The following is a 56,354-nucleotide window of genomic DNA, read 5'->3' on the forward strand; positions in this document are numbered from 1 at the left end:
TTCCGATCTGGCGCCCCCCCGCGCGGCGGCGCCCCCCCGCGCGGCGGCGCCCCCCCGCGCGGCGGCGCCGCAGATCGACACGGTTTCCCGGCCAATGCCCATCCGCGGCTCCGCCGCGCCGCCTCAAGCCCCCGGGGTCTGGGGCGGAGCCCCAGTTGAGGGAAGGGGCGGGGAGGGGAATAGAACCGCCGAACACCCCCTGGCCCTGCGGTCCGGGGCCCGCAGGGCCAGGGGTGGACGCCGAGCGGCTCGCGCTGTGGGGCGCGGCGGGCCGGGCGGCGCCGGGGAGCCGACGTCCGCGTGCCCCCGGCCGCGCACAGCGCGTCCGCGCCGCGCTACGACGTCTCGCCCACCCGGTCGCCGTCCGCCGGGCGGGCCGGTTCGGGGGAGGGCCCGAGGGTGTCCGTCGGGCGGCGCGTCGCGGTGGCGCGTATCAGCCATACCGTCGTGGCCAGGCAGATCGCCGACACCGCGGCCAGGATGAGCGGCACCGACCGGATGCCGGACAGCTCGATGGCCTTGCCCAGCGCCGGGCCCGCGGCCACGCCGCCGACCATGGAGGCCGCGATGACCAGCGCCCCGGCCCGGCGGGCGCGCGGGGCCGCGTCGTTCAGCCAGGGCAGGCCGGTCGGGAAGATCGGCGCGATGAACAGGCCGACGCCCGCGTACGCGTACGGGGCCAGCGCGGGCACCGCGGCGAGCAGCAGGCACGCGGTCATGCCCGCGCAGCTGACCGCGATGATGGACCGGGCGGGCCAGCGCAGCGCGAGCGGCGCGACCAGGAACCGCCCGACCGTCATCATCAGCCAGTAGACGGAGGTGGCGGAGGCGGCGGCGGTCGCGCCGTAGCCGACGGTCTCCAGGTGGGTGGGCTCCCAGCCGCCGACGCCCGCCTCGATGCCCACGTGCAGGACGTACAGCAGGACGAAGGCGCCCAGCACGGTGGCCAGGCTGCGGGACCGCGCCCGCGCCCGCCCCGCGGCCACGTCAGCCGCGCCGCTCGCGCCGTCCGCCCCCGTGGCCTCGCCCGTCCGCGGGGGAGCCCCGTCCCGCACCCCGGCCAGGCACAGCAGCAGCGGCAGGGTCAGCGCGGCGAAGCCGAGGAAGATCGCGGTGTAGTGCTCCGCCCCGACCAGGCCGATCAGCGCCGGGCCGAGGATCGCGCCGATGCCGAAGTGGGCGTTGAGGATGTTGAGCATGGCGGTGCTGCGGCGCCCGAAGCCCACGGCGAAGAGCTGGTTCAGGCCGTAGTCGATGCCGCCGAAGCCCAGCCCGGCCACCAGCGCCATGGCGAGGGCGGCGGGCCATGTGGGGGCGAGGGCGAAGCCGGCCGCGCCGAGGGCCATCAGCAGATACGAGCCGCCCAGGAGCTTGCGGTTGCCGATCCGGGCGGCGGGGGCGGCGGGGGCGGCGCGGCCGAAGAGCCGGTCGAAGACGAGGACGCCCGCGACCCCGCCCACGAAGTGCGCGCTCAGGCCGAGACCGGCCGTGGAGGGGGAGAGGCCGAACTCGTCGCGGAAGGCGGGGATCGACGGGCCGTAGAGCGCCTGGAGCGCGCCGATCAGGATGAAGCCCACACAGGACGCGACCACGGCGGCGCGGCTGAACAGCGGGGTCTCGTCGTCGGGTCGGGGGAGCGGAGGCGTGCTCGGAGGCTTGTCCACGACGGGAGTGTTACCGCTAACATTCCGCCCGTCAAGGCATCTGCCGCCCGCTCGGGGCGGGAGCCCGCACCCGGTTGCGCCACCGACCGCCTCGGGTAAAGTGTTCGCGGCTTCAGTAGCGAACGACCGAGGAGGTGAGACCCATTACCGCTGTGTCAGGTCGGGTGCTCTCATCTCACGGCCGTGCGGTCCCTCAGGGATAGGTGACCGCGGGAGCGCCCACAGGCGTCCCGAAAGGCTCCCATGTCGGTTTCACCGTCACTCCTCCCCCTCTCCACCATCGTCACCAGGCTCCGGGCCGTCGGCTGTGTCTTCGCCGAGGACGAGGCGCGGCTGCTGGTCACCACGGCGCGCACCCCCGACGAACTCGCCGCCATGGTCGACCGCCGGGTGGCGGGTCTGCCCCTGGAGCACGTCATCGGCTGGGCGGAGTTCCACGGTCTGCGGATAGCCGTGGACCGCGGCGTCTTCGTGCCCCGCCGGCGCACCGAGTTCCTCGTCGACCAGGCCGTCGGCCTCGCCCGGCACGGGTCCGTCGTCGTCGACCTGTGCTGCGGCTCGGGCGCGGTGGGCGCCGCGCTGCTCGCGGCGCTGGGTCCCGCTTCCCCGATCGAGCTGTACGCCGTCGACATCGAGCCCGCCGCGGTGCGGTGCGCGCGGCGCAACATCCCCGCCGGGGACGGCCGGGTGTACGAGGGCGACCTCTACGAGCCGCTGCCCGCCGCGCTGCGCGGCCGCGTCGACGTCCTGGTGGCCAACGCCCCCTACGTACCCACCGACGACATCCGGCTGCTGCCCCCGGAGGCCCGCGACCACGAGCCGCGCGTCGCGCTCGACGGGGGCGCGGACGGGCTGGACGTCCAGCGGCGGGTGCTCGCCGAGGCCAAGCGGTGGCTGGCGCCGGGCGGCCGGCTGCTGATCGAGACCAGCGAGCGCCAGGCGCCTCGAACCGCCGAGACCTTCGCCCGGTACGGGCTGGTGCCGCGGGTCGCCGGGTGCGAGGAGCTGAGCGCGACCGTGGTCATCGGCACCAGACCCGCCACGGTCTGATCCGCGTCCCCCGGGCCCTCTCGAATCCCCCGTCGGACCCCTTGGAGGAGGCGCACGTCGGCGCGTCCCCCAACGCGCCGACGTGCAGAGGCCGCCGACCTGCCATCCCCCGTCAAGCAGGTCGGCGGCTCCCGAGGCGCCGCTCCGGTCCCAATCGGAGCCGCTGAGAACACTCTGCCGTATCGGACTTGGACGAAATCTTGAGGAAACCTTGGACGGCACGGCACGCGGCGTCCCGGATTCGCGAGAAGATCAGGGTGCGGGGGGAGAGACCAAGGGTGGGGAGAGGCTCATATGGAGTTCCGGGTCCTCGGCCCGGTTGAGGCGTGGACCGGAAACCGGCACGTCGACCTGGGGCACGCCAAGCAGCGCTGTGTGATCGCGGTCCTGTTGGTGGAGGCCAACCGCGTCGTACCCGCAGGGCAGTTGATCGACCGGGTGTGGGGCGAGGAGCCCCCGGCGTCCGTGCGCAGCGTGCTGTACGGGTACGTGGCACGGCTGCGGGCGGCGCTGCGCGCTCTGGAAGAGGGCGCAGCGGGGGCGGTGGAGCCGGGCGGGGCCCGGCTGGCGCGGCGCTCCGGCGGCTATGTGCTGGAGGTGGCGCCCGAGTTGGTGGACCTCCACCGGTTCCGCGGCCTGGTCGCCGAGGCCGCGGCCATGGAGGAGGACCCCACGCGCGCCGCCGGGCTGCTGCGCGGGGCCCTCGGGCTGTGGCGTGGGGAGGCCCTCTCCGGACTGTCCGGCGACTGGGCCTGGAACATGCGGGAGCGGCTGGGCAGCGAGCACATCGCGGCCCGGCTGGCGCTGGGCGACGCGGAGCTGCGGCTGGGCCGGCACGGCGAACTGCTGCCCGAGCTGCGCGACCTGGCCGCCGCCCACCCGCTGGACGAGCGGGTCGTACGGCAGCTGATCATGACGCTGTACCGGTGCGGGCGGCAGGCCGAGGCGCTGGAGGTGCACACGCGTACGCGCGAGCGGCTGGCCGATGAGCTGGGGGTCGACCCCGGGCCCGAGCTCCAGGCGCTGTACCAGCGGATCCTGGTGGGCGACCTCGATGTGCGCGCGCCCGTGCAACCGTCCGCGCCCGCGCAACCGTCCGCGCCCGCGCAACCGTCCGCGCCCGCGCAGCCCTCGCCCCAGGCCGCCTCGGCCGACCCCGCGCCGCCCGGCCCGCAGGACCACAGCGGGCCGCGGCTGATCCCCGCCGAACTGCCGCGCGCCGTGCCCGGCTTCACCGGCCGCGCCGAGGCCGTCGCCCGGCTGCACGCCCTCGTCCCGCCCGACGGCCCGGCGCCCGACACCGGCACGGTGGTGATCTCCGCGATCGGCGGCACCGCGGGCGTGGGCAAGACCGCGCTCGCCGTGCACTGGGGCCACCAGGTGCGGGAGCGGTTCCCGCACGGCCAGCTGTACGTGGACCTGCGGGGCTTCGACGGCAGCCGCCGGCCGCTGCGCCCGCGCGACGCCCTCGGGCAGCTGCTGCGCGGGCTGGGCCTGACGCCGCAGGAGATCCCGGCCGACGAGGACGAGATGATCCTCCGCTACCGGTCGCTGCTGGTGGACCGGCGGATGCTGATCCTGCTGGACGACGCGGTCTCCGCCGAGCAGGTGCGCCCGCTGCTGCCCGGCGGCCCTTCCTGCCTGGTCGTGGTGACCAGCCGCAACCGGCTGAGCGGCCTGGTCGCGCGGGAGGGCGCGCGCCCCCTCATGCTCGACGTACTGTCCCCCGAGGAGGCGCACGCCCTGCTGGTCGCCGTCCTCGGGGAGCCGCGGGTGGCGGCCGAGCCGGAGGCCGTGGCCGAACTCGCCCGGCTGTGCGGCTACCTCCCGCTCGCGCTGCGCGTGGCCGCCGCGCAGCTCGCCTGCGAGCCCGGCCGGCGCATCGCCGACCTGGCGGCCGAGCTGGCGGAGGGCAGCAGGCTGGCGGTGCTGGAGCTGGAGGACGACGAACGGTCCGCGGTCCGTGCCGCCCTCGACCTTTCGTACCGGGCCATCGCCCCCCGGGCCCGGCTGCTGTTCCGGCGGCTGGGCCTGGTCCCGGGCCTGGAGTTCGACGCCGGGGCCGCGGCGGCGCTGCTGGACGACACCGAGGAGCGGGCCGCGGAGGTGCTGGCCGCCCTCGCGGGCGCGCATCTGATCGAGTCGCGCGGGGAGGGCCGTTACGGATTCCACGACCTGCTCCGCGAGTACGCCTGGGAGCGGCTGGAATCCGACGACCCCCAGGGGGAGTCGGCGGCAGCGCGCGACCGGCTGTACGCGTGGTATCTGCTCGCCGCCGACGCCGCGGGGCGCATCCTGTATCCGCAGATCCCGAGGCTGCCGCGCGAGATGGGCGAAGCGCCCCCGGGGGACGCCGAGGACGGGCCGTACGCCCCGTTCGCCGCGGGCTCGGAGACGTTACGCATCCCCAGGGTGCACGCACCGATGCGGCTCGCCGACGAGATCGAGGCCATCGTGTGGCTGGAGGCCGAGCGGGCCAATCTCCTGGCCGTGATCGAGCGGACCGCACACCAGGGGCCGCGCGCGGTGTCATGGCATCTGACGGACGCGTTGCTCGGCTACTTCTGGCTCTGCCTGCCCCGAGGCACCTGGCAGGTCACCGCGCAGAGCGCGCTGGACGCCGCCGTCGCCGAGGGCGACCGGCGCGGTGAGGCCGCCATCTACTACAACATCGGCTTCGCCCTGTGGGACCTCGGCGTCCTCGGCCAGTCCGCCCTCCACCACAACCGCGCCATCGAGCTGCACCGCGTCATCGGCTGGTCCCCCGGCGAGGCGGCGGCCCTCGGCGGACTGGCGTACGTGGAGTGGGAGCAGGCCCGACTGGACGACGCGCTCCGGCACTTCGACGCCGCGCTGGCGATCCTGCGCGAGCTGGGGCAGACCGACGCGGAGGCGCTGGCGCTCATCGGCGTCGGTCTCGTCCACCGGGACATGGGCCGGCTGCCGGAGGCCGTGAGCGACCTGGAGACGGCGCTGCACATCCGGCGCAAGGCCGGAGTCCGCTACGAGGCCAATCACCTGGACAACCTCGGCATCGCGTACTGGGAGGCCGGGCGGCTGCGCGAGGGCCTGGAGGTCCTCGCCGAGGCCGTGGCCATCAACGAGGCCGTCGGCTACCGCAACGGCCACGCGGTGGCGCTCCTGGTCACCGGCCGCATCCATCTGGAGTGCGGGCGCCATGAGGAGGGGCTGGAACACGGCGAGCGCGCGCTGCGGCTCGTCATGGACACCGGAAACCGCCGCATCCAGTCCGACGCCCTCAACACCATCGGTGAGGCGCACCGGCGCGCCGGGCGCGGCGACCGGGCGGCCGAGAGCCATCAACGCGCGCTGCTCGCGGCGCGCGCCGCGCAGAACCGGCGCGCGGAGGCGGACAGCCTGCTGGGCCTGGCCGCCGCCCACCGCGCCCTCGGCCACGCCGAGGCCGCGCTCGCCCGGGCGGACGAGGCCCGGCAGCTGGCGCGGCGCAGCGGCTTCCGGCTGGTCGAGGGGCAGGCCCTGACCGAACTCGGCGAGATCCACGCCGCCGCAGGGCAGTACGCGGAGGCGCTCGCCTGCGCGGCCGAGGCGGTGGCCGTGCAGCGGGAGTCGGGCCACCGGCTGGGCGAGGCCCGGGCCCTCGAGGTCATCGGCCGGGTGCCGGACGCCGTGCCGGACCTGGCCGTAGGCGAGGAGGGGATGGCGGCCGGGGACGGCGGCCGGGCCCGGGCGGCCCGGCGCCGCGCGGAGCGGATCTACGCGGCCACGGGCGCGCGGCGCGAGGACTGACCCGACCGTCGGGCCCCAGGCCCGGCCCCAGGTCCGGCCCCAGGCCCGGCCCCTGGCAGCGCGGTCAGTCGAGGTCGTCGCAGATCTGGCGGGCCTTGGCGAGGTTCTTCTTCACCCGGCTGTCGTTGAAGTCGTAGGTCACGGCATGCGTGTTCTGGGCGAGGCGCACGGCCTCCGCGAGCGGCTTGTACTGGGCGTCGCCCGCGGCCGCCGACGCGGAGAGCGCGCCGGCGGCGCCGAAGTGGTTCAACGCGATCTCGCCCTTCGCGCCCTTCGTGGCGTAGTCCGATGGCTCGAATCCGCTCAGCGCCCGGCAGGCGTCCCGCGCGTCGCCCGCCGCGTCGTTGGCGGACGAGCCGTCGCCGCTGACCGCCCAGGCCACACCGACGCCCGCGCCGCCGATCAGGATGCCCCCGATCAGCGCGGCGGCCAGAGTCCGGGAGGCCTTGCGCGGCGCCGGGGTGGCCGGCGAGTCCGGGGCGTCGGTCGGCGGTATGTGCGCGGGAGAAGGCTGCTGTGACGACATGCGCATCAAGATAGCTGCTCAGCGGCACATTGCCGGAGCGGGATGCCCCCAGGCCTCCCCTCCCGCCGTCAGTCGATCCAGCGGTAGCGGCGCTCCGGGCGGCCCGTCCCGCCGTAGCGCAGGGTGACCTCCACGCGCCCCGTCTCGGCGAAGTACTCGAGGTAACGGCGGGCGCTCACCCGGGAGAAGGCGCCCGCCTCCGCGCACTCCGCCGCCGAAAGCCCCTCGGCGTGCCCGCGCAGCGTGCGCTCGACGAGGCTCGCGGTGTGGGCGGCCAGGCCCTTCGGGAGCTGCTCGCGGGAGCGGGCGCCGCGCGGGCGGGTGCCGAAGATCTGGTCCACGTCCTCCTGGCTGGCCTCGCCGAGCGTGTCGAGTCGGGCCCGCAGCGCGGCGGCGTGTCTCAGCTGCTCCTGGAGCGCGGCGCGGTCGAACGGCTTGATGAGGTAGTGCAGCGCGCCCGCGCGCAGCGCCTCGCGCACGGCGTGCGGATCCTTGGCCGCGGTGATGAACAGCGCGTCCACCTGCCGGTGTTCCTCCCGCTCCCGCATCCGGCGCAGCACACTGATGCCGTCCATGTCCGGCAGATAGACGTCCAGCAGGACCAGGTCGGGGCGGAGCGCGTCGGCGGCGCGCAGCGCCTCGGCGCCCGTGTGGGCCACCCCGGCGACCGTGAAGCCGTCCAGGGACGCGACATAGCGGCTGTGCAGCTTGGCCACCATGAAGTCGTCGTCGACCACCAGCACTCTCGTCATCGGACGCGCCTTCCCCGTTGCCTTCCCCGTGTACGCAACGACCACAAGGTCTCTTAATACCGAAAGAGAGACAGCGCGTTAACCCACAGGCAACATGTGGCGCGCCTCACACAGACACCCACGAAGAAAGAAAGGCGGTGTCACCGTGCGTCTGAGTCCGCGTCTGCGTACCCCGCTCGCCCTGCTCTCTGCGGCTCTGATCGTGCTCCTCGGGCCCCCGTTGCTCAGTACCGGCAGCGGCTCCGCCACCGGCACCCACATCCCCGGCCTGCGCCTGATGGTGCCCAACACCCCCGGTGGCGGCTATGACATCACGGCCCGTACGGCGGCCAAGAGCGCCGAGGACGCCGATCTGAGCCGCAACATCGAAGTGTTCAACCTGCCCGGCGCGGGCGGCACCGTCGGGCTGAGCCGCCTGGTGTCCGAGCGCGGCAACGGCAAGCTCGCGATGTCCATGGGCCTGGGGGTGGTGGGCGCGGTGCACACCAACCACGCGCCGTCCACCCTCGCCGATACGACGCCCATCGCCCGGCTCACCGAGGAGCCGGACATCGTGGTCGTGGCCAAGGGGTCCAAGTACCGCGACTTCGGCCAGCTGGTGGCGGACTGGCGCCAGAAGCCCGGCTCACTCCCGGTCGGCGGCGGCTCCTCGCCCGGCGGGCCGGACCACCTGGCCCCCATGCTGATGGCCAAGGCCGCCGGGATCGCCCCGAAGAAGGTCAACTACATCCCGTACGACGGCGGTGGCGAGCTGCTGGCCTCCGTGCTCGGCGGCAAGGTCGCCTTCGGCGTCTCCGGCGTCGGCGAGTACCTCGACCAGATCGAGGCGGGCGAGCTGCGGGTGCTGGCGGTGACCAGCGACAAGCGCCTTCCGGGCCTCGACGCGCCGACGCTCGAGGAGGCCGGCCTGGACGTCACGTTCACCAACTGGCGCGGCATCGTCGCCCCGCCCGACCTGACCGACGCCGAGCGCGACAAGCTGATCGAACTGATCACGAAGATGCACGCCTCGAAGGAGTGGCAGGAGGCGGTGCGGCGCAACCGCTGGACCGACGCCTTCATGACGGGCGAGGAGTTCGGACGCTTCCTGACCGCCCAGGACAAGCGCGTGGACACGGTGCTGAAGGAGCTGGGACTGTGACCGACAGCCACGCCAACACCGACACCGGCAACGACACTGACAGCAACACAGCCACCAACACAGCCACCAACACAGCTATCAACACAGACCCCGGCACCGGGCTCAGAGCCTTCCTGCGCGGCCGCTCCGAACTCGGCGTCAGCGCCCTGCTGCTGGCCATCGGCGTCCTCGTGCTCACCGACGCGCTCACCATGGACACCGACTTCGCCCAGCGCGGCCCCGTCGGCCCCAAGACCGTACCGATCGTCGTCGGCGTCGCCCTGCTGGTCGTCGCCGTCCTGCTGGCCGTGGACGTCCTGCGCGGCGGCAAGGGCGAGTCCGAGGGCGGCGAGGACATCGACCTGAGCGCGCCCGGCGACTGGCGCACCGTGCTCCTCCTGGCCGGGGTCTTCCTCGCCAACGCCTTCCTCATAGAGCCGCTCGGCTTCCCCATCTCCGGCGCCCTGCTCTTCTGGGGTTCGGCCTACGCCCTCGGCAGCCGCGCCTTCCGCCGCGATCCGCTGATCGCAGCCGTGCTCTCCACCGCCACCTTCTTCGTCTTCGACCGACTGCTCGCGGTGCCGCTGCCCGGCGGCCCGCTGATGGAGGTGCTGTAACGCGATGGACTCCCTGTCCTCCCTCATCGACGGCTTCGGCACCGCCCTGAGCCCGGTCAACCTGCTCTGGGCCGCGATCGGCGTGCTGCTCGGCACCGCCATCGGAGTGCTCCCCGGCATCGGCCCGGCCATGGCGGTCGCGCTGCTGCTCCCCGTCACCTACGGACTCGACCCCACCGCCGCGTTCATCATGTTCGCGGGCATCTACTACGGCGGCATGTTCGGCGGTTCCACCACCTCCATCCTGCTCAACACCCCAGGCGAGACCGCCGCCGTCGTCGCCGCCATGGAAGGCCATCCCATGGCCCGCTCCGGGCGCGGCGCCCAGGCCCTGGCGGCGGCCGCGATCGGCCACTTCGCGGGCGGCATGATCGGCACCTGTCTGCTGGTCTTCCTCGCCCCGACCGTCGCCGAACTCGCCGTCGACATCGGCGCGCCCGACTACTTCGCCATCATGGTGCTGGCCTTCATCGCCGTGACCTCCGTGCTCGGCAGCTCCCGCATCCGCGGCTTCGCGTCCCTCCTCATCGGGCTCACCATCGGCCTGGTGGGTCTGGACCAGATGACCGGCCAGCAGCGGCTCACCTTCGGCTCGCTCGATCTCGCCGACGGCATCGACGTCGTCATCGTCGCGGTCGGCCTCTTCGCCATCGGCGAGGCGCTGTGGGTGGCCATGCATCTGCGCCGCCGCCCCGACAAGCCCATCCCGGTCGGCCGCCCCTGGCTCGGCAAGGCCGAGCTGCGCCGCACCTGGAAGCCCTGGCTGCGCGGCCCGGCGATCGGCTTCCCGTTCGGCGCGATCCCGGCGGGCGGCGCGGAGATCCCCACCTTCCTGTCGTACGTGACCGAGAAGCGGCTCTCCAAGCACCGCGACGAGTTCGGCAAGGGCGCGATCGAGGGCGTCGCCGGGCCCGAGTCGGCCGCCTCCGCGTCCGCCGCGGGCACGCTCGTCTCGATGCTCACCCTCGGCCTGCCCACCACCGCGGTCGCCGCGGTGATGCTGGCCGCCTTCCAGCAGTACGGCATCCAGCCCGGCCCGCTGCTCTTCGAGCGCGAACCCGACCTGGTGTGGGGGCTGATCGCCTCGCTGTTCATCGCCATGGTCATGCTGCTGGTGCTCAACCTCCCGCTGGCGCCCGTATGGGCCAAGCTGCTGCGCGTCCCGAGGCCGTATCTCTACGCGGGCATCCTCTTCTTCGCAGCGGTCGGCGCGTACGCGGTGGGCGGCGAGCCGCTGGACCTCGTGATCCTGCTGATCATCGGTCTGCTGGGGCTGCTGATGCGGCGCTTCGGCCTGCCGGTGCTGCCCGCGGTGATCGGCGTCATCCTCGGGCCCGCGGCCGAGCAGCAGTTGCGGCGGGCCCTCCAGATCAGCGACGGGAGCGTGTCGGGGCTGGTCAACACGCCCTTCTCGGTGACTGTGTACGTAGTCATCGCGCTGATCCTGTGCTGGCCGCTGGCGAAGGGGCTGGTGCTGCGCGGGCGCGCGAAGACGAAGGCGTCCTGACGTCCTGAGGCCCTGACGTCCTGAGGCCGGGGCGTTGTCAGTGGTCGATGGCACGCTCGGGACATGAGCTCCGAAAGCCTGATTCCCGAGCAGCCGACCGTCGCCTACTGGGACGCCCTCGCGGCCGACTTCGACGACGAGCCGGACCACGGCCTGCGCGACCCGGTCACCCGGGCCGCGTGGGCCGCCCGGCTGCGCGCCTGGCTGCCCGGCCGCCCCTGCGAGGTGCTCGACCTCGGGTGCGGCACGGGCAGCCTCGCCTTGCTCGCGGCCGAGCAGGGCCACCAGGTCACCGGCGTCGACCTGGCCCCGCGCATGGCGGAGCTCGCGCGGGCCAAGCTCGCGGGCACGGGCGCCACGGTCCTCGTCGGGGACGCGGCCGAGCCGCCGGTGGGGGAGCGGAGGTTCGACGTCGTCCTGGCGCGCCATCTGCTGTGGGCGCTGCCCGGCCCGGAGCGGGTGCTGCGCCGCTGGACCGGGCTGCTGCGCCCGGGCGGGCGGCTGGTGCTGATCGAGGGGCGCTGGGGCGAGTCCGACCCGGTGGGCCTGCCCGCCGCGGAACTCGCTCGGCTGGCCGAGCCGCTGACGACCCGTACGCGCGTCGAGCAGCTTGCCACCGACAGCTCCCTATGGGGCCGCCCGGTGTCCGATGAGCGCTATGTCCTCATCGCGGAATGACCCGGAGCGCCCGGCGGACCGTAACGCCCGTGCCGGGCTCGCTTCCCCGCCCCTTCCCAGCCCCTGTCGAGCCCCGGCCAATGTGCGGCTCCGCCGCGGGGGCTTTGCCGCGTGATGGGCTCCGCCGCTGGACCCCGGAGCTCCCACGCGGCGGAGCCGCATGTGGGCAGCGGCTGGAAGCTGTGTCGTTTTGCGGCTCCGCCCCGTGGCAGGGGCTTCGCCCCTGGGATCCCCTGGGATCCCCTGGGATCCCCCGGGGTCCAGGGGCGGAGACCTTGGTTCGGGAAGGGGCGGGGTGGGGCAAACAACCCCTACGCGGCGAGCTCCCGTACGTACCGCCACTGCGTGGCCACCGGCGCGTAGCCGAACCACTTGTTGACGGCGAGCATCGGCTCGTTGCCCCCGTCGTTACCGGCGAACGCCTCCACGCAGCCCGCCGCGCGGGCGCGGTGCAGCGAGTCGTTCTTGGCGAGCTTGGCCAGCCCCCGACCTCGGAAGGCGCGGAGCGTGCCGGTCATGCCCGACCAGTAGCGGCCGCGCCCGTCGGTGTGGGCCACGCTGTACGCGGCGACGGCGCCGTCGACGACGGCGACCGAGGTCAGCTCGCGGTCCAGGGCCGGGTGTTCCCAGGTGAGGGCAAGCCACTCGGCGTATGGCGGGCCGGCGAACCTGACGTCACCCGGCTCGTCCTCCGTGCATTCGGCGTCCGCCTCGTACAGCGGGCGCGGGTCGTCGGCGAAGTCGGCGGCCGTGCGCAACTCGACACCGCCCGGGAGGGACTGCGGGTCCAGCGGGGGCAGTGCCGCGCCGGCCAGGTCCAGCCGCTGGACGCGGGAGCTGCGGCCGCGCCGGTAGCCGCGCCGCTCGGCGAAGCTCACGCAGCGCGGCTCGTCCAGCGTCCAGGCGGACACCTCGGCCGCCCCCAGCCCCGCCAGGCGCTCCTCGGCGGCCGACACCAGCGCGGACCCGGCCCCCGTACCGCGCGCGTCGGCGCGCACCACGGTCTGGGCGAACGCCTGCCCGGGCTCACTGCCGTCGTGGAACACACCCGTCGCACAGGAGCCGACGACCCGTCCGTCGGCCTCCGCGATCAGCAGCCGGTACTGCCGCTCGGGCGGGGCACTGGCGACCGTCCAGGCCACCGTCTCCGGTGTCGTCACGAGATACGGGAAGGCGGAGCGCCGCGCCTCGGCGGCGGCCTCGGCGTCCGCGGCACGGAAATCGCGCACGATCAGCGTCATGGTGCCGCACAGTACGGCCCCGCCGCCCCGCGCCGCCTCCCCATTTCTGGGCGTCCGAAAAGGGGATTCGCGTCGGGCTGCGCCCGGCCCGGCCGGTCGTGGCACACAATAGGTGCGACAAACCCGCCCGCACGCCCTGGAGCCCAGCCCGTGGCCTTGAAGATCACCGTCGACCCGGATTCGGCGACGGCCCCCTTTGAACAGATCCGCGCTCAGATCGCCGACCAGGCCCGCTCGGGCGCCCTCCCGGTGGGCTACAAGCTGCCCACCGTACGCGGCTTCGCCGAGGAGCTGGGGCTCGCGGCGAACACCGTCGCCAAGGCGTACCGCACCCTGGAGTCCGACGGGGTGATCGAGACCCGCGGCCGCCACGGCAGCTTCGTCGCCGCCGCGGGCGACGCGGCCGCGCGCGAAGCGGCGAGCGCGGCGGCGGCCTACGCCCAGCGGGTGCGGCGGCTCGGTCTGGACCGGGCGGCCGCGCTGACCGCCGTGGACGAGGCGCTGCGGGCGGTGTACGCCGCGGACGCGTGACGGCGTGCGCCTGGCGGACAGCCAAAGCCTCGAACCGCCGGGCGTGTGCCGCACCATGGAGGCCGGAGGCCCGCAGCCGACCAGGACCAGGACCAGGATGGAGTCCCCATGCCCAGCGCCAAAGCGATCGTCCGGCGGCCCAGCCCTCGCCTCGCCGAAGGGCTCGTCACCCATATCGACCGCACGCCGGTCGACGCCGCGCTGGCGCTGCGGCAGTGGGAGGTCTACGTCGTCGCGCTGCGCGCGCACGGCTGGGAGCCGGTGGAGGTGCCGCCGGCGGACGACTGCCCGGACGGCGTCTTCGTCGAGGACACCGTGGTCGTCCACAAGAACGTCGCGCTGATCGCCCGCCCCGGAGCCGCCTCCCGCCGCGCCGAGACCGCCGCCGTGGAGGAGGCGGTGACCGCGCTCGGGTGTTCGGTGAACCGGATCCGGGAGCCGGGCACCCTGGACGGCGGGGACGTCCTCAAGATCGGCGACACTCTGTACGTGGGCCGCGGCGGCCGCACCGACGCCGGCGGCGTACGGCAGCTGCGCGCCGTCTTCGAGCCGCTGGGCGCCCGGGTGGTGGCCGTCCCGGTGAGCAAGGTGCTCCATCTCAAGTCGGCGGTCACCGCCCTCCCCGACGGCACGGTCATCGGCTATCCGCCGCTGGTCGACGACCTACGGGCGTTCCCGCGCTTTCTCTCCGTCCCCGAGGAGTCCGGCGCGCATGTCGTGCTGCTCGGCGGCGGCAAGCTGCTGATGGCGGCCAGCGCGCCGAAGAGCGCCGAGCTGTTCGCGGACCTCGGGTACGAGCCGGTGCCCGTGGACATCAGCGAGTTCGAGAAGATGGAGGGCTGTGTGACCTGTCTGTCGGTGCGCCTGCGGGATCTGTACGCCTGAGACCTCGAGCCGACCCCGCCCTACAGATACAGCCCCGGCCTACAGATACAGCCCCGCGTCCGTGTCCGCCGGCTGCGCGGGCACCGACGTCGGCCGGGTGCCCCGGCGTAGCGCGAACAGCTCGGCCAGCGTCGCCCCGTCCCGCGCGACCGCGTCCTCCCGGCCGCAGGACTCCCTGCCCAGCCAGTCGACGGCCTCCCTGCGGGTGAGCCGCCCCACCTCGATCCTGGCCAGACAGCGGCCGGGGCGGACCACCGCGGGGTGCAGCCGCTCCAGGTCCTCGTTGGTGGTGACCCCGACCAGTACGTTCCGCCCCTGGCCGAGCAGCCCGTCCGTCAGGTTCAGCAGCCTGGACAGGGCCTGACCGGCCGTGTGCTTGGCCTCGCCGCGGATCAGTTCGTCGCAGTCCTCCAGCAGCAGAAGCCGCCACCGGCCCTTGGCCGAGCCGTCGTCCTCGCCGATCGCGATGTCCATCAGATAGCCGACGTCCGAGAACAGCCGCTCCGGGTCGAGCACGCAGTCCACCTGGCACCAGTCCCGCCACGAGCGGGCCAGCGTGCGCAGCGCGGAGGTCTTGCCGGTGCCGGGCGGGCCGTGCAGCAGCAGGAGCCGGCCCGCGATGTCGTCCGGGGTGATCTTCATCAGCCCGTCCATGGCCTCGGCGACCGGTGCGGTGTAGTTGCCCCGGATCTCCTCCCATGTCCCGGCGGAGATCTGCCGCGTGGTGCGGTGCGGGCCGCGCCGCGGGGAGACGTACCAGAAGCCCATCGTCACGTTCTCCGGCTGGGGCTCCGGCTCGTCCTCCGCGCCGTCGACCGACTGCCGCAGCACCTTCTCCGCGAGGTCGTCGGAGACGGCCGTCACGGTCACATCCGCGCCCCGGCTCCACCGGGACACCAGCAGCGTCCAACCGTCGCCCTCGGCGAGGGTCGCGCTGCGGTCGTCGTCCCGGGCGGCGCGCAGCACCTTCGCGGCGGGCGGCAGCAGCGTCAGGCCGGACTTGACCCGGTCGACGGAGTGGCTGCGGGCGTACGGCTGCTCGCCGGTGGCGAACCGCCCGAGGAAGAGCGCGTCCACGATGTCGGACGGGGAGTCGTTGTCGTCGACGGTCAGCCGGACCGGGAGCGACTGCTCCGGGGGTGTGGTGGGCAGGGCCTGCCTCCTGGAAGAGCGGGACGGTGCGCCGGTCCGCGCACACCCGAGCCATGATTCAGCACCGGCGGCCGTCGCGCACCCGGGTTTACGGTCGTTTACCGAGCTGTTCTCGAAGAAGCCCGCCGAATGGGGGCGTTCGTGGATACTCTTACCCGATATGGGGCGTCGTATCGCGGGACGTCATACAGGGGGACGGATGGTGTTATCGCGCGGCGGGCGGTGGCGGCTCACCGCACTGCTCGGCATCGGCGTGGCGGCCCTGGCGCTGCTGCTGACCACCTGCGCGGGCCTGTCCGGTGAGGGCTCCGGGCGGCGGGGCGCGGCCGCGACGCGTGAGCGGGCGGCCGCGGCGGCCCCCGGCTGGGGCTTCACCCACACCCAGTACAGCGCCGACCACGGCACCGAGCAGGGCAGACGGGCCGCGGAGGAGATGCTCTCGGCGCGGCCGCTGACGCAGAACCAGCACATCATGGGCTGGGGCGCGAGCAACCCCGAGCCCTCGCCCGGCCGTTACGACTTCGCCGACCTCGACCGCCGCGTCGCCCTCATGCGCAGGACCGGCGCCACGCCCGTGCTCACCCTGTGCTGCGCCCCGACTGGATGAAGGGCGGCCGGCCGGGGGACACCGACTGGTCGCAGCAGGCCCTGGAGACCGCGCCCACCCCCGAGCACTACGCGGACTTCGCGAAGCTCGCGGGCAAGGTCGCCCAGCGCTATCCGGACGTGCGCCATTTCATCGTCTGGAACGAGCTGAAGGGCTTCTACGACGAGGACAAGAAGCGCTGGAACTACGAGGGCTACACCAAGCTCTACAACCTGGTCTACGCGGAGCTGAAGAGGCAGAACGAGCACAATCTGGTCGGCGGGCCGTACGTGGTCGCGGACAGCGACCCGCCGGGCGGAGCGGGCGGCACCGCCGGGGTCGGCGGGGACTGGGGCTCGCTCGACCAGCGGTCCGCGGATGTGATCACGTACTGGAACGAGCACAAGGCGGGCGCGGACTTCGTCGTGGTCGACGGCTCCAGCTACACCCGCGAGGGCGACCAACTGCTGCCGGACGAGTTCGGCGCCACCGCCAAGTTCACGGACGTGACGCGCTGGGTGCGCGAGACGACGCGGCTGCCGGTGTGGTGGGCCGAGTGGTACGTCGAGCCGCCCGACGCGAACGACGACCGCGGCGGCTGGAGCGAGCCGCACCGCCTCGCCGTACAGGCCACGGCCATGGCCCGGCTGGCCCAGGGCGGCGCGGCCGCGGCGCTCTACTGGAACCCGCAGGAGACCGGCGCCACCTGCCCCGGCTGCCTGTGGCGCAGCACCGAGCTGGCGGACGGCGGCGGCGCGCTGCCGATGATGAAACTGCTCGGGCGCTTCGCCCGCGAGTTCCCGCCCGGCACCCGCTTCCGGTCCGTGGACATCGCCGCCGACGACCGGCCGAATGTGGTCGTCCTCGCCGACGACGACGCGCTGCTGGTCGTGAACACCCTGAAGCGGCCGATCCGGGCGAGGATCGACGGGCGGTCGTTCGACATGGACGGGTACGACGTGCGCTGGTTCAAGCGCTGAGACCAGCGCGGCTGTGGTTACGGAGCACTTCCCGGGCCATTCACCGCAGGGCCATGCCGCCCGCCCATGCTGAGGCCGTTCGACGCGGGCGACCACGTGACCGCACATCCGTGTCCGCCTCGCATGACACGAGCGAGAAAGATCAACGCAATGCAGCGACGTTCCTTTGCCTCCGCTGTCTCCGCGGCCGCGGCGGCGCCGTTCCTGATGGGGGCGGCGCCGAGCGGTGGCGACAGCCCGGCGAGCGCGGCGGCCGACAAGCGCCTCAAGCGGGACATGGTGGCCTCCCTGGAAGCAGAGCTCCAGGACCGGGACACGGCGCGGGCCGTAGCCGCCTGGATCTACGACATCGGCTTCGACTGGACCCCCGCCACCGCGCCGATCGGCGAGTTCGACTTCCTCATCGCCTACGCCTTCGGCAACCGGCCGCCCGCGAACGGCGGCGACCCGACGAAGGTGCTCGCCGAGCCAGGCCCGATGAACGAACTGCTCGCCGACACGGTGGCCCAGGTCAGGGCCAAGCGCACGCTGCCGGTGTACGCGCAGTGGGAGATCGCGCACTTCCTGACGGAGAAGTACAACATGTCGCAGGTCATCGCCATCAACCCGGTGATCGCCGCCGATGGCACGATCACCTATCTGAGCACGGACGGCGTCGCGGCGCAGATCGCGGAGAAGCGGAAGTCCACCCCGGGCGGCGTGGGGACGGCGGGCGTCGTCGGATGGCGCGACCACATCAAGCGCTGTGTGCTGACGACCGAAGGCCGCGGCATGAAGGCGTTCGCGCCGGAGGGCTTCACCATGCCGGACACCTACGACCCCGAGTCGGGGCAGCCGTGGACCCGGCGCCGTGATCTGTACCTGGTGCACGACATGAACGCGCAGTGGCAGATGAAGCGGACGGAGCTGGTCGCCCGGATGTATCCGAACGGCTGACTCGGCAGACGCGGCACCGGTCAGGGCGGCCGGGGCGGCCAAGATGGCTAGGACATCGTCCAGAAGCGCTGCCCTAGCGACGCCAGCAGCACGGCGAGCAGCGGCAGCGAGAACCAGAACGAGCCCTGGAGCCACCGCAGCCGCCGCACACTCGGCCGGACCGCGACCCGCACCACCTCGCGCGCCGTCAGCAGGGCGATCAGCGCGGCGGCCGAGAGCGCGCCGAGCACGGACCACGGGGTCCAGGTGATGAGCGGTCCGGCCGGGCCCGGGGCGGGGCGGGGGACCGGGCCGGGTGGCCGGTGCTTCAGCTCGTACAGCACCGCGTCGTCGTTCGACACCACCCGGCGCAGCTCGGGCCGCAGGTTCAGGGAGCGCAGCAGGCGCCGCTCCCAGGTGGCCGAGTAGCCCGAGTCCAGCCGCAGATAGACGGACTGGCCCCGGCCCACCATGAGGTACGAGTTCGGCCCCGCCTCGCGCAACCCCTCGACCAGGCCGTCGACGAGGACGGGGTCGCGCGGCGCGAGCGTCGGCTGGTAGCCGACCCGCTCCATGTCGCGGTACCCCCACGGCATGGCCGGGGTGACGTCGTTGACGGTGTCGTCGCTCAGCCACAGCACCCGCGCGGTCGGCCGGTCGTGGCCGTAGACGTAGTCCATCGCCGCGACCTCGCCCGGCCGCACCCGCTCGAAGGGCTCATTGCCCCAGCGGGCCACCAGGAAGCCGAACATCAGCACGAGCCCCGCCATCAGGGCGGCGACCGGGCCCAGGCCCCGGCGGGCCGACACGACGCGCGGGAACAGCGACAGCGCCCCGAGCGCGCACGCGCCCGGCAGCGCGAACATGAACACGCGCAGCGCCATCTCGCCGCCGTACGACTGCATGCCGAAGCCGAGGAACGGCACGAAGGTCAGCACCGGAAGCGACCGCTCCGCGAACCCGGCCGAGCGCCGCCGCAGCACCCCCCAGCAGGCGAAGGCCAGCACCCCGCCGGCCAGCGCCACCCGGGTGTAGAGCACCAGCTTGTGCACGCTGCTGCCGCCCTCGATACGGCCCGAGACGGACGAGGACACATTGCCGCCCACCCCGCCGACCCCGCCGAACAGCTCGGCGAAGTGGCCCGACCAGTACGGCTCGGCCAGGAACCCGACCCATACCGCGACCATCACTCCGCCCAGCAGCGGCAGCCCGTAGAGATCGGAGCGCCGCACCAGCACCAGCGCCGTCACCACGCCCAGCATCATGAACGGCGTCAGCTGATGGGCCGCCACGGACGCCGTGAACAGCGCGAGCAGCAGGCCGAGCAGCGCGGTGCGCTGTCCGCGCGTGGCGTCGGCCACCTCGGCCTCGCCCGGCCACCGTCTGCCGCGCAGCACGCGCGGCTCCCGGAACCACACCAGCAGGACGGCGACGAAGACCAGGTAGAAGAGGTAGGTGAAGCCCTGCGGCGAGAAGTAGTCCTGGCCCACCCACCCGCACAGCGCGAACAGCCAGGCCGCCGTCCACTTGGCGCGCCAGGTCGCGCGCAGGGACCGCACCAGCAGCATCATCGGCGCGAGGTAGAGGAGCTGAAGGGCCGTCGGCCACCAGCGCAGCACCTCGGTGAAGTCCTCGATGCCACCGGCCTTCGCGAGGAACTCCACACCCGCGAAGAACCCGGGCCAGCTCCACCGCGCGTCCAGGTCGGGCACCGCCTCGCCGGTCCGGCCGATGTAGTCCAGGAACCCGAGGTGCTGCCACGCGGTCGCGAACCGCGGCTCGCCCTCGACCACGGCGGGCACGGCGTGCAGCGACACCACCGTGGCCACCAGCGCCACCGCCAGCACCGCACGCCGCGGCCGCGCCGGGCACAGCGCGGCGACGAACGCGACCACCAGCAGCGCCGCCCCGAGCAGCGTGGCGGGCGGCAGCACGGAGATGAGCCCGAGGCCGCCCATGCCGTCCAGATCGGCCTCGCTCATACGGCTCACCGGCAGCCAGTACAGCGCGAGCGCCACCCCCAGCGTCAGCCACAGCGCCGGCGTCACCCCGCGCCCGCGTCCGCGCTTGCGTCCGTGCCCGCGTCCCGCCCCGGCTGGTCGTTCCGGGGCGGAAGCGGTGTGGCCCGCCGCGGGCCGCGCCCTGAGCACCCCGCGCAGCTTGACCGAGGCGATGGCCGCGATCACCGACAGGCTGGAGATCTCGGCGACCCCCGCCCCCGTCAGCCCCATGCGCGGCAGCAGCACCAGGGTCAGCCCCAGCACCAGCGCACACAGCAGGCCCTGGAGATAGGCGAGCCCCGCGGTGCGGCTCTGCGCGCGCAGCACCGCGAAGTACACCTCGATGACGACCCGCAGCGCCGCCCCCACCGCGAACCACCGCAGCAGCGGCGCCGCCTCCTGCGCGTATCCGTCCCCGAACACCCCGAGGATCCGCGGGGCGAAGACGAAGAGGACGAGACAGACCGGGATCATGATGCGCGCCATCCGGCGCAGCGCCGCGCGGCAGTTCTCGGCCAGCCTGGCCGGGTCGTGCGAGCCCTCGACGGTCAGCGACGCGCCCATGTTGACGGCGAGCAGGTTCGTGGTGCCGCCGATGGTGGTGGCGACGTAGAAGTACGCGTTGTCGGCCGCGCTCACCCGCGAGGCGACGATCACCGGCACCGCGTAGACCACGGCCAGCGAGAACAGCGACCCCGTGCAGTCCCCGGCGAGGAAGCGCCCCATCTCCCGGTAGGCCGCGGGCCGCGCCGTCCCCCGCGTCGCCTCGACGTGGCGCGGTACGAGCCGCCGGAACACCAGCCAGCCCAGCGGCACCACGGACACCGCGATCGAGGCGACCCAGGACACGAACACCCCGGTGGCCGGGATCGCCGCGGCCAGCGCGACGAGCAGCAGCAGCTTCGCCGCCGAGAACACGGTGTTGCCCACCGGCACCCAGAGCGCGCTGCGCAGCCCGGTCAGCACCCCGTCCTGCAAGGTCAGCAGCGACCAGGCGACCACCGCCGCGATGAAGCCGAGGCCGTGGAGGGGCCCGTGCAGAATGCGGTACGAGGGACCCCACACATCGAGCGTGAGCAGGAAGATCCCCGCTGCTATCGCCACGACCACCGAGCTGCCCGCGTACGTACGGAACACCAGCCGCCCGGTCGTCCGCCCGGCGACCGGGACGAAGCGGGCCAGCGCCCCGGTGAGCGTCACCGCCGCGAGTCCCGCGAGGAGCTTCATCGCGGCGATGGCCGCCGAGCCCTGGCCGACCGCGTCCTCCGAGTAGTAGCGGGCCGCGGCCAGCCAGAAGCCGAGGCCGAGGACCGCCGAGATGCCGGTGTTCAGCATCAGCGCGTAGGCGTTGCGGAACAGCTGGCCGCGGTCGTCGCTGGGGCGGTCGGTGGACTTCTCGGCCCGGGTGGTCGTGTCGGACACGGGCTCAGCGCACCTTCCCCGATACCTGACGTGACAGCCGGCGTGACAGCTGACGTGATCTGCGGATCAGGGCGTACCCCTTGGTGAGCGCACGGTCCCGGGCGAAGCGCCGGCCGACCGCCTGCCCGGTGACCAGCCGCTCGAACTCCTCGATGCGCGTGGCGCGGCCGATCGTCACCCGCCGCAGGGCGTACGGGCCCTGACGGCGCGCCGCGAGATCGTTCCCCACCACGAGCCCCACGCCGAACCCGGCCGCGCGCACCGTGCGGCGCACCCGGCGGCTGGAATAGCCGTACGGATAGGCGAAGGACACCGGCGGGCGGCCGAGCTCGTCGGTGAGGATTTCCCGGCAGCGCAGCACCTCGAACCACAGCCGTTCGTCGTCCAGCTGGTCGAGCTGGGGGTGGGTGTGGCTGTGCCCGCCGATCTCGAGACCGGCGGCCGCGAGGGCGCGCAGCTGGTCCCAGTCGAGCATCAGGTCGAGCGCGCGGCCTGTGTCGTACGGGCCGCGCAGCCAGCCGGTCGTGGCGAACAGCGTGGCCGGGAAGCCGCGCGCGGCCAGGGAGGGGAGGGCGTACCGGTGCACGCCCTCGTAGCCGTCGTCGAACGTGATCAGCACGGGCCGCTCCGGCAGCGCCGCCCCGCCCCGCCAGGCGGCGGCCAGCCGCTCGCAGGTGATCGGCGTGAACCCGCGCGCGCCGAGCAGATCCATCTGCGCGGCGAACGCGGGCGGCGAGACGGACAGCGCGCGCGTCGCGTGCGCGGGTGCGTATGCCACGGCGTGGTACATCAGTATCGGCACCCGCCCGCTCATGCCCGGCCTCCCGCGCGGGCGCGAGCCGCGCGCCCGCGTGTGGTGCGGACGCATGCCGTGCGCGGGTGCGCCGCGGTCAGGCGTGCGGCGCCGGCGCGGCCCACGCGCGAACTCCCCGAGCCGACCGTCGGCCACGTCGTCCGGGGCCGCCCCACGGGCCCGGCTGGGCCCATGCGGCCTGCCGGGCCCGTGCGGCCTGCCGTGCCTGCCCGGTCCACCGGGCGCGCTGGGTCGGCCGGACCCAACCGGTTCGCCGGGTGCGCTTGGCGCGCCGGGTCTGCCGGGTCCGCTGTGCCCGCCGGGCAGACCGGGCTCGTCCGGCCCACCGGACCCGCGCGGCCTGCCCGGGCCGTCGGCCCGGGCAGGGGGCGGGGTCCGGTCAGTGGGGGTGGTGCGGCGTGGTGGGTTGTGCGGTGCTGTGCGGGGGTGTCGGGTCTGGCGGTCATGCCGCCCCCTCGCGGGTCTGGGGGCGCGGGCCCCCGGCCGTGTTGTCCCGCGTCGGCTCCGGCGGCCGCACCGCCACCGCGAACCGCGCGCCGCCGGTTCCGCGGGCGCGGGAGGCGCCCACGGCGTAGCCGCTCGCCGCGGCCGCGACGCCGGCCACGATCGCGCCGGCCCGGCCCGCGCCGCCCGGCCGGCCGAGGAGGGCGTCGCGCAGGCCGCGCGCGATGCCGGCCGGCAGCACGCGGGTGGTGTAGCGGCGCTCGGTGGACAGGCCCGCCCGGGCGCCCACGCTGCGGGCGACGAGGGCCTTGGAGAGGCCCTCGGCGTAGGCGCGGGCGCGGAAGTAGGCGAACCGCTCGCGGGCGGGCGGCACCTTGTGGTGGATGACGGCGCGGTCGTCGATGAGCAGCACCGCGTCGGGCCGGGCGCGGCTCAGCCGGATGCACAGCTCGGTCTCCTCGCAGCTCAGCGGCCGCCTGTCGCCGTCCCGCCCGATGCCGGTCGCGAAGCCGCCGGTCACCTCGAAGGCCTCGCGGCGGAAGGACGCGTTGCCGCCGAGGACATTGCGCACCCGGACCCGGCCGGGCGGGAGCCCCCGGTACGTACAGCCGACGACCCAGTCGAACTCCTCGGGGAACCAGGGCGGGCGGCGGCGGGAGGCCCACACCGGGACGGTGCGCCCGCCGACCGCGAGCACCCGTGGGTCGGCGTAGGCGGCGGCGAAGTGGTGCAGCCAGTCGCGCTCGGCGACCGCGTCGTCGTCGAGAAACGCGATGACCTCGCCGGTGGAGGCCGTGACGCCGGTGTTGCGGCCCGCGGACAGGCCACGGGGGCCCGCGTTGGCGAGCACCCGCACGTCCTCCCGGCCCGCCGCCCCCGGGCCGCCGTCGCCGTAATGGGTGGTCAGGCGGCGCAGCAGGGCGGGGTTGTGGTCGACCACGAGAAGAGTCTCGTGGGCGGGCAGCGACTGGCCGCGCACCGAGTCCACCGCCGCGAGGATGTCGTCCCAGCGGTCCTCGGTGTATGCGCAGATCACCACGGACATCCGTGGCCGCGGCAGCGGCGAGGGGCGAGCGGGGAGATCCGTCACGACAGCTCCCCCCTGACCGCCGCGGGCGCCAGCGCGGGGTGGCGGCGGTGCCGCTTGGCGCCCCGCTCGCGAAGGATCACCCGCAGCACGCGCAGCCCGTCACGGACGGCCCGCAGATTGCTGACGCCGTGGATGCGCCGGTACTCGTGGCTGGGGATCTCCTGGACCCGCAGGCCGGCCTTGACCACTCGGATGTTCATCAGCGTCTCGACCTCGAACCCGGCGCAGTCGAGCGCGATCTCGTCCAGGCAGCGGCGCCAGAAGGCGTTGTAGCCGTAGCACAGATCGGTGTAGCGGGCGCCGAACTTGCGGTTGACCAGCGAGGTCAGAGCGCGGTTGCCGAGCTTGCGGATCGGCGTCATGTCGTCCGTGCCGCCGCCGTTGGCGAACCGCGACCCCTTGGCGAAGTCGGCGCCGGAGACCAGCGCGGACACGTAGCTGACGATCTCGCCGCCGTCGGCCGAGCCGTCCGCGTCGACCATCACCACGATGTCGCCGGTGCAGGCGGCGAATCCGGTGATGAGCGCGTCGCCCTTGCCCTTGCCGCGCTGCGGTACGACCTTCACCCCCGGCCACAGCTCGTGCGCCACCCGGACCGTGTCGTCCGTGGAATTCCCGTCCACGAGCACGACTTCATGGATCCAGGAGGGCATTCTCCTGAAAACGTACGGGAGATTCTCTGCCTCGTTCATGGCCGGGATCACGACGCTCACGGGCGGCGCGATCGCGAGATGAGAGGACACCGGGCGATACCGGTGCGGCCCGGAGGTCGTCGATCCCGATGAAATCGATTCGCTTTCCGGCACGTCCGGGCGCACAGAGGAGCTCATGGAATTGTTTCCCTCTCGTCCGGTGGACCGTCCGCCCCCGGGCGGTCCGTTGGGTTATCCGGTTCGAAAGGGGGGTTCTCACCCGCCCATGACGGTATTGACCACCGAACAAGGCCGAGCGAGCTGGCTGGCGTTACTTGCCTCGCGGCCCGCGTCGCGGCATGCCTGAGCAGTGCAGGAGCGCAAGAGCGCAAAAGCACAGGACAGCCGGGCGCGGCACCCCCCTACCGCGATCCCGCTCCGGAATCCAGCGCGACGTTCGAGCCCTCCCCTGGAGCCGCCATGGTGATGGATCCGATGCGGGTGTTATGACGACGGTGACGACGGTATTGACACCGATTACCCTATGGCAAGGGAAATCACCCGACACCCCCTCTTGGAAGTCTGTTCGTCAATTCTTTGCCCGTATACTGCCCAAACGCCTGAGCAGCCGGTCGGCCGGCCCGAAGAGCTCCGGCCTCGAAAGCACCGTATTGCGCAGCGCCCGAATCGGAGCACGCCGCGCACGATGCCCGAGCGCCACCGGGTGGCGGCGCGTCACCCACCCCTCGGACACGCTGAGATCGCGTGTTTTGAGGGAGTTCTTGTATTCCTTCTCGCCGCGCCCGAGATCCAGATAGGCCAGGCCCTGCGCGGCCGCCCCCTCGGCCATCCGCAGATGCAGCACCAGACCGGGCGAGAATTTCGCGAACGCCGTGTCGTACGCCGGGAACCAGCAGGCCAGCACCCGCTCCGAGCGGAGCCCGAAGTGCCCGGCCACCGGCCGCCCGCCGCAGTAGAGCACCGAGAGCAGCCCGGCGCACGAGGAGCCGCGGGTATGGAACAGCTGCTCCACCAGGCGGGTGATCCGGGCGTGGGCGAAGCGGTCGCTGCGCCCCGTCCGGCGGTACTGCGCCGACTTCCAGCCGATCAGCGTGCGGAGCGCCGCGGGGTCGCGCTCGTCGTGGACGTACCGCACCTCGCCGACGTCCCGGCCCAGCCTGCGCTCCTTGGCGAGCGTGGTGCGGGTGAACTTCGGCGAGCGCGCGCGGAGCTGGGCCAGATACGCCTCGAAGCCCTGCTCCACGTCGATCACCGGGGAGGGGAAGGAGCGCCGGGCCCCCACCTCGAAGGGCTTCTGCCCCTCCACCAGGTGATCGAACTCCCAGACGGCGAGCCCGCAGGCCTGGAGCAGCTCGCGCGCGTCCCACTGGAACCCGGGCCGGTGCATCAGGCCCTGTGAGTCGGACAGGCCCAGGCCGATCGCCCGCCCCACGCCGAGCCGGGTCCGCTGGAACGGGAAGAAGGCCACGGGTTCGCCTTCTTCACGCACCACCGCGATCCGTACCCCACGTCTACAGCGGCCGACGGCCAGCGTGAACTCGGGTGAGAGAAAGGGGTTCGCCAGGTCGGGCGCGCCCAGAAGATGCGCCTGCGCCTGCATGGCCGTCCAGGCCGCCCGGTCGGCGGCCGTCAGCTCGCCGGGGCGGTACACGCCGATGTCACCCATGTCCACGTGTCATCCCTGACTACTCGTCGTGCGCAGGCGACGGCGGCGGCGCCGCGCGTGGGCCGGTCGCGCCGACAGGAAGAGCAGAAGGCTCGCCGCGCCGACCGCCGACACGCCCCCGCGCACCGACCACAGGTGCAGGGCGAGCATCGTCTGCGCGACCAACAGGTCGAGCGCGAGCGCGCCCGCGCCCGCCAGCACCGCCCGGGCCGCCCCGTCCAGCCCGCGCAGCGCGTGGGCCAGGGCCGATGCGGGCGCCATGACCAGGAAGAAGAGTGTGAGCGGTGCGCGCGGCGGCGCTTCGACACCCGCGAGCGTGAGCGCGGCACCGACCCCTCCGGCGCCGACCGCGACCCCCATGAGCACGGGTGGGAACCGGGCGCCCGCCGGGCTCTTGTCACTGATGGTCTGCATTGGCGACTTTGCCCCCTGATGCGCCGGATGCCGGGCCTCAATGTGGCGCAGGCGGAGGAGGCCCGTCAAGATGCGGCAGTTGTGCGAACGGGGCACGTATGGGCGTGAGTTGACACTTCAGGTTGGTTTGTTCAACGGCGTGCGCGGTGGTGCGCGACCGGCGTGCGGCGCCGCTGTGCGCGAAGTTCATCGCCTCGACCGGAATATTTTCCTAACTACACGCATAGACCCCGTGTTTCGGCGGGATGACATAGCCATGTCACGCCGAGGGCAGTGAACGGAGCGGCGTGACAGACGGTTTCGAACACGATTGCCCCTTTCGGGGCCGTCGTGCCGCACCAGCATCGGCAGCAATCCTGCTAAGGGAGACTGAATGAAACTGTCCAGACTCACGGCCACCGCCTGTGCCTTCGCCGTCGGTGTCGTGCTCGCCTTCACCGGCGCGGGCGCGGCGCAGGCCGCGGAGAGCGCCGCGGCGCCCGCCTACGTGGCGCTCGGTGACTCCTACTCATCCGGCGTCGGCTCCGGCAGCTACGACTCCGCCAGCGGCAGCTGCAAGCGCAGCACCAAGGCCTACCCCGCGCTCTGGGCCGCCGCGCACGCCCCCTCGAGCTTCAACTTCACCGCCTGCTCCGGCGCCAAGACCGGCGACGTCCTCAACAACCAGCTCGGCCCGCTGAGCTCCAGCACCGGCCTGGTCAGCATCAGCATCGGCGGCAACGACGCCGGCTTCGCCGACGTCATGACCACCTGTGTGCTGCCCGGCGAGAGCAACTGCCTCACCGCGGTCGCCAACGCCCGCACCTACGTGCAGAACACCCTGCCCGGCAAGCTGGACCAGGTTTACAGCTCCATCCGCTCCAAGGCGCCGTCCGCCAAGGTCGTCGTCCTCGGCTACCCGCGCTTCTACAAGCTCAACGGCGACTGCATCGCGGGGCTCACCGAGGCCGAGCGCTCCGCGATCAACAACGCCTCCGACTACCTGAACTCCGTCACCAAGGGACGCGCCTCCGCCTACGGCTTCGCCTTCGGCGATGTGGCCACCCCGTTCTCCGGGCACGAGATCTGCTCCGGGAGCGAGTGGCTGCACAGCGTCACCTGGCCCATCGACGAGTCGTACCACCCGACCGCCGCGGGGCAGTCCGGCGGCTACCTGCCCGTCCTGAACACGGCTGACGGAATCTGATCGGCCGTTCGACCATACTTCGCGCCACCACGCGACAGCGGCAGGCCCCGGACGACAGTCGTCCGGGGCCTCCCGCGGCGTCAGCCCAGGTGCGTCAGCCCAAGTCCGTCAGCCCAGGGTGGACGCCGCCCCTCTGAGCACCAGCCCGCAGCCCAGTGCCAGCACCACGGCCGCGGTGCCGACCGGCGAGGCGCGGTGCACCAGCCGCAGCACGCGCCGGCCGCGGCCCCCGGCGCCGGTCCGGGCCGCCAGCCGCGCCGTGGCCCGCTGACCCAGGCGCACCACCGCGATCCCGGCCAGCGTGAGCGTGAGCGCCAGCCCGGCCCCATACGCCAGCACCAGCAGAAACCCGAACCACGCCTGCCCCAGTGCGGCCGCGCCCACGAGCACGACCACGGCGGACGGGCTGGGCACGAGCCCGCCCGCGAAGCCGAGGAGGATGGTGCCGCGCAGGGTGGGGCGGCCCGAGGGCAGGGGGTGGGAGTGGGTGAAGCCGCCGTGCGAGTGGACGTGCTCGTGGGCGTGGTCGTGCCCGTGCCCGTGCTGATCGCCGTGCTCGTGCTCGTGCTCGTGCTTGTGGTCGTGGTCATGCCCGTGCTCGTGCCCGTGGCCGTGAGGGTGGTGATGGTGCGCGGCGCCGCGCTGTCGCAGCGCCTTGCGCAGCAGCCCCGCCCCCGCCAGCGTCACGAGCACCCCGCTCGCGACGCCCAGCCACGCGATCACCGACGGGGCCGCCGCCGAGCCCGCCGTGACCAACAGCCCCAGGGCGAACACCCCGAGCGTGTGGGTGATCGTCACCGACGCGCCCAGCGCCAGCACATCGCGCATCGCGCTGCGCCCGCCCGCCGCCGCGGCCGCCGCCATCAGCGTCTTGCCGTGGCCCGGGGCGAGCGCGTGCATCGCGCCGAGCAGCATGGCGATGCCGAAGGCGGACACGGCGAAGAAGGGCGTGATGTCGTGCCGCGCCACCAGCCCGGTCAGCGCCTGCGTCCAGCGGTCCGCGCCGCGCGGCAGTATGGAGCCGCCGGGCGCCTCGGACTGCTCGTCCCGGTCGGACCGCGCGTCGGCGAGCGCGGGCCCGCCCGGCGTGGTGCGCAGCGCGGCGGTCCGCTCGTCGGGCGGCGAGGAGAGCTGGTCCTGCGGATAGCTGGTCAGCCGCCGGGAGGCGGAGGACGTGGGGACGTCGGACGCCGCGAGCGTCATCCGGTCGCCCTGAGCGGTGATCTCCCGCCAGCCGGGCCCCGTGCCGATGTCCGCCGGGCGGTACGCGAGCGAGGCGCGCCCGTCGTGCGGCAGCGCGGCGGTCAGCCGGCACTCCACGCGCAGCGTCGGCAGACCGGCCTGCCCCGCCCGCGAGCGCGCCTTCGCGCCCTCGCTCCGTACGGACACCGCCTCTCCCCGGACCGTCAGCCGCGCGTCCCGCGCCGCGTCGGCGCAGCGGCGGTCGGCCCAGGCGTCCAGTTCGGGGCGCGAGAGCTCGTCGTCGCCGTCCTGGTCGATCCGCGGCTTCGCCTGCGCGGCCGGGATCTCGGCGAGGTCCTCCACATGGTCGACCCGCAGCTCGTCCGGCGTGACGACCAGCCCGTCGTAGCGGTTGACGGTGAAGTTCCCCAGCGGATGCGCGGCGGCGGCCCCGGCGGGCAGCACTACGATGGCGGCCGCCCCGAAGAGCACGGACGCGGCGGCGCCGATGCGGCGGACGCGCCGGATCAGCCGGTTCATGGACGGGTACCTCCTGTGGTGCGGACGGTGCGGTACGGGAGCGGGGGCTGCTGGCCGGTCATCGCGCGTCGCCCAGCCCCTTCAGTGCCGCCTTCGCGGCGCGGGCGCCCGTGGGGGAGAAGGCCGGGTTGAGGTCGAGGGCCGCGGAGAGATGGCGGCGGGCGGCCGCGGTGTCGCCGAGGGACTTCTCGATCACCCCCCGGTGGTAGAGGAACGAGGCGTTGCGATACCCGGGCGCTGCGGCTGACTTGGCGTAGCGGAGCGCCTCGCGGTCACGGCCGGCCCGGTGCAGCGCCCAGGCCAGCGCGTCGGCGCTGTGCACGCTGTGGCGGCGGCCCCACTCCGCGCGGGCCGCCCGCAGCGCCTCGGCACGGTCGCCGTGGTCCGCGGCGATCAGCGCGCTGTCGAGGTCCGTCGCCACACCGTTGGCCCGCGCCAGGTCGATCCAGGTGGCGGCCACGGCGTACTGCTCCCGGGCCCGCTCGCGGTCGCCGCGCGCCTCGTACACCTCGCCGAGGGCGGCCAGCTCGGCGGGCAGCGGGTAGCGCCGTACGACCTCTTCCAGGTCGCGGACGGCCGCGTCGAGGTCGCCGACCGCGGCGAAGGTGCGGCCGCGGCCCTCCAGGGCGGGGAGATGGCCGGGCTCGGCGCGCAGCGCGTCGGCGAAGTGGCCGCGCGCCCGGGGGTACTGGCCCTGGCTCCAGGCCAGCTGCCCCAGCGCCGTGGCCACATACGCCACGTCCCCGGGGGCGGTCGCCGACTTGCGGGCGCGCAGCAGCACGCTGCGGGCGCCGGCCGGGTCGCCGCGCAGCTCCAGGACATAGGCGAGGCGGGTGAAGGCGGGGATGCCGGGGCGCAGCGAGTCGGCGTGCCTGGCGGCGGCGTACGCGTCGTCGTACCGGCCGAGTTCGACGAGCGCGTCCACCCGGACGGCCAGCGCCCGCTCGCTGTAGGCGTTGACCTTCAGCGCCCGGTCGGCGTCGCGCAGCGCGTCCGGGAAGTCGTGGCGCGCGGCGGCGAGCGCGGCGCGCCCGGCGAGGGCCAGGTCGTTGTCGCGCGGCTGGGCCGTCAGGGAGCGCGCGAGGGCCTTCTGCGCCTGGGGGTAGCGGGTGGGGTCCCCGGTGGTGCGGGCCTGCTCGACGTAGGCCGAGCCGAGCGTGGCCCAGCCGGCCGCGTCCTCGGGCCGGGCCCGCAGCTGGGCCTGGAGCGCGCTGATGCTCTTGCCCAGGTCCTTGGAGCCGACCCGGTCGAGCGCCGCCCGGCCGGCGGGCTGCACGGCGTCGGTCCGTACGCCGGAGGGGCGTTCGTCGGACCCGCCGACGGCGAACGCGGCGGCCGTGATCCCCGTCGCGAGGGCGACGACGACGGCGGCGGTGCGGACGAGGTGCCGGACAGGCATTGCGGGCTGCCTTTCGGGTGCACGAGGGGACGCGGCTTCAGGGGCTTGCGAAGGGCTTGCGAAGGCTGCGGGGGGCTTGCAGGGGCTTGCGGGAGTGGTTCAGGGGCTTTCGGGGGTGTTCGGGGGTTCGGGCGCCGGTGTCACAGAGGTGTACGTACGGAAGCGGGCCGATGCTCGGCGTCCCGGCCCCCGGCCGGGGCGCGTTCCACATGGGAAGCGCGCCCCGGCCGGTGCGCACGCCGGATCAGTGCCTGCGGGTGTGCACCCGCACCAGCCGCCGGCGGTGCCGGCGCCAGGTCAGGCCGACGGCCAGCAGCAGCACCGCCGCGCCGCCCGCGGCGGCGGAGGTGGCCAGCAGCGTGTTGTTGTCCTCGGTGGTGGTGGTGACGATGCCGGAGCCGCCGTTCAGCAGGGTGCGGCCGTCCGTCGCGGCCACCGCGCTCTTGGTGGCGGTCTTGACGTCCGAGCCGGAGTTGGGCAGCGCGACGTAGGGGAAGTAGCTCTCGAACTTCTGGTCGTTCGCGTCGACCGCGTCGCCCAGGTCGTTCTTCTGGTCGAGCAGCTCGCCCTCCACGACCTGGAGCGCGATGTCCAGCACGTCGTCGGTCAGCCGGCGGCCGTTGGGGAACCCGGCCTGGTCGCCGTCCAGGACGCCGAGGCGCTTGGGCTCGTGGGTCGGCTTGATGGAGGTGTTGAGCCGCAGCATCTCGGAGGCCTTGCCCCCCTCGACCTGGTTGAGCTCGGGCACGCCGGTGAGGAAGACCTGCTCGAGGTCCTTGCGCGGGGTGTCAGGCGCCTTGATCTTGAAGATGCCCTCGATCAGCTTGGGCAGCTCCGGATCGTCCACGTTGTCCAGGAACTGGGCGTCGTCCTTGGGCTTCGACGCGTTGAACTTGTCCTTGTCCTTACGCGGGTTGACAACCTCGTTGACCAACGGCATGCCGAGCCGCGAGACCTGGGCGTAGTCGCCGTAGGCGTCCGCGCGCTGGGTGGTGGACCAGATGCCGATCACCGGCTGCTCATGGGACTCGCGCAGCTGGTCGGTGGGCACCTGGAGGGCCAGGGACTGGACGTTGTAGCCCTTGAGGGTGTCGTTGCCGACCTCCGACAGGTCGCCGCCGTAGAGCAGGTCGAACACGCGCAGATCGGCGAAGAACGGGTCGTCGGCCTGGCCGGCGAAGGCCGTGACGCCGCCGTACACCTTGCGTATCGCCTGGTCGCGCAGGGTCTTGTAGTCCGGCATGGACGCCTTGCCCACGTTCGAGGGGGCCACGACCAGATCGTCCGCCACCTTGGTGCGCTCGACGGCCTTGCCGTGCCGCAGCTTGATGAGCTCGATGTCGTACGTCTGGAAGAAGTTCAGGTCCTTGTCGTCGAGGGACGTCACCGGACCGGTGTTGTAGAGGAACGTGTCCTCGTTGCGGACGTGGTCCTTGAAGGTCCAGCGGTAGATCAGGTCTTCCCGGGCGTCGCCGTCGCTGTCGATGCGCACGTCGTACTGGGCGTCCTCGGCGAACTTGTAGAAGTTCGGGCCGCCCGCCGGGTCCTGGAACGGCAGGAAGTTCGCGATCAGCGTCGTCGTGTCCGCCTTGTCGGGGCTCACGAACGCGTAGACGTCGGTGGTGTCGTACTCCGGCTGGCCCGAGATCAGCGGCGCCTCCCGGTGGCTGGAGGCCTCCGCGGCCTCGGGCCCGAGCGCGGCCACACCGGCCACCGCGAGCCCTCCCGCGGCCAGCGCTCCGCCCACGAGCGCGGCCACACTCCTCTTGGTGATTGAGGTCATCTGGGTCGGTCCTTCGTACGTGTGGTGGACAGGCTGATGTCGGCTATTCGGAGCGGTCGGCCGACCGGATTGGTGGGTCGGCAGATTTTTTTCGGCGGACGTCGCGAAGCAACCGAAGCAACCGAAGACGGGGCAGCGAGACCGATGGCAGGAAGCGGGGTTTGCCGCGTGAGTGTGGAGCAGACGGGAGAACGAGGGCCGATACGCGGGTGGGTGGGTGGACAGGAGCGCGCGGGGGAGCGCGGGCGCGGCCCGGACGACCTGCTGCCGCTGGTCGCCGGCGGCGACCACCGTGCGTTCGAGGATCTGTACGGCATGGTGTCGGGGCCCGTGTACGGGCTGGTGCGGCGCGTGCTGCGGGACCCGGCGCAGTCCGAGGAGGTCACGCAGGAGGCGCTGTTGGAGGTCTGGCGCACCGCCGCGCGCTTCGACCCGCGCCGCGGCTCGGCGCTCGCCTGGATCCTCACCCTCGCCCACCGCCGCGCCGTGGACCGCGTGCGCTCGGCCCGCTCGGCGGCCGACCGCGAGGCGCGCGTCGGCGGGCAGTCGGAGGGCCCGGCCTTCGACCAGGTGGCGGAGGCGGTCGAGGGGCGGCTGGAGCGGGAGTGGGTGCGCGGCTGTCTGGCCCGGCTCACCGAGCTTCAGCGGCAGTCGGTCACCCTCGCGTACTACGAGGGGTACTCCTATCGGGAGGTGGCGCATCGGCTGGCCGTACCGTTGGGAACGGTCAAGACGCGGATGCGGGACGGGCTGACGCGACTGCGCGAGTGCTTGGGAGCGGCGGTATGACCAACAATCGGCCGACCGGCCGGCCGACCGACCGGCCCCCGGCGTACCGGGGCGGCAGGGGGCGCAAGGCGCATGCGCCGGCGGGCGCGTACGCCCTCGACGCCCTGGACCCGAAGGAGCGCCTGCGGTACGAGCGGCATCTGACCCGCTGCCCGGGGTGCGCCCAGGAAGTGCGCGACCTGGCGCAGGGCGCGGTGCGGCTGGCGCGGGCGGTGGCCGCCCCGGCGCCGCCCGAGATGCGGCAGCGGGTGCTGGCGGCCGCCTACGCCATCCCCCAGGAGGCGCATTCCGCGGCGGACGGCGGATACGGATACGCGGGCCAGCAGGCCCGCGCCGCTCCCGCGGGCCGCTCCGGGCCCGGCGGGCGGCGGGCGCGCGGCAGGGGCCTGTCCCCCTCCTTCCGGCGCCCCGTGCTCGGTCTGCGGATCGCCGCGGCCGCCGGCGCGCTGTCCCTGGCCGCGGCGGTCGTGCTCGGGGTCGAACTGGTCCGCACCCGCGACGCGCTCGACCGGGAGCAGGGCGCGACGCGCGCCGTCGAGCAGGTGCTGTCGGCGCCGGACGCCAGGGGCGTCAGCGCGCGCGACGCCCAGGGCCGCGGCATCAACGCCGTGACCTCGCGCCGTCTCGGCGCGGCCGTGGTCACCGTCTCCGGGCTGGCGGCGCCGCCCGACGGGCGGGCGTACCAGCTGTGGATGATCGACGCCGGCGCCTCGGGCGCCTCGGGCACGCCCCGCTCGGCCGGGCTCCTGAACGGCAACGGGGAAGGGACGTCGCTGGTCACGGGCGGCTTCGGGGCGCACACCGAGCGTCTCGCGGTCACCTTGGAACCGGACGGGGGGTCAACCCGGCCCAGCACGAATCCGGTCGTGCAACTCGCCCTGCGTGATCCATGATTCGCGATGGACGCGTCAACACCCTTGACGCGGAGGTAAATCAGCGACCGGGGGTGCGTGGGTGACGGCTCGCCAAGGTAGGGTTACTCTGCCCGGGGCGGGTGCCCTCGTACGGGTGGGGAGTGACATGGAGCAGATAACAGTACGCAGCAGGCCGCGAGTGCCTGCCATCAACTGCGGGAGCGGGTCGACCAGCGCCCGCCTCGACCGACATCTCGCGGTGCTGGGCGGCCCTGCCGTGCCGCAGCGAGAGGCCGAGGGCGCCACGGTGCTGATGCAGGAGCTGACCGCGCGGGACCACGCGCGCACCGAGCGGAACAGGGGCGCCAGGGTGTCGCTGTTCGCGCCGCTGCGCCGACTGCGCCGTTCGCTGTTCGGCAGCCGCCACTGAGGCTTCCGGGCGCACCCGGCCCGCCCGGCCCGTTCCGGCGGGCCAGGTCGCCCCGGGCAGCCCGGAAGGCCTGGCAGACCCGGTAGGCCCGTCCCCAGGGCCCGCCGCCCATGACGCCCGCATCGCCGTCCGCATTCCGGGCACGGCGGAACCGGCCCCGCTCCAGCCGGTGACCCCGTGCCCGCGCGCGGCATGGCCGCTACCTCCGGGCGCGCGTACGCACTCGTCCTCGCCCCGGAGGCACGTGCGCGCAGCGCCGGAGCAGCCGGGCACCGTCCGGCTCACATCAGGGCGAACTGCCCGCCCGGGCCCTCCTCGTGATGGTCCAGCACGGACGCCGGGCGCCGGGCCGAGCCCGGCACCGGCAGCACGCCCGCCTCGCCCAGCTCGACCGGGCCCAGGCGCGGCCCGGCGGCCAGCCGCTCGGCCAGCGCCCGCCGCGCCGGGCGATCCTCGGCGAGCAGCGCCAGCACGGTGATCAGCTCCAGCAGCTCCGACGTCCACTCGCGCGGCCAGGCCGCCGGAACGACGGCCTCCAGCGTGCCGGGCTCGCCCCGCGCCGTACGGCGCTCGAACCAGGTCTCCAGCACCCGCGCCCCGCCCGCGTGGAACTCCCACGCGCGGCGCGGCACCGGTGAGATCCGTCCCGCGCCGAGGTGCAGGGTCGCGTCCTCCGGGTCGTACGCGAGGGTCTCGGGCAGCCCGCGCTCGGGGAGCGCGGCGCGTACGTAGGGGCGCTGGCCGCCCGGCATGCGCGGGCGTTCGCCGCTGTGCGCCCCGCGGGTATGCAGCCACAGCGCCCGGCGGCCCAGCTCCACGCCCGCCTCCCAGATCCCGGGGTCGGCGGTCAGCGGCACCGCGCAGCCCTCCGGGCGATGGCCGGCCACCGCGGCGACCCAGGCCAGGAAGTCCTCGGCGGTGACGGGACGCGCCAGCTCGGCCGAGAGCCGGTCGAGCAGCCCCGGCGCGAGATTGGGCTCCCGGCCGCCGGGGCGGCGGTAGAGGGGCCGGATCCGCCCGGGGCGGCCCGCGGGGGAGTAGCCGTCCGGCAACAGCGCGGAGAACGTCAGCGTCGGCCCCGGGTCAGGACCGGCCACCTCGACGGCGTGGATCTGCCGGTCGTCGGCCACCCGCCACAGCTCCGGCCGGGCGGCGTCGATCAGCCGGTGGTCGGGGATCAGCCACTGCTGGTCGTACGGCCCGTGAGCGACCCGTACGGGCTCGGGGCACGGCCCGCTCTCGCCCGCCAGCGGGGCGGTGGAGGTCCGCTGTCCGGGCAGCTGGGGCATGGCGACGTGCAGCTTACGGGCACGGCTCGGGCGGAACAGCGCCGCCCGCCCGGCCGCGTCACCGGCGGCGAGCAGCCGCTCCCAGCGCGCCTTGAGCGTCTTGGGGTCCGGCCCCATCACCCACGCCCGGCCCAGCCGCAGCGGCCCCACGGACCAGGGCATGAGGTCCGCCAGCAGCGGTGCGTCGGCCCATACGGCCCGGTCGGCCCCTGTGGCCCGTGTCGCCGTCACGCCGCAGCCCTTCCCCCGGCACGTTCTCCCACTCCCACCCCGCATCGTATCCGCGCGCCACCCGGCGCGCGGCGCGCGGGAACCGCTCAGCCGACGGCGGTCACCGCGCCTCGACCGTGACCGTGAACGAGAAGCGGTCCCCCCGGTAGTGGATGCGGGCCACGTCGACCGCGCGCCCCGCGTCGTCGTAGGTCACCCCCGTGTAGTGCAGGATCGGGCTGAGCAGCGGCACCCGGAGCAGCCGGGACGTCTCCGGGTCGGCCAGGCGGGCCTCGACCGTGTCCGTGATGCGGCTGATCCGGACCCCCACCGCGTCCCGCAGCACCTTCGTCATCGGCCAGCGCGCGAGGTCGGCCACGTCGATGCGCTCGGCGATGTCGGGGCGGACGAAGTTCTCGGCCCAGTTGGTCGGCTCGCCGCTCGCCGCGTCGCTCCGCAGCCGCCGGTAGGCCGTGGTCTCGCGCAGGCCCGGGAAGTGCTCGGCCAGCTCCGCCGGTACGGGGGCGGGGCCGTGGCCGAGCACGGTCGTCCGCTCGCCGGACTGCTGGGCCACGATCGCGTCCACCGAGCCCAGCAGCCGCACCGGCGCGCCCCGCCGGGCGCTCGGCTCGATGAAGGTGCCGCGCCGCCGGTGGCGGCTGATGAGCCCCTCCGTCTCCAGCTCCTTGAGCGCCTGCCGCATCGTCAGGACGCTGACGCCGTAGTGCTCGGCCAGACGGTCCTCGGTGGGCAGGCGCAGCGGCTCGTGGGGGCCGCGGCCGAGTATCGAGGCCCGCAGCGACTGCGAGACCTGGTACCACAGCGGCAGCTTGCGGTTCAGGGTGAGGGAGTCGGGGGCGAAGGTGGTCACCGGAAGTGCCGCTCCAGGCCACGCCAGACGTCGTCGTACCCCTGCTGGAGATGGTCCGCCTCGCGCGCCTGCCGGGTGGCCGTCACGGGCCAGCGGGTCTCGAACATGAAGGCCAGCCCGTCGTCGACCTTGCGGGGCGTCAGCTCCGCCGCGCTCGCCCGCTCGAAGGTCTCCCGGTCGGGGCCGTGCGCGGACATCATGTTGTGCAGCGAGCCGCCCCCGGGCACGAAGCCGCCCTTCCCGGCGGTCTTGGCGTCGTACGCGCCCTCGATCAGGCCCATGTACTCGCTCATCACATTGCGGTGGAAGTACGGCGGCCGGAAGGTGTCCTCGCCGACCAGCCAGCGCGGCGCGAAGACCACGAAGTCGACGTTCGCCAGGCCGGGGGTGTCGGAGGGCGAGGTGAGGACCGTGAAGATCGACGGGTCCGGGTGGTCGTAGCTGATGGAGCCGAGCACATTGAAACGGCGCAGGTCGTACACGTACGGGACGTGGTTGCCGTGCCAGGCGACGACGTCCAGCGGGGAGTGGTCGTAGGTCGCGGACCACAGGTTGCCGCAGAACTTGTTGACCACCTCCACCGGGCCCTCGACATCGTCGTACGCGGCCACCGGGGCCAGGAAGTCCCGCGCGTTGGCCAGCCCGTTGGCGCCGATCGGGCCGAGGTCGGGGAGGGCGAAGGGGCGGCCGTGGTTCTCGCAGACGTAGCCGCGCACCTCGGGGTCGAGCGGCTCGACGCGGAAGCGCACGCCGCGCGGCACCAGCGCCATCTGCCCCGGCTCGGCGCGCAGCCGCCCGAACTCGGTGCACAGCAGCAGCCCGCCCCGCTCGGGCACGATCAGCAGCTCGCCGTCGGCGTCGCTGAACACCCGGTCGGTCATGGGCGCGTTCGCGGCGTAGAGGTGGATGGCCATGCCGGAGCGGCGCGAGGCGTCGCCGTTGCCGCCGAGGGTCCACAGGCCGGCGAGGAAGTCCGTGCCGGGGGCCGGGGCGGGCAGCGGTTCCCAGCGCAGCCGGTTGGGGTCCGGGGCGCACTCCGTGAACGGCGCGCCGCGCAGCCCGCCGTTGTCGGCGCGGACGAAGGGCGGGTGCGCGGCGGAGGGCCGGATGCGGTACAGCCAGGAGCGGCGGTTGTGGGCGCGCGGTTCGGTGAAGGCGGTGCCGCTCAGCTGCTCCGCGTACAGCCCCAGCGGGGCGCGCTGGGGGGAGTTGCGGCCGACGGGCAGCGCGCCCGCGACGGCCTCGCTGCTGTGTTCATTGCCGAACCCGGGGGAGTACACCAGCCCCGCGGCCGTCTTGCGCGCTCGCTCGATGTCCGTTCCGCCGCTCATCGTCCGGCTCCCGCCACTTGGTCACTGGGCGTGCGATTCCTATGGAGGACCATAGGAATCGAAAGCGGGGCGCGTCAATGATCGGGCAGGATGGTGGCGTGCCCATACCGCCACCGCCCCTCCGCCGCGCCCCCGTCCAGCGCCGCAGCGCCGAGCGCCTCGGCCGGATCCTCGACGCCTGTGCCGAACTCCTCGACGAGACCGGCTACGACGACCTCAGTACCCGTGCGGTCGCCGAGCGCGCCGGCGTCCCCATCGGCTCGGTGTACCGCTTCTTCTCCAACAAGCGCGCGATGGCCGAGGCCCTGGCCCACCGCAATCTCGACGAGTACGCCGCGCGGGTGACCGAGCGGCTGGCGGAGTCCGGGACGGACGGCGGCGGCTGGCGGGAGGCCATGGACGTGGTGGTCGACGAGTATCTGGCGATGAAGCGCGGGGCGCCGGGCTTCGCGCTGGTCGAGTTCGGCATGCCGGTGCCCGTGACCGCTCGGCCCGACCAGCCCAACCACCTGGTCGCGGACCGGCTGCGCGAGCTGCTCGGCGAGCGGCTGGGCCTGGAGGAGTCCGGCGAGGCGGGGGAGCGGGTGCGGGTGGCCTTCCTGCTCGCCGTCGAGACCGCGGACGCGCTGCTGCGGCTCGCCTTCCGCGTCCACCCGGACGGCGACCCGGTGGTCGTGGCCGAGACGAAGGAGCTGCTGCGCGCGTATCTGGCGGGCGTGCTGGACTGACCGCCCGCGGCGGGCCTGGCCATGCGGTTCCGCTTCGCCGTCTGGCCCGACCCTCCCTCACCTGCGTACCAATCGGTAGGGTGAGAAGTCGTCGCGTCACCGTTGCCGCCGCCGTCCCCAGGAGGGACCGATGAGCCGTACCGCTCTGCGCATCTGCCCGCTGTGCGAGGCCACCTGCGGGCTGACCCTGACCATCGACGAGGGGCAGGTCACCGGGGCGCGCGGGGACCGGGACGATGTCTTCAGCCGGGGCTTCATCTGCCCCAAGGGCGCGTCGTTCGGCCAGCTGGACGCGGACCCGGACCGGCTGCGGCGGCCCCTGGTACGGCGCGGCGGGCGGCTGGAGCCGGCGAGCTGGGACGAGGCGTTCGCCGCCGTGGACGCCGGGCTGCGACCGCTGCTGGAGCGGTACGGGCCGCAGGCGGCGGCCGTGTTCCTCGGCAATCCGAACGTGCACACCATGGCGGGCGGGCTGTATCCCTCGCTGCTGCTCGGCGCGCTCGGCACCCGGAACATCTTCACCGCCAGCACCCTCGACCAGATGCCCAAGCATGTCTCCAGCGGCCTGCTCTACGGCGACGCGAACGCGATCCCGGTGCCCGACCTGGACCGCACCGACCATCTGCTGATGATCGGCGCCAACCCGCTGGACTCCAACGGCAGCCTGTGCACCGCCCCCGACTTCCCCGGGCGGCTCAAGGCCCTGCGGCGGCGCGGCGGCCGGCTCACGGTGGTCGATCCGCGCCGCACCCGTACGGCCGAGGCCGCCGACCGGCATCTGGCCATCCGGCCCGGCACGGACGCGCTGCTGCTGTTCGCGGTGGTCGGGGTGCTGTTCGCGGAGGGCCTGGTGGCCCCCGGCGAGCATCTGACGGGCGTGGACGAGGTGCGGCGGCTGGCGGCGGACTTCACGCCCGAGGCGGTGGCCGCGGTCTGCGAGGTGCCCGCCGGGGAGATCCGTACGCTCGCCCGCGAGCTCGCCGCCGCGCCACGAGCCGCCGTCTACGGGCGGATCGGCTCCACCACCGTCGAGTTCGGCACGCTCACCAGCTGGCTGGTCGATGTGGTGAACGCCCTCACCGGCAACCTGGACCGGCCCGGCGGGGTCATGTTCCCGCTCTCCGCCACCGCCGGGGCGCCGCGCCCGCCGCGCCCCGGCAAGGGGTTCGCGCTCGGCCGCTGGCGCAGCAGGGTCGGCGGACACCCCGAGGCGAAGGGCGAACTGCCCGCGGCGGCGCTGGCCGAGGAGATCGAGACCCCGGGCGAGGGGCAGGTCAGGGCGCTGATCGTGATCGCGGGCAACCCGGTGCTGTCCGCGCCGGACGGCGACCGGCTGGACCGGGCGCTGGCCGGGCTCGACTTCATGGTGAGCGTGGACCCGTATCTGAACGAGACCTCGCGCCACGCGCATGTGGTCCTGCCGCCGCCCCCGCCCAGCCAGAGCCCCCACTTCGACTTCGCGTTCAACACCTTCGCGGTGCGCAACCAGGTCCGCTACACCCGCCCCGCGCTCCCGCTGGACGCGGACCGGATGAGCGAGGCCGAGATCCTGGCGCGGCTGACGCTGTGCGCGGGCGGGCACGCGGGCGCCGACCCGGCGGCCGTGGACGCCATGGCGATCGACGCGGCCCTCGGCAAGGCCGTGGCCGACCCCGCCTCGCCGGTGCACGGCCGCGACCGGGGAGAGCTCGCCGCCCATCTCACCGGCGTCAGCGGCGCCGAGCGGCGGCTGGACATGATGCTGCGCCTCGGCCCGTACGGGGACGGCTTCGGCGCCGACCCCGAGGGGCTGACCCTGACCAGGGTCCTGGCCCACCCGCACGGCATCGACCTGGGGCCGCTGCGGCCGCGCCTGCCCGGCCTGCTCAAGACCCGCAGCGGCACCGTCGAGCTGTGCCCGGAGCCGATCGCCGCCGAAGCGGCGCGGCTGCGGCGGGCGCTGGGCGGGCGCGCGGACGGGCTGCTGCTGGTCGGCCGCCGCCATCTGCGCTCCAACAACAGCTGGATGCACAACATCCCGGCGCTGGTCGGCGGCAGCAACCGCTGCACCCTCCACCTCCACCCCAAGGACGCGGCCCGGCTGGGCGTGGCCGACGGCGGCCTGGTGCGGGTCAAGGGCGACGGCGGGGAGCTGGAGGTGCCGGTGGAGGTGACGGACGCGGTACGGACCGGGGTGGTCAGCCTGCCGCACGGCTGGGGGCACGACCGGCCCGGCACCCGGACGCCGGTCGCGGCGGCGCACCCGGGGGTCAACGTCAACCGGCTCATCGACGGATCCCGGCTCGATCCGCTGTCCGGCACCGCGGTGCTCAACGGCTGCCCGGTGCAGCTCACGGTGGTCACCCCCGGGGCCTGAAATCACGCCAACCCGGCTGACCTGGGGTTTTGCGCTTATTGCTCGCACGTCAAGACCTTGTTAACGGAAAGTTGCGCCACCTAACGTCACCTCGACCCGCCAGTTCTGGGGGAGTTCAAGGGCGAACGTGAGGTAGCCAAATATGCTGACAATCCTCGGATTCGTCATGATTGCCACCTTCTTGGTGTTGATCATGATGAAGAAGATGACTCCGATGGGTGCGCTGGTGCTCATCCCGGCGCTCTTCTGCGTCATCGTGGGGAAGGGGGCGCACCTGGGGGACTACGTCCTCAAGGGCGTCGGTGACCTCGCGCCCACCGCGGCGATGCTGATGTTCGCCATCATCTACTTCGGGGTGATGATCGACGTCGGCCTCTTCGACCCGATCGTCCGGGTCATCCTGCGGTTCTGCAAAGCGGACCCGATGCGGGTGGTCGTCGGCACCGCGGTGCTCGCCGCGATCGTCTCCCTCGACGGCGACGGCTCCACCACCTTCATGATCACCGTGTCGGCCATGGTGCCGCTGTACCGGCGGCTGAAGATGAGCCTGGTCGTCATGACCGGTGTCGCGGCCATGGCCAACGGCGTGATGAACACGCTCCCCTGGGGCGGCCCCACCGCCCGCGCCGCCGCCGCGCTCAAGCTCGACGCCAGCGACATCTTCGTCCCGATGATCCCGGCCCTCGCGGCCGGCCTGGTCTTCGTCTTCGCCCTCGCCTACGGCCTCGGTCTGCGCGAGCGCAAGCGCCTTGGCACGCTGACCCTCGAGGACGTCACCGCCGACCCCGAGACGGTGCTGGTCGGCGCGGGCGGCGGCACCGGCTCCGGCACGGGTGCCAAGGACCGTAAGGGCAAGCAGGCCACCGGCGGCGCGGGCGGCGGCACCGACGCCGAGGCGCCCGAGGACGACTCCGAAGAGCACCAGGGGCTCGACCCCAACCGGCCCACCCTGCGCCCCAAGCTGTACTGGTTCAACGCGGCCCTCACCATCGGGCTGCTCACCATGATGATCCGCGAGGACCTGCCGATCCCGGTCCTCTTCCTGCTCGGCGCCGCCATCGCGCTCACCGTCAACTTCCCGCGCGTCGCGGACCAGAAGGCCCGTATCGCCGCCCACTCCGAGAACGTCGTCAACGTCTCCGGCATGGTCTTCGCCGCCGCCGTCTTCACCGGCGTGCTCACCGGCACCGGCATGGTCGAGCACATGGCGCGCTGGCTGGTCGACGGGATCCCGAACGGAATGGGCCCGCACATGGGCCTGGTCACCGGCATCCTGTCCATCCCGCTCACCTACTTCATGTCCAACGACGGCTTCTACTTCGGCATCGTGCCGATCCTCGCCGAGGCCGGGGCCGCGCACGGGGTCGACCCGGTCGAGATCGCCCGCGCCTCCCTGGTCGGGCAGGCCCTGCACATGTCCAGCCCGCTGGTCCCGGCCGTCTACGTCCTGGTCGGCATGGCGAAGGTCGAGTTCGGCGACCACACCCGCTTCGTGGTGAAGTGGGCGGCGCTCACCTCGCTGGTGGTGCTCGGGGCGGGCCTGCTCTTCGGCATCATCTGACCCGTGGATTCTCCGAAGCCCGGTAGGGGCTGGCTGCTGCGCCTGGTCATCGCCTTCTCGTTCGCGCAGGGGGCGGTGAGCATGGCGCGGCCCGCCGTCTCCTACCGGGCTCTCGCGCTGGGCGCCGACGCCCGGGCGGTCGGCGTGATCGCGGGCGTCTACGCCCTGCTGCCGCTGTTCGCCGCCGTACCACTGGGGCGGCGCACCGACCACGGGCGCTGCGCCCCGCTGCTGCCGGTCGGCGTGGTGCTGATCGTGACCGGCTGCGCGCTCAGCGGCCGGGCCGGGTCGCTGCTGGAGATGGCCGTGTGGAGCGGGGTGATGGGCCTGGGCCATCTGTCCTTCGTGATCGGCGCCCAGTCCCTGGTGGCCCGCCAGAGCGCCCCCGAGGATCAGGACCGCAACTTCGGCCACTTCACCATCGGCGCCTCCCTCGGCCAGCTCATCGGCCCCATCGCCGCCGGTCAGGTGGTGTCCGAGCACGGCGACGCCCTGGCGCGGACCAGCGCGGCCGCGCTCTTCGTATCGGCCGTCGTCGCGGCCTTCGCGGTCACGTCCCTGTGGCGCATCGAGCACCGCGCGCGGGAGGGGGCCGCGGGGCCGGGGTCGTCCGACGCCGACGGGGCGCGCTCCGGCGGCCGGGTCCCGGTCGGCGGCATCCTGCGCACCCGGGGCGTGGCCTCCGGCATCTTCATCAGCCTCGCCGTGCTCTCCGCCACCGACATCCTCACCGCCTACCTCCCCGTCGTCGGCGAACAGCGGTCCATCGCGCCCGCGGTCATCGGCCTGCTGCTGAGCGTGCGCGCCGCCGCCACCATCGCCTGCCGGCTCATCATGACCCCGATGATCCGGCTGCTGGGCCGCACCGTCCTGATGGCCGTCAGCTGCCTGGGGGCCGGGCTGCTGTGCGCGGCGCTCGCCCTGCCGGTGCCCGCCTGGGGGCTGGGGATCCTGCTGGCCGCGCTCGGCTTCTGCCTCGGGGTGGGCCAGCCGTTGTCCATGACCACCGTCGTCCAGGCGGCGCCGGACGGCGCCCGCTCCACCGCCCTGGCGCTGCGGCTCACCGGCAACCGCCTCGGCCAGGTCGCCGCGCCCGCCTCCGCGGGCGTGCTGGCCGGGATCGCGGGGACGGCCGCCCCGTTCGTGATGCTCGGAGTGCTGCTGCTCGCCTCCGCGGCCGTAGCGATACGGCCCGCCCGGCGCGGCGCCCCGCCCGAGGCGCCCGCCCGGCCCGAGGCGCCCGCCCCGCCCGGGCGCCGTACGGAGCCCTCGGCCGAGCGAAAGGCCTGAGGAAGACGTGGCCTAAGCGCTTGCTCACCGGCATGTAGGGTGTCCGCCATGGACGCGGAGGCGAAAAACACCGAGGGCGCCCCCGAGGCGTGGCGCGACATCACTCCGGACGCGGCCCGGCGGCTGATGACCGCCGCGGTGCACGCCTTCGCCGAGCGCGGCTACCACGCCACCACCACCCGCGACATCGCGGGCCGCGCCGGCATGAGCCCCGCCGCGCTCTACATCCACTACAAGACCAAGGAAGAGCTGCTCTACCAGATCAGCAAGGTCGGCCACCGGCTCGCGCTCGACATCCTCGAAGCGGCCAGGGACGGCGCCGGCACCCCCGCCGAGCGGCTCGCCGAGGCCGTGCGCGCCTTCGTCCGCTGGCACGCCGAGCACCACACCACCGCCCGCGTGGTCCAGTACGAGCTCGACGCGCTCGCCGAGGACCACTGCGCCGAGATCACCGCGCTGCGGCGGGCCTCGGACGGCGCGGTGCGGGCGATCGTCGAGGACGGGGTGAAGGCAGGCGACTTCGACGTCGCCGACGTCCGCGGCACCACGGTCGCCGTCCTGTCGCTGTGCATCGACGTCGCGCGCTGGTTCAACGCCCGCGGCCGCAGCACCCCCGACGAGGTCGGCGAGCTCTACGCCGGGCTGGCGCTGCGCATGGTGGGCGCGGCGGGTCAGGCCCTGTCCGGCCGATCCTGACGCCTGCGGCGGGCCCACGCGGCGGAGCCCCGCGCGGCGGAGCCGCACATCGACCGCCGCTCGGACACTGCCCCACCCCGCCCCTTCCCGGCCCCTGCCGATGTGCGGCTCCGCCGCGTGGGCAGTGGAACCGGGAAGGGGCGGAACGGGGAACAGATCCGCCGGACGTCTCCTGGGCCCGGACAGGGCTCGGGCCCGCCGCAGCCCTACGCGGCGCGGCGCGCGGTGGTCAGCCACAGTGCGGCCCGCAGCCGGACGCCGTCCGGTGAGGCGTACGGCTCCAGCGCCTCGGCCAGCACCCGCCGGGCGCGCTCGCGGGCCGGGCGGTCGGCGGACGCCAGCGCGGCGCGCAGCGCGCCCGTGCCGGCCATGAACTCCACCGCGTCCAGGGGCGTGTCCCCCACGCGCAGCACCACCTCCACCGCGTCGACCGCGACCGGTGCGAAGCCCGCCCCGGCCAGCAGCGCGCGGACTCGGCCGGGGTCGCTGAGCGAGAACGCCTGCCCCTCGCCCGAGGGCTCCGTGCCGCGCAGCGCCCGGGCCGGGACCCGCGCGAACTCGCTGTGCCGGGGGTGCTGCCAGCTCAGGATGGCCAGACGGGCGCCGGGGCGCAGGGCGGCGGCCAGATTGCCGAAGGCCGCGGGCGGGTCGGCGAAGCCGTGTACGCCGAGCCTGCTGACCAGCGCGTCGTGGGAGGCGGGCCCGAAGCCGTACGCCTGCGCGTCGGCCCGCAGGAACCTCGCGTTCCGTACGCCTTCCTCGGCGGCGAGGAGCGCGGCGCGCTCCAGCATCGGAGCGGACAGATCCACCCCCAGCGCCTCACCCCCGGCCGTGCGCGCGGCAGCCGCCCGCGTGGTGGCGCCGCAGCCGCAGCCGATGTCGAGCACCCGGTCCCCGGGCGCGAGCGCGGCGGCGTCCAGCAGCGGGGCCGTCAGCGGCTCCAGCATCGCGTCGTACCGGGGCTGCCACCGCGCCCAGTGGCGCCCCTCGTCACCGTTCCAGGTCTCGTACTGCTCATGATTGGCAATGTCCGTCGTCATACGATCAGCGTTGGGCTTGAACCCGGGATCAAGTCAACCGGAAGGGACGGGCGATGGCGCAGTGGACGATCGGCGAGCTGGCGGCGGCGACCGGGGTGCCCGCCTCGAAGATCCGCTACTGGGAACGCAAGGGCCTGCTGCCCGCGCCGGAACGCAGCGGCGGACAGCGGCGCTACGCCCCACAGGCCGCCGAGCGGATCGCCCGGCTGCGGCTGTGCCAGGAGGTGGGTTTCACGCTCGAGGAGATCGCGAGCATGGACGAGCACCGCGCCGCGGGCCCCGACCAGTGGCGGGACCTGGTGCGGGCCAAGCTGGCCGACATCGAGCGCCAGCGCGCCGAACTCGACCGCAGAAGTGCCCGGCTGGCCGGCGTGCTGGACTGCCCGCACACCTTTCTGTCCGACTGCCCGCACTTCCGGGCGCACGTACAGGACTATCTGGCCGGGCAGGGCCACCCGGCTCAGACGTAGTAGCGGGCCACCGACTCCGCCACGCACACCGGCTTCTCCCCGCCCTCGCGCTCCACGGTCACCACCAGCGTCACCTGGAAGCCGCCGTCGGCCACCTCGGCCACCTCCGCCACCCGCCCGGTGGCGCGCAGCCGGGAGCCGACCGGAACGGGGGCGGGGAAGCGCACCTTGTTCACGCCGTAGTTGATGCCCATGCGCACGCCGTCGACCCCCAGCAGCTGCGGGGTGAACGCGGGGAGCAGGGACAGCGTCAGATAGCCGTGGGCGATGGTGGAGCCGAAGGGGCCCGCGGCCGCCTTCTCCGGGTCCACATGGATCCACTGGTGGTCGCCGGTCGCCTCGGCGAACAGGTCGATCCGCTTCTGGTCGATCTCCAGCCAGTCGCTGGGGCCGAGGTCTTCCCCGACCGCCGACCGCAGCTCTTCGGGCGAGGTGAAGATCCTTGGCTCTGCCATCTCACGGCCTCCCTGGCGTCCGATCACTAAGCGACTGCTCAGCATGGACGGGCGGGCGCCGCCTGTCAACGAGCCACGGCCCTGGCGCCCGACGCGGCGGCGCGCCCGCCGATTCCCGGCGGGCGCGCCCCGATTCTCGGTCATGGCTCCCTCACACGGTCGCGTACCGCCTCCGGGGCCGCGCGGACGGGGTGGCGTGGGAGACGGGGCGGGCGGGGTGGCCGGGCCTGGTGTGGCGGGCGGCGGCCAGTGCCTCGGTCGTGAGCACCGGCACCGGTACGACGATGCCGCAGTTTCCGCACACCGGTCCCTCCCACGGGTGGCGGTCCAGATCGTCGTGCCAGGCCAGCCGGTTCTGTGCGCAGACCGGGCAGGCCGAGGCGGGCCCCGACTCCATCGCGAGGATCAGGCGGGCGAGCACCTCCGCCAGCCGGTCCTCGGGGTGGGCCGACGGGCTCTCACAGGGCATGATGTCGCACCCGCGCCGGGTGCGCAGATGCCAGTCGTCCAGGGCGTTCGGCTGGCGGATCCCATCGAGCTTCTCCTGCCGGCGCCGGGCCGCGAACTTCGCCTCGTACCCGAGCCACAGGGTGCGCGCCTCCTCCAGCTCCTCCAGCGCCGTGATCAGCCGTGCCGGTTCGGGGTGACGGTCCTCCAGGGCGATCCCCGCCCGGGAGCACAGATGGTGCCATGTCGCCCGGTGCCCGTACGGTGCGAACCGTTCGAGGCATTTGCGCAGCGAGGTGCGGCGCGCGGTGATGTGCCTGCGTGGGTTGCGAACGTCTCGTGCGAGTGCTCTGAAACCGGCCATCTCTTTCCACCTCCGCGGGTGCGGACCCGACTCGTTGTCGAATGGACGTAACAGAGCGCGAACCGGATCCCTTCGATTCCGAGGAAACGGAAGGAAGTTGAAAAAAGCCGAAGGACCTGGGGGCAGAAGGAGAAGGTGACGGCTGCTCATCTTCCGGCCGGTTCATACCGCCGGTAACCTCCCGTCCCAACGGCACCCGGGAGGAGCGTATATGCGACGACGAACCGGCAAGCTCACCTGTACCGCGATAGCCACGACGGCCGTGCTGGCACTGGGCGCCGCGCTCGCGGGGCCACTCCCGCAGCGCGCGCAGGCGGAGCCGGCCGCAGCGGCCGTCACCGACTACTGCCAGGGCCAGTGCTCGGACATCCTGCCGCCCGGCCAGAACGGCAACGCCACGCTGGCCGACATCCTCGCCAACCGCGCGTTCGGCACCCACCCCGAGCACAGCACCGACCAGCTCGGCCCCTACAACAAGCTGGTCGCCGGGTATCAGACGCTCACCGACGACAAGCTGACCGACTTCTTCAACGACTCGTCCTTCGGGGTCCCCGCCGACCAGGTGGCCAAGGTGGACAAGCCCCGCGACGATGTGACGATCACCCGCGACAAGAAGACCGGAGTGCCCCATATCCAGGGCACCACCCGCGAGGGCACCGAGTTCGGCGCCGGATACGCCGCAGCCCAGGACCGGCTCTGGCTGATGGACCTCTTCCGGCACGTCGGCCGCGGCGAGCTCACCTCCTTCGCCGGCGGCGCCGAGTCCAACCAGGGCCTGGAGCAGAGCTTCTTCGGCCAGGCCCCGTACAAGGAGGAGGACTACCAGGCCCAGATCGACTACATCCTCGCCAGCCAGGGCGAGCGCGGCAGACAGGCCCTGGCCGACGCCCAGGCGTATGTCGACGGCATCAACGCCTACCGCAAGCAGGCCAAGGACGGCCGCTACTTCCCGGGCGAGTACGTCCTCACCGGACACATCGACGCGATCACCAACGCGGGCGAGATCGAGCCCTTCAAGCTCACCGACCTGATCGCCCTCGCCTCCGTCGTCGGCGCGCTGTTCGGCAACGGCGGCGGAGGCGAGGTGGAGTCCGCGCTGTCGCTGCTCGCCGCCCAGCAGAAGTACGGCCTGGCCGAGGGCACCCAGGTATGGGAGTCCTTCCGCGAGCGCGACGACCCCGAGGCCGCGCTGACCGTGCACGACGGCACCAGCTTCCCGTACGCGGGCAAGCCGGCGAACGCCAAGGGCACCGCCCTGCCCGACCCCGGGTCCGTCACCCCGGAACAGCTGGTCTACGACAAGACCGGCAGCGCCAGGACCGGCGCGACCCAGCAGGTCAAGGCCCCGAAGAAGCTCGAGGCGCTGCGCGGCATCTACGACGACGGCGTGCTGCCCCGCGATCTGTTCAGCCGCAAGCACGGCATGTCCAACGCGCTCCTGGTCTCCGGCAAGTACACCGCCAGTGGCAACCCCGTCGCCGTCTTCGGCCCGCAGACCGGCTACTTCGCGCCGCAGCTGCTGATGCTCCAGGAGATCCAGGGCCCGGGCATCAGCGCCCGCGGCGCCTCCTTCGCGGGCGTGGGGATGTACGTCCAGCTGGGCCGCGGCCAGGACTACGCCTGGAGCGCGACCACCTCCGCGCAGGACGTCACCGACACCTTCGCCGTCGAGCTGTGCTCACCCGACGGCTCCGCCCCGGCCAAGGACTCCACGTACTACCGCTACCGCGGCTCCTGCCTGCCGATGGAGAAGATCGAGCGCCGCAACGCCTGGAAGCCGACGGTCGCAGACTCCACCGCCGAGGGCTCCTACCGCATGCAGGTCTACCGCACCAAGTACGGCCTGGTCACCCATCGCGCGACGGTGGACGGCAAGCCCGTCGCCTACACCCTGCTGCGCGCCACCTACCGCCACGAGGCCGACTCGATCGTCGGCTTCCAGATGCTCAACGATCCCGGCTATGTGAAGGACGCCAAGTCCTTCCAGAGCGCGGCGCAGCACATCAACTACACCTTCAACTGGTTCTACGCCGACTCCCGGCAGACCGCCTACTACAACAGCGGGCTCAACATGGTCCGGGCGGCGGACGTGGACCCCTCGCTTCCGGTCAAGGCCGAGGCGGCGTACGAGTGGCGGGACTTCGACCCGGTGGTCAACACCGCCGCGTACACCCCGCCCGCCCAGCACCCCCAGTCCATCGACCAGGACTACTACATCAGCTGGAACAACCGGCAGGCCAAGGGATACACGGCGGCCGGCTTCGGCAACGGCTCGGTGCACCGCGGAAACCTTCTCGACGACCGGGTGCGGGCGTTGGTGAAGAAGGGCGGGGTGACCCGTGCCGCGCTCACCCGCGCCATGGCCGAGGCGGCCGTCGCCGATCTGCGCGGCGAGGACGTGCTGCCCGAACTGCTCAAGGTCCTGCGCAGCGCGCCCATCACCGACGCGCAGGCGGCCAAGGCCGTGCAGCAGCTGGAGTCCTGGCAGGCGGCGGGCGCCCAGCGCCGCGAGACATCCGCCGGCTCGCACACCTATGGGCACCCCGACGCCGTACGGATCATGGACGCGTGGTGGCCGCTTCTGGTGGAGGCCGAGTTCAAACCTCAGCTGGGCGGCGAACTCTACGATGCGCTGCGCGCCAATCTGACCGTCGACGAGGCGCCCTCGGCCGGCCACGGGCCCACCGGCTCGCACGCCGGATCCTCCTTCCAGTACGGCTGGTGGTCCTACGTCGATAAGGATCTGCGCGCCGTCCTCGGCGAGGACGTCAAGGGGCCGCTCGCCAAGAAGTACTGCGGCGCCGGTGACCTGTCCGCCTGCCGCGACGCCCTCCTGACCAGCCTGAAGCAGGCCGCGGCCAAGCCCGCCACGGAGGTCTACCCGGGCGACGCGAACTGCTCGGCGGGCGACCAGTGGTGCGCCGACTCCATCATCCAGCGCCCGCTGGGCGGCGTCACCCACGACAAGGCGCACTGGCAGAACCGGCCGACCTACCAGCAGGTCGTGGAATTCCCGAACCACCGCTGACGGCAACGCGGCGCGGCGGCGCCCGCGGCGGATTTCTCCCCTACCCGCCCCTTCCCGTCCGGGCGCATGCGGGCACCTCCCAGCGGTAGCTGGAGAGGAGCTCGAGGACCGGGGTCTGGGGCGGAGCCCCAGTTGCGGGAAGGGGCGGGTAGGGGACGGCCCGCCGCAGGCGCCGCGGCCCCGCGCCCGGGCCGCGCGTCGCCGCCGAGGCGGATAATCCGGGGCCGCGAATGCGGTCCGCCGAATTCCCGAATACAAATCCCGAGAAGATTACCGCTGTTCTCCGGATCAGTTTGCCGGAGCCCGCTCGACTATGCTGCCAAGCCGGAATTCGTACGTGATCTCGATGCGGAAGGCCGGCATGCCCTTAAACCCCCGGTGGCAGTACCCCACGGCACTGCTGGACACCACGATGGACCAGCTCCGCACGCTGCTCGCGGTCCACGAGGCGGGTACCGCGCTGGGCGCCGCCCGGCTGCTGGGGCGGGAGCAGTCCAGCATCCAGAAACAACTCGACACCATGAATCGGAACTTCGGCGCGCTGTGCGGCGAGCCGCTTGTGCTCAAGCGCGGCCGGAGTCAGAACGTGCTTTTCACCGCCACGGGAGAGGCCCTGGCCGAACTCGCGCGCGGCACCCTGAAGGAGTGGCTGGAGTCCGTGCACGGCTGCCGCCGCCGTCTGGGCAGCCGGCTGAACGTGGGCTCCACCCGCTACACCCTCGGCTTCCTCCTCAACGCCGTGGAACTGGTCACCGAGGACTTCGAGAGCCGCGGGGTGGAGCTCAAGGTCGAGCATGTGCGCACCCGCGACCTGCTGGACCGGCTCGCCTCCAAGGAGCTCGACCTGGTCTGCGGCTCCGTGCTGACCACCGGGGACGGGGACACCCGGCTGGACGGCTTCGAGGTGATGGAGTGGCGCCGCAGTGGTCTGTCCCTGGTGACCAACCTCGCCGAGGACGAGCTGCCCGGCCCCGGGCTCTCGGTCCGCGACCTCCCCGGGCTGCCGCTCGCGGTCTCCGCCGACGGTCTGATCCCCGGCTTTCTGCGCGGCTGGTTCGGCGCCCGCTACCGCCAGGAACTGAACATCGCGGCCGAGATCGACACCGTGCAGTACGGCCTGGAACTGCTCTCCTCGGGCGTGCTGCGCGGCTGTGTGCTGGTGACCCAGGGGATCGGCGAGGCGGTCGCCGACGGGCGGCTTCAGCGCGGCGCGGGGCTGCGGACGCTCCAGCTGGCCGACGACCTCGGGCCGGACCTGGCGGTGCTGGTCGGGGTGTTCGTACGCGGCGGGGAGCGCGCCGCGTGGGACGCGGCCCACCCGCTGAACGTCCTGTGGGACGCGCTGGCGGGCGAGAACGCCCGCTGGCGGAGCGTCATGAGAAAGCCGGACGCCGAAGGCGCGGGCCCGGCCCGCGCCTAGGGCTGCCCGACCGCTCCGCCCCTGGACCCCGGGGTCTGGGACAAGCCTCAGAGCCCTCGTACCCTCCCGTACCGCCGTCATGCCCCTTCCGTTTACACATACCGACTGGTTAGTCTGCCGGGCAGGCTGCGATGCCGTCCGCCCCCGGCCGAAGGAGCATGCGTGGGTACCGTGCGTGGAGCGCGAACCGTGGTCACCGGGGCAGGGGGCGGCATCGGCGCCGCCCTGGCCCGCCGCTTCGCCGCCGAAGGGGCCCGCGTCGTGGTCAACGACCTCGACGCCGACAAGGCCAGGGCCGTCGCCGAGGAGATCGGCGCCGTGGCCGTGCCGGGCGACGCCTCCCGCGTGGTCCCCGAGGCGCGGGCGGCGCTCGGCGGTGCCGTCGACATCTACTGCGCCAACGCCGGCGTCGCCCCCGTCGGCGGCCCCGAGGCCGCCGAGGAGCTGTGGGAGGCAGCCTGGGACGTCAACGTCATGGCGCATGTCCGGGCGGCCCGCGAGCTGCTGCCCGACTGGCTGGAACGCGGCAGCGGCCGCTTCGTCGCCACCGTCTCCGCCGCCGGCCTGCTGACCATGGTCGGCTCGGCCCCGTACAGCGTGTCCAAGCACGCCGCGCTCGCCTTCGCCGAGTGGCTGTCCGCGACCTACCGCCACCGCGGCGTCAGCGTCCACGCGATCTGCCCGCAGGGGGTCCGCACCGATATGCTGCGCGCCACCGGGGCCACCGGCGACCTCGTCCTCGTGCCGACCGCGATCGAGCCCGAGCAGGTCGCCGACGCCCTCTTCGACGGGATCGCGCAGGAGCGCTTCCTCATCCTTCCGCACCCCGAGGTCGCCGAGTACTACGCGGCCCGCGCCGGTGACACCGACCGCTGGCTGGCGGGCATGAACCACCTCCAGCGCAAGCTCGAAAAGGCCGCCGACTGACGACCCCTGCCCCCCGCACACCCACACCCCCGAGCAGACAGGGCCGCACCTCATGACCTCGTATCAGGACCAGCCATGGCTCGCTCAGCTCACCGAGGTGCAGCGCCGGTCGATCCGGCCGCGGCCGAGCGTGCTGCACGCCTTCCGGGACGCCGTGCGGGAGCGGCCCCACCGCGCGGCGCTCGCCTATTTCGACGGGCGGCTGACGTACGAGGAGGTCGACGCGCTCTCCGACGGCATCGCCGGCCATCTCGCCGCGCGGGGCTTCCGGCCCGGCGACCGGCTCGCGGTCATGCTCCAGAACACTCCGCACTTCGTGCTGGCCCTGCTCGGCGCGTGGAAGGCGGGTGGCACGGTGGTGCCGGTCAACCCCATGTACAAGGCGGGCGAGCTGGGGCACATCCTGGCCGACGCCGAGGCGACCGCCCTGGTGTGCGCCGACCACGCCTGGGAGGGGTGGGTGCGGGACGCGGCCGCCGTCTCCCCCGTACGCATCGCGCTCACCGCGAGCGCCTACGACTTCCAGACCCGCGACGACGCCCGGGTCCTGAACCACGGGCGCATCCCCGTCCCCGAGGACACCGAGGACCTGCTCGCGGTGGCCCGCGGCGGTGCCCTGCCGCCCGCCGTGCCGGAGCCGGGCCTCGACGACATCGCGCTGATCAGCTACACCTCGGGGACCAGCGGCACCCCCAAGGGCGCCATGAACACCCACGGCAACGTCTCCTACAACGCCGAGCGGCAGCATGTCGCCCACGAGATGCCCGACGGCTCCACCATCTTCGTGCTCGCGCCCCTGTTCCACATCACCGGCATGGTCTGCGAGCTGTCCGCCTCCATCGCGGACGGCGGGACCCTCGCCATGGCCTACCGCTTCGAGCCGGGCGTCGTCCTCGACGCCTTCGCCGAGCACCGCCCCGCCTACACCGTCGGCCCCTCCACCGCCTTCATGGCGCTGATGGCCCACCCGAAGGTGACCCGCGACCACTTCACGTCCTTCCTGCTCGCCTCCTCGGGCGGGGCCCCGGTGCCGCCCGCGCTGGTCGAGCGGTTCGAGGCCGCCTTCGGCCTCTACCTCAAGAACGGCTACGGCCTGACCGAGTGCACCGCCCCCTGCGCCAGCGTCCCGCCCGGCAAGCGGGCCCCCGTCGACCCGGTCTCGGGCACCCTGGCGGTCGGCCTGCCCGGCCCGGACAGCGTGGTGCGCATCATCGACGACGAGGGCCGGGACGTGCCGTTCGGCGAACCGGGCGAGATCGCGGTACGCGGCCCCATGGTGGTGCCCGGCTACTGGCGGGCACCGGAGGCCGGCGCGGCCGCCCTGCCCGACGGGGAGCTGCGCACCGGGGACATCGGCTTCATGGACCCGGACGGCTGGCTGTACGTCGTCGACCGCAAGAAGGACATGATCAACGCCTCCGGCTTCAAGGTGTGGCCGCGCGAGGTCGAGGACGTCCTGTACACCCACCCCGCGGTGCGCGAGGCGGCCGTCGTCGGCGTCCCCGACCCGTACCGCGGGGAGACCGTCAAGGCGTACATCAGCCTGCGGCCGGGCACCGAGGCGGCCCCGGAGGAGCTGACCGCGTACTGCGCGGAGCGGCTCGCGGCGTACAAGTATCCGCGCAGGATAGAGATCCTGCCCGAGCTGCCGAAGACGGCCAGTGGCAAGATCCTCCGACGGGAACTGCGGGCCGCGCGGCGCCCCCCGGAGTAGCACCCGGCACGAACGAGAGGCAGGTGGCGACGAGATGGCCAGGACGAGGGAAGGTGACGGGAAACCCGTGCCGCAGCGCTTGCTGGCCGCGGCCACCCGCCTCTTCGCCGAGCGCGGCTACGACCGGACCTCCGTCCAGGAGATCGTCGAGGCGGCGGGCGTCACCAAGGGCGCCCTGTACCACTACTTCGGCTCCAAGGACGACCTGCTGCACGAGATCTACGGGCGGGTGCTGCGGCTCCAGCAGGAGCGCCTGGACGCCTTCGCGGACGCGGACGCGCCGGTCGAGCAGCGGCTGCGCGACGCGGCCGCCGACGTGGTTGTCACCACCATCGAGAACCTCGACGACGCGACGATCTTCTTCCGCTCCATGCACCATCTGAGCCCGGAGAAGCACAAGCAGGTACGGGCGGAGCGGCGCCGCTACCACGAGCGGTTCCGCGCCCTGGTGGAGGAGGGCCAGCGGGCCGGGGTGTTCAGCTCGCACACCCCCGCCGACCTGGTGGTGGACTACCACTTCGGCTCGGTCCACCACCTGGGCACCTGGTACCGCCCGGACGGACCGCTCAACCCCCAGCAGGTCGCCGACCACCTCGCCGACCTGCTGCTGCGCGCCCTGCGGCCCTGACGCAGGGATTGACGCAGGGATTGACGCAGGGATTGAGGCAGGGATTCAGAGGTACTTCCTTAGCTCCCGCCGCGCCAGCGACCGCTGGTGCACCTCGTCAGGCCCGTCCGCGAGCCGCAGCGTCCGCGCCGCGGCCCACAGCTCGGCCAGCGGGAAGTCCTGGCTGACCCCGCCCGCCCCGTGCAGCTGCACCGCCCGGTCCAGGATGTCGACCACCGTGCGCGGGGTGGCGATCTTGATGGCCTGGATCTCGGTGTGCGCCTCGCGGTTGCCGACCGTGTCCATCAGCCACGCCGTCTTGAGGACCAGCAGCCGCAGCTGCTCGACGGCCACCCGGGCGTCCGCGATCCACTCATGGACCTGGCCCTGCCGGGCGAGCGGCTTGCCGAAGGCCGTACGGGACACCGCGCGGCGGCACATCAGCTCGATCGCGCGCTCGGCCATGCCGATCAGCCGCATGCAGTGGTGGATACGGCCGGGGCCGAGACGGGCCTGGGCGATGGCGAAGCCGCCGCCCTCCTCCCCGATCAGATGCGCCGCCGGGACGCGCACCCCGTGGAAGACCACCTCGGCATGGCCGCCGTGGTAGTGGTCCTCGTAGCCGTAGACCCGCATGGCCCGGCGCACCTCGACGCCCTCGGCCTCGCGCTCCACCAGCACCATCGACTGCTGACGGCGGATGTCGGGGGAGTCGGGGTCGGTCTTGCCCATGACAATGAAGACCTTGCAGTCCGGGTTCATCGCCCCGGAGATGTACCACTTGCGGCCGGTGATGACGTAGTCGTCGCCGTCGCGCTCGATCCGGGTCTCGATGTTGGTCGCGTCGGACGAGGCGACCTCGGGCTCGGTCATCGCGAAGGCGGACCGGATCTCGCCCGCGAGCAGCGGCTC

Annotated in this window: 46 protein-coding genes and 1 pseudogene (1 of these 47 running past the window's edge); 25 read left to right on the forward strand and 22 right to left on the reverse strand. The window is 73.5% G+C overall.

Annotated features, from left to right (window positions below):
* Window positions 1-335: 335 nt before the first annotated feature.
* On the reverse strand, window positions 336-1,664 hold the full coding sequence (locus ABTY62_RS38525; protein WP_352134026.1) for an MFS transporter: 1,329 nt from the start codon (window positions 1,662-1,664) through the stop codon (window positions 336-338).
* 243 nt (window positions 1,665-1,907) lie between these two features.
* Between ABTY62_RS38525 and ABTY62_RS38530 the strand changes: the two genes are divergently transcribed.
* Entirely contained in the window at window positions 1,908-2,714 is an 807-nt protein-coding gene (locus tag ABTY62_RS38530) for a putative protein N(5)-glutamine methyltransferase (RefSeq protein WP_352134027.1), read from the forward strand.
* Between the two features lie 294 nt (window positions 2,715-3,008).
* Complete coding sequence (locus tag ABTY62_RS38535) at window positions 3,009-6,482, forward strand: AfsR/SARP family transcriptional regulator (RefSeq protein WP_352134028.1); 3,474 nt, start codon at window positions 3,009-3,011, stop codon at window positions 6,480-6,482.
* A gap of 64 nt (window positions 6,483-6,546) precedes the next feature.
* Here the strand turns inward: ABTY62_RS38535 and ABTY62_RS38540 are convergent, their stop codons facing one another.
* Together ABTY62_RS38540 and ABTY62_RS38545 are read right to left on the reverse strand one after the other, a co-directional pair.
* Window positions 6,547-7,008: a hypothetical protein gene (locus ABTY62_RS38540; RefSeq protein ID WP_352134029.1), complete on the reverse strand. Its 462-nt coding sequence runs from the start codon at window positions 7,006-7,008 to the stop codon at window positions 6,547-6,549.
* A 68-nt stretch (window positions 7,009-7,076) separates the two neighbouring features.
* The gene (locus ABTY62_RS38545) at window positions 7,077-7,760 is read right to left on the reverse strand and encodes a response regulator (protein ID WP_352134030.1); all 684 of its coding nucleotides are present in this window, start codon (window positions 7,758-7,760) and stop codon (window positions 7,077-7,079) included.
* Between the two features lie 145 nt (window positions 7,761-7,905).
* Between ABTY62_RS38545 and ABTY62_RS38550 the strand changes: the two genes are divergently transcribed.
* The 4 genes from ABTY62_RS38550 (at window position 7,906) to ABTY62_RS38565 (ending at window position 11,682) form a co-directional block, all read left to right on the forward strand.
* On the forward strand, window positions 7,906-8,901 hold the full coding sequence (locus ABTY62_RS38550; protein WP_352134031.1) for a Bug family tripartite tricarboxylate transporter substrate binding protein: 996 nt from the start codon (window positions 7,906-7,908) through the stop codon (window positions 8,899-8,901).
* 77 nt (window positions 8,902-8,978) lie between these two features.
* Window positions 8,979-9,497, forward strand: coding sequence for a tripartite tricarboxylate transporter TctB family protein (locus ABTY62_RS38555; RefSeq protein WP_352134095.1), 519 nt, complete (start codon window positions 8,979-8,981; stop codon window positions 9,495-9,497).
* Between the two features lie 4 nt (window positions 9,498-9,501).
* On the forward strand, window positions 9,502-11,004 hold the full coding sequence (locus tag ABTY62_RS38560) for a tripartite tricarboxylate transporter permease (RefSeq protein WP_352134032.1): 1,503 nt from the start codon (window positions 9,502-9,504) through the stop codon (window positions 11,002-11,004).
* A gap of 63 nt (window positions 11,005-11,067) precedes the next feature.
* Window positions 11,068-11,682, forward strand: coding sequence for a class I SAM-dependent methyltransferase (locus ABTY62_RS38565; RefSeq protein WP_352134033.1), 615 nt, complete (start codon window positions 11,068-11,070; stop codon window positions 11,680-11,682).
* Between the two features lie 311 nt (window positions 11,683-11,993).
* Here ABTY62_RS38565 and ABTY62_RS38570 read toward each other — a convergent pair whose 3' ends face one another.
* Window positions 11,994-12,923 carry a GNAT family N-acetyltransferase gene (locus ABTY62_RS38570; RefSeq protein ID WP_352134034.1) on the reverse strand — a complete coding sequence of 310 codons (930 nt, stop codon included), beginning with the start codon at window positions 12,921-12,923 and terminating at the stop codon, window positions 11,994-11,996.
* A gap of 150 nt (window positions 12,924-13,073) precedes the next feature.
* Here ABTY62_RS38570 and ABTY62_RS38575 point away from each other — a divergent pair, with 150 nt between their 5' ends.
* Window positions 13,074-13,454, forward strand: a complete 381-nt coding sequence (locus tag ABTY62_RS38575) for a GntR family transcriptional regulator (protein ID WP_352134035.1) — start codon at window positions 13,074-13,076, stop codon at window positions 13,452-13,454.
* 108 nt (window positions 13,455-13,562) lie between these two features.
* Window positions 13,563-14,339, forward strand: a complete 777-nt coding sequence (gene ddaH / locus ABTY62_RS38580; protein ID WP_352134036.1) for a dimethylargininase — start codon at window positions 13,563-13,565, stop codon at window positions 14,337-14,339.
* Window positions 14,340-14,378: 39 nt separating this feature from the next.
* Here the strand turns inward: ddaH and ABTY62_RS38585 are convergent, their stop codons facing one another.
* Window positions 14,379-15,491, reverse strand: a complete 1,113-nt coding sequence (locus ABTY62_RS38585; RefSeq protein WP_352134096.1) for a DUF5925 domain-containing protein — start codon at window positions 15,489-15,491, stop codon at window positions 14,379-14,381.
* 199 nt (window positions 15,492-15,690) lie between these two features.
* Between ABTY62_RS38585 and ABTY62_RS38590 the strand changes: the two are divergent.
* A pseudogene (locus ABTY62_RS38590) lies at window positions 15,691-17,057 on the forward strand (xylan 1,4-beta-xylosidase).
* Window positions 17,058-17,207: 150 nt separating this feature from the next.
* A complete protein-coding gene (locus ABTY62_RS38595) occupies window positions 17,208-17,993 on the forward strand; it encodes a hypothetical protein (protein ID WP_352134037.1) in 786 nt (261 codons plus the stop codon).
* A gap of 47 nt (window positions 17,994-18,040) precedes the next feature.
* Here ABTY62_RS38595 and ABTY62_RS38600 read toward each other — a convergent pair whose 3' ends face one another.
* From ABTY62_RS38600 to ABTY62_RS38625, 6 genes are all read right to left on the reverse strand, one after another.
* Window positions 18,041-21,394, reverse strand: coding sequence for a lipopolysaccharide biosynthesis protein (locus ABTY62_RS38600; RefSeq protein WP_502997600.1), 3,354 nt, complete (start codon window positions 21,392-21,394; stop codon window positions 18,041-18,043).
* 4 nt (window positions 21,395-21,398) lie between these two features.
* Complete coding sequence (locus ABTY62_RS38605) at window positions 21,399-22,208, reverse strand: polysaccharide deacetylase family protein (protein ID WP_352134038.1); 810 nt, start codon at window positions 22,206-22,208, stop codon at window positions 21,399-21,401.
* A 442-nt stretch (window positions 22,209-22,650) separates the two neighbouring features.
* Complete coding sequence (locus tag ABTY62_RS38610) at window positions 22,651-23,697, reverse strand: glycosyltransferase family 2 protein (RefSeq protein ID WP_502997603.1); 1,047 nt, start codon at window positions 23,695-23,697, stop codon at window positions 22,651-22,653.
* Window positions 23,698-23,738: 41 nt separating this feature from the next.
* Window positions 23,739-24,572, reverse strand: coding sequence for a glycosyltransferase family 2 protein (locus ABTY62_RS38615; protein ID WP_352134039.1), 834 nt, complete (start codon window positions 24,570-24,572; stop codon window positions 23,739-23,741).
* A gap of 391 nt (window positions 24,573-24,963) precedes the next feature.
* On the reverse strand, window positions 24,964-26,061 hold the full coding sequence (locus ABTY62_RS38620; protein ID WP_352134040.1) for a GNAT family N-acetyltransferase: 1,098 nt from the start codon (window positions 26,059-26,061) through the stop codon (window positions 24,964-24,966).
* 9 nt (window positions 26,062-26,070) lie between these two features.
* Complete coding sequence (locus ABTY62_RS38625) at window positions 26,071-26,475, reverse strand: hypothetical protein (RefSeq protein WP_352134041.1); 405 nt, start codon at window positions 26,473-26,475, stop codon at window positions 26,071-26,073.
* 373 nt (window positions 26,476-26,848) lie between these two features.
* Between ABTY62_RS38625 and ABTY62_RS38630 the strand changes: the two genes are divergently transcribed.
* The gene (locus ABTY62_RS38630; RefSeq protein WP_352134042.1) at window positions 26,849-27,661 is read left to right on the forward strand and encodes an SGNH/GDSL hydrolase family protein; all 813 of its coding nucleotides are present in this window, start codon (window positions 26,849-26,851) and stop codon (window positions 27,659-27,661) included.
* 108 nt (window positions 27,662-27,769) lie between these two features.
* Here the strand turns inward: ABTY62_RS38630 and ABTY62_RS38635 are convergent, their stop codons facing one another.
* The 3 genes from ABTY62_RS38635 to ABTY62_RS38645 all read right to left on the reverse strand — a co-directional run bounded on the left by ABTY62_RS38635 (window position 27,770) and on the right by ABTY62_RS38645 (window position 32,565).
* On the reverse strand, window positions 27,770-29,383 hold the full coding sequence (locus ABTY62_RS38635; RefSeq protein ID WP_352134043.1) for a HoxN/HupN/NixA family nickel/cobalt transporter: 1,614 nt from the start codon (window positions 29,381-29,383) through the stop codon (window positions 27,770-27,772).
* A 58-nt stretch (window positions 29,384-29,441) separates the two neighbouring features.
* Window positions 29,442-30,782, reverse strand: coding sequence for a tetratricopeptide repeat protein (locus ABTY62_RS38640; RefSeq protein WP_352134044.1), 1,341 nt, complete (start codon window positions 30,780-30,782; stop codon window positions 29,442-29,444).
* 244 nt (window positions 30,783-31,026) lie between these two features.
* Window positions 31,027-32,565: a DUF4331 domain-containing protein gene (locus tag ABTY62_RS38645; protein ID WP_352134045.1), complete on the reverse strand. Its 1,539-nt coding sequence runs from the start codon at window positions 32,563-32,565 to the stop codon at window positions 31,027-31,029.
* Window positions 32,566-32,739: 174 nt separating this feature from the next.
* Between ABTY62_RS38645 and ABTY62_RS38650 the strand changes: the two genes are divergently transcribed.
* The 3 genes from ABTY62_RS38650 (at window position 32,740) to ABTY62_RS38660 (ending at window position 34,638) form a co-directional block, all read left to right on the forward strand.
* Entirely contained in the window at window positions 32,740-33,354 is a 615-nt protein-coding gene (locus tag ABTY62_RS38650; protein ID WP_311725335.1) for a sigma-70 family RNA polymerase sigma factor, read from the forward strand.
* Window positions 33,351-34,247 (forward strand): anti-sigma factor, encoded by an 897-nt coding sequence (locus ABTY62_RS38655; protein WP_352134046.1) that lies wholly within the window; start codon window positions 33,351-33,353, stop codon window positions 34,245-34,247. The genes ABTY62_RS38650 and ABTY62_RS38655 overlap by 4 nt, the downstream gene beginning before the upstream one ends.
* Before the next feature lie 127 nt (window positions 34,248-34,374).
* Window positions 34,375-34,638: a hypothetical protein gene (locus tag ABTY62_RS38660; protein ID WP_043487934.1), complete on the forward strand. Its 264-nt coding sequence runs from the start codon at window positions 34,375-34,377 to the stop codon at window positions 34,636-34,638.
* A gap of 281 nt (window positions 34,639-34,919) precedes the next feature.
* On the opposite strand, the gene ABTY62_RS38665 is transcribed toward ABTY62_RS38660, so the two are convergent.
* From ABTY62_RS38665 to hmgA, 3 genes are all read right to left on the reverse strand, one after another.
* The gene (locus tag ABTY62_RS38665) at window positions 34,920-36,158 is read right to left on the reverse strand and encodes a type ISP restriction/modification enzyme (protein ID WP_502997601.1); all 1,239 of its coding nucleotides are present in this window, start codon (window positions 36,156-36,158) and stop codon (window positions 34,920-34,922) included.
* A gap of 100 nt (window positions 36,159-36,258) precedes the next feature.
* Entirely contained in the window at window positions 36,259-37,008 is a 750-nt protein-coding gene (locus tag ABTY62_RS38670; protein WP_352134047.1) for a GntR family transcriptional regulator, read from the reverse strand.
* Window positions 37,005-38,339, reverse strand: a complete 1,335-nt coding sequence (gene hmgA, locus ABTY62_RS38675) for a homogentisate 1,2-dioxygenase (protein WP_352134048.1) — start codon at window positions 38,337-38,339, stop codon at window positions 37,005-37,007. The genes ABTY62_RS38670 and hmgA overlap by 4 nt, the downstream gene beginning before the upstream one ends.
* Window positions 38,340-38,416: 77 nt before the next feature.
* Here hmgA and ABTY62_RS38680 point away from each other — a divergent pair, with 77 nt between their 5' ends.
* Entirely contained in the window at window positions 38,417-39,067 is a 651-nt protein-coding gene (locus ABTY62_RS38680; protein ID WP_352134049.1) for a TetR/AcrR family transcriptional regulator, read from the forward strand.
* Between the two features lie 130 nt (window positions 39,068-39,197).
* A complete protein-coding gene (locus ABTY62_RS38685) occupies window positions 39,198-41,423 on the forward strand; it encodes a molybdopterin oxidoreductase family protein (protein WP_352134050.1) in 2,226 nt (741 codons plus the stop codon).
* A 60-nt stretch (window positions 41,424-41,483) separates the two neighbouring features.
* Here the strand turns inward: ABTY62_RS38685 and ABTY62_RS38690 are convergent, their stop codons facing one another.
* Window positions 41,484-41,618 (reverse strand): hypothetical protein, encoded by a 135-nt coding sequence (locus ABTY62_RS38690; protein WP_352134101.1) that lies wholly within the window; start codon window positions 41,616-41,618, stop codon window positions 41,484-41,486.
* Here ABTY62_RS38690 and ABTY62_RS38695 point away from each other — a divergent pair.
* The 3 genes from ABTY62_RS38695 to ABTY62_RS38705 are packed head-to-tail and all read left to right on the forward strand — an operon-like array spanning window position 41,566 to window position 44,970.
* Window positions 41,566-42,984 carry a CitMHS family transporter gene (locus tag ABTY62_RS38695; protein WP_352134051.1) on the forward strand — a complete coding sequence of 473 codons (1,419 nt, stop codon included), beginning with the start codon at window positions 41,566-41,568 and terminating at the stop codon, window positions 42,982-42,984. The two genes, ABTY62_RS38690 and ABTY62_RS38695, sit on opposite strands and share 53 nt — an antisense overlap.
* A 33-nt stretch (window positions 42,985-43,017) precedes the next feature.
* Window positions 43,018-44,274: an MFS transporter gene (locus ABTY62_RS38700; RefSeq protein WP_502997604.1), complete on the forward strand. Its 1,257-nt coding sequence runs from the start codon at window positions 43,018-43,020 to the stop codon at window positions 44,272-44,274.
* Between the two features lie 48 nt (window positions 44,275-44,322).
* Complete coding sequence (locus tag ABTY62_RS38705; protein ID WP_352134053.1) at window positions 44,323-44,970, forward strand: TetR/AcrR family transcriptional regulator; 648 nt, start codon at window positions 44,323-44,325, stop codon at window positions 44,968-44,970.
* 206 nt (window positions 44,971-45,176) lie between these two features.
* Here the strand turns inward: ABTY62_RS38705 and ABTY62_RS38710 are convergent, their stop codons facing one another.
* A complete protein-coding gene (locus ABTY62_RS38710) occupies window positions 45,177-46,010 on the reverse strand; it encodes a class I SAM-dependent methyltransferase (RefSeq protein WP_352134054.1) in 834 nt (277 codons plus the stop codon).
* Window positions 46,011-46,063: 53 nt separating this feature from the next.
* Between ABTY62_RS38710 and ABTY62_RS38715 the strand changes: the two genes are divergently transcribed.
* Entirely contained in the window at window positions 46,064-46,480 is a 417-nt protein-coding gene (locus ABTY62_RS38715) for a MerR family transcriptional regulator (protein WP_352134055.1), read from the forward strand.
* Here the strand turns inward: ABTY62_RS38715 and ABTY62_RS38720 are convergent.
* Together ABTY62_RS38720 and ABTY62_RS38725 are read right to left on the reverse strand one after the other, a co-directional pair.
* Window positions 46,471-46,935 (reverse strand): MaoC family dehydratase, encoded by a 465-nt coding sequence (locus tag ABTY62_RS38720; protein ID WP_352134056.1) that lies wholly within the window; start codon window positions 46,933-46,935, stop codon window positions 46,471-46,473. The genes ABTY62_RS38715 and ABTY62_RS38720 overlap by 10 nt on opposite strands.
* Before the next feature lie 151 nt (window positions 46,936-47,086).
* Window positions 47,087-47,746: a hypothetical protein gene (locus ABTY62_RS38725; protein ID WP_352134057.1), complete on the reverse strand. Its 660-nt coding sequence runs from the start codon at window positions 47,744-47,746 to the stop codon at window positions 47,087-47,089.
* Between the two features lie 211 nt (window positions 47,747-47,957).
* Here ABTY62_RS38725 and ABTY62_RS38730 point away from each other — a divergent pair, with 211 nt between their 5' ends.
* The 5 genes from ABTY62_RS38730 (at window position 47,958) to ABTY62_RS38750 (ending at window position 55,463) form a co-directional block, all read left to right on the forward strand.
* Window positions 47,958-50,774 carry a penicillin acylase family protein gene (locus ABTY62_RS38730; RefSeq protein WP_352134058.1) on the forward strand — a complete coding sequence of 939 codons (2,817 nt, stop codon included), beginning with the start codon at window positions 47,958-47,960 and terminating at the stop codon, window positions 50,772-50,774.
* A gap of 361 nt (window positions 50,775-51,135) precedes the next feature.
* The gene (locus ABTY62_RS38735) at window positions 51,136-52,194 is read left to right on the forward strand and encodes a LysR family transcriptional regulator (RefSeq protein WP_352134059.1); all 1,059 of its coding nucleotides are present in this window, start codon (window positions 51,136-51,138) and stop codon (window positions 52,192-52,194) included.
* A gap of 162 nt (window positions 52,195-52,356) precedes the next feature.
* Complete coding sequence (locus ABTY62_RS38740) at window positions 52,357-53,121, forward strand: SDR family oxidoreductase (RefSeq protein WP_352134060.1); 765 nt, start codon at window positions 52,357-52,359, stop codon at window positions 53,119-53,121.
* 52 nt (window positions 53,122-53,173) lie between these two features.
* Complete coding sequence (locus tag ABTY62_RS38745; protein WP_352134061.1) at window positions 53,174-54,835, forward strand: AMP-binding protein; 1,662 nt, start codon at window positions 53,174-53,176, stop codon at window positions 54,833-54,835.
* A gap of 34 nt (window positions 54,836-54,869) precedes the next feature.
* Window positions 54,870-55,463 (forward strand): TetR/AcrR family transcriptional regulator, encoded by a 594-nt coding sequence (locus ABTY62_RS38750; protein WP_311725198.1) that lies wholly within the window; start codon window positions 54,870-54,872, stop codon window positions 55,461-55,463.
* 45 nt (window positions 55,464-55,508) lie between these two features.
* Here the strand turns inward: ABTY62_RS38750 and ABTY62_RS38755 are convergent, their stop codons facing one another.
* Window positions 55,509-56,354: the 3' portion of an acyl-CoA dehydrogenase family protein gene (locus tag ABTY62_RS38755; protein ID WP_352134062.1), read on the reverse strand. It continues 369 nt past the right edge of the window; the window shows 846 of its 1,215 coding nt (coding positions 370-1,215); its start codon lies off the right edge, out of view; it ends in the stop codon at window positions 55,509-55,511.

The organism is Streptomyces sp. NPDC097640 (assembly GCF_040302705.1).
In the GTDB taxonomy this organism is placed as follows: Bacteria; Actinomycetota; Actinomycetes; order Streptomycetales; family Streptomycetaceae; genus Streptomyces.

What these genes read in the sequence shown, in the direction of transcription:
- ABTY62_RS38530 (WP_352134027.1), top strand. Translation starts at nt 1,908, where the DNA reads ATGTCGGTTTCACCGTCACTCCTCCCCCTCTCCACCATCGTCACCAGG.
- ABTY62_RS38535 (WP_352134028.1), top strand. Translation starts at nt 3,009, where the DNA reads ATGGAGTTCCGGGTCCTCGGCCCGGTTGAGGCGTGGACCGGAAACCGG.
- ABTY62_RS38540 (WP_352134029.1), bottom strand. Translation starts at nt 7,008, where the DNA reads ATGTCGTCACAGCAGCCTTCTCCCGCGCACATACCGCCGACCGACGCC.
- ABTY62_RS38545 (WP_352134030.1), bottom strand. Translation starts at nt 7,760, where the DNA reads ATGACGAGAGTGCTGGTGGTCGACGACGACTTCATGGTGGCCAAGCTG.
- ABTY62_RS38560 (WP_352134032.1), top strand. Translation starts at nt 9,502, where the DNA reads ATGGACTCCCTGTCCTCCCTCATCGACGGCTTCGGCACCGCCCTGAGC.
- ABTY62_RS38565 (WP_352134033.1), top strand. Translation starts at nt 11,068, where the DNA reads ATGAGCTCCGAAAGCCTGATTCCCGAGCAGCCGACCGTCGCCTACTGG.
- ABTY62_RS38570 (WP_352134034.1), bottom strand. Translation starts at nt 12,923, where the DNA reads ATGACGCTGATCGTGCGCGATTTCCGTGCCGCGGACGCCGAGGCCGCC.
- ddaH (WP_352134036.1), top strand. Translation starts at nt 13,563, where the DNA reads ATGCCCAGCGCCAAAGCGATCGTCCGGCGGCCCAGCCCTCGCCTCGCC.
- ABTY62_RS38595 (WP_352134037.1), top strand. Translation starts at nt 17,208, where the DNA reads ATGCAGCGACGTTCCTTTGCCTCCGCTGTCTCCGCGGCCGCGGCGGCG.
- ABTY62_RS38605 (WP_352134038.1), bottom strand. Translation starts at nt 22,208, where the DNA reads ATGAGCGGGCGGGTGCCGATACTGATGTACCACGCCGTGGCATACGCA.
- ABTY62_RS38610 (WP_502997603.1), bottom strand. Translation starts at nt 23,697, where the DNA reads ATGTCCGTGGTGATCTGCGCATACACCGAGGACCGCTGGGACGACATC.
- ABTY62_RS38615 (WP_352134039.1), bottom strand. Translation starts at nt 24,572, where the DNA reads ATGAGCTCCTCTGTGCGCCCGGACGTGCCGGAAAGCGAATCGATTTCA.
- ABTY62_RS38620 (WP_352134040.1), bottom strand. Translation starts at nt 26,061, where the DNA reads ATGGGTGACATCGGCGTGTACCGCCCCGGCGAGCTGACGGCCGCCGAC.
- ABTY62_RS38625 (WP_352134041.1), bottom strand. Translation starts at nt 26,475, where the DNA reads ATGCAGACCATCAGTGACAAGAGCCCGGCGGGCGCCCGGTTCCCACCC.
- ABTY62_RS38630 (WP_352134042.1), top strand. Translation starts at nt 26,849, where the DNA reads ATGAAACTGTCCAGACTCACGGCCACCGCCTGTGCCTTCGCCGTCGGT.
- ABTY62_RS38635 (WP_352134043.1), bottom strand. Translation starts at nt 29,383, where the DNA reads ATGAACCGGCTGATCCGGCGCGTCCGCCGCATCGGCGCCGCCGCGTCC.
- ABTY62_RS38640 (WP_352134044.1), bottom strand. Translation starts at nt 30,782, where the DNA reads ATGCCTGTCCGGCACCTCGTCCGCACCGCCGCCGTCGTCGTCGCCCTC.
- ABTY62_RS38645 (WP_352134045.1), bottom strand. Translation starts at nt 32,565, where the DNA reads ATGACCTCAATCACCAAGAGGAGTGTGGCCGCGCTCGTGGGCGGAGCG.
- ABTY62_RS38655 (WP_352134046.1), top strand. Translation starts at nt 33,351, where the DNA reads ATGACCAACAATCGGCCGACCGGCCGGCCGACCGACCGGCCCCCGGCG.
- ABTY62_RS38660 (WP_043487934.1), top strand. Translation starts at nt 34,375, where the DNA reads ATGGAGCAGATAACAGTACGCAGCAGGCCGCGAGTGCCTGCCATCAAC.
- hmgA (WP_352134048.1), bottom strand. Translation starts at nt 38,339, where the DNA reads ATGAGCGGCGGAACGGACATCGAGCGAGCGCGCAAGACGGCCGCGGGG.
- ABTY62_RS38680 (WP_352134049.1), top strand. Translation starts at nt 38,417, where the DNA reads ATGATCGGGCAGGATGGTGGCGTGCCCATACCGCCACCGCCCCTCCGC.
- ABTY62_RS38685 (WP_352134050.1), top strand. Translation starts at nt 39,198, where the DNA reads ATGAGCCGTACCGCTCTGCGCATCTGCCCGCTGTGCGAGGCCACCTGC.
- ABTY62_RS38695 (WP_352134051.1), top strand. Translation starts at nt 41,566, where the DNA reads ATGCTGACAATCCTCGGATTCGTCATGATTGCCACCTTCTTGGTGTTG.
- ABTY62_RS38690 (WP_352134101.1), bottom strand. Translation starts at nt 41,618, where the DNA reads ATGATCAACACCAAGAAGGTGGCAATCATGACGAATCCGAGGATTGTC.
- ABTY62_RS38705 (WP_352134053.1), top strand. Translation starts at nt 44,323, where the DNA reads ATGGACGCGGAGGCGAAAAACACCGAGGGCGCCCCCGAGGCGTGGCGC.
- ABTY62_RS38710 (WP_352134054.1), bottom strand. Translation starts at nt 46,010, where the DNA reads ATGACGACGGACATTGCCAATCATGAGCAGTACGAGACCTGGAACGGT.
- ABTY62_RS38715 (WP_352134055.1), top strand. Translation starts at nt 46,064, where the DNA reads ATGGCGCAGTGGACGATCGGCGAGCTGGCGGCGGCGACCGGGGTGCCC.
- ABTY62_RS38720 (WP_352134056.1), bottom strand. Translation starts at nt 46,935, where the DNA reads ATGGCAGAGCCAAGGATCTTCACCTCGCCCGAAGAGCTGCGGTCGGCG.
- ABTY62_RS38725 (WP_352134057.1), bottom strand. Translation starts at nt 47,746, where the DNA reads ATGGCCGGTTTCAGAGCACTCGCACGAGACGTTCGCAACCCACGCAGG.
- ABTY62_RS38730 (WP_352134058.1), top strand. Translation starts at nt 47,958, where the DNA reads ATGCGACGACGAACCGGCAAGCTCACCTGTACCGCGATAGCCACGACG.
- ABTY62_RS38735 (WP_352134059.1), top strand. Translation starts at nt 51,136, where the DNA reads ATGCCCTTAAACCCCCGGTGGCAGTACCCCACGGCACTGCTGGACACC.
- ABTY62_RS38745 (WP_352134061.1), top strand. Translation starts at nt 53,174, where the DNA reads ATGACCTCGTATCAGGACCAGCCATGGCTCGCTCAGCTCACCGAGGTG.
- ABTY62_RS38750 (WP_311725198.1), top strand. Translation starts at nt 54,870, where the DNA reads ATGGCCAGGACGAGGGAAGGTGACGGGAAACCCGTGCCGCAGCGCTTG.